This is a genomic window from Streptomyces sp. NPDC043680 (genome assembly GCF_056436685.1).
Genome location: NZ_JBWKCE010000029.1, coordinates 1 through 54,834 on the forward strand (window position 1 = coordinate 1; position 54,834 = coordinate 54,834).

General features: G+C 73.3%; 39 protein-coding genes and 2 pseudogenes. 28 read left to right on the forward strand and 13 right to left on the reverse strand.

Annotation, left to right across the window (positions count from 1 at the left end):
* Positions 1-178: 178 nt before the first annotated feature.
* Entirely contained in the window at positions 179-1,531 is a 1,353-nt protein-coding gene (locus AC0666_RS32495; RefSeq protein ID WP_478708957.1) for a cytochrome P450 family protein, read from the forward strand.
* Here AC0666_RS32495 and AC0666_RS32500 read toward each other — a convergent pair.
* The 7 genes from AC0666_RS32500 to AC0666_RS32530 form a co-directional block, all read right to left on the reverse strand.
* Positions 1,508-2,584, reverse strand: a complete 1,077-nt coding sequence (locus AC0666_RS32500) for an alpha/beta hydrolase (RefSeq protein ID WP_468969227.1) — start codon at positions 2,582-2,584, stop codon at positions 1,508-1,510. The genes AC0666_RS32495 and AC0666_RS32500 overlap by 24 nt on opposite strands.
* 43 nt (positions 2,585-2,627) lie before the next feature.
* Positions 2,628-4,235 carry a molybdopterin-dependent oxidoreductase gene (locus tag AC0666_RS32505; protein WP_478708958.1) on the reverse strand — a complete coding sequence of 536 codons (1,608 nt, stop codon included), beginning with the start codon at positions 4,233-4,235 and terminating at the stop codon, positions 2,628-2,630.
* Between the two features lie 74 nt (positions 4,236-4,309).
* Positions 4,310-5,491, reverse strand: coding sequence for an oxygenase MpaB family protein (locus tag AC0666_RS32510; RefSeq protein ID WP_468969230.1), 1,182 nt, complete (start codon positions 5,489-5,491; stop codon positions 4,310-4,312).
* A 28-nt stretch (positions 5,492-5,519) separates the two neighbouring features.
* Positions 5,520-6,554, reverse strand: coding sequence for a polyprenyl synthetase family protein (locus AC0666_RS32515; protein WP_468969232.1), 1,035 nt, complete (start codon positions 6,552-6,554; stop codon positions 5,520-5,522).
* Positions 6,547-6,846: a hypothetical protein gene (locus AC0666_RS32520; RefSeq protein WP_468969233.1), complete on the reverse strand. Its 300-nt coding sequence runs from the start codon at positions 6,844-6,846 to the stop codon at positions 6,547-6,549. Before AC0666_RS32520 ends, AC0666_RS32515 begins: the two co-directional genes overlap by 8 nt.
* A 240-nt stretch (positions 6,847-7,086) precedes the next feature.
* Complete coding sequence (locus AC0666_RS32525) at positions 7,087-9,684, reverse strand: alpha-N-acetylglucosaminidase (protein WP_478708959.1); 2,598 nt, start codon at positions 9,682-9,684, stop codon at positions 7,087-7,089.
* 60 nt (positions 9,685-9,744) lie between these two features.
* The gene (locus AC0666_RS32530) at positions 9,745-11,427 is read right to left on the reverse strand and encodes a ricin-type beta-trefoil lectin domain protein (RefSeq protein WP_478708960.1); all 1,683 of its coding nucleotides are present in this window, start codon (positions 11,425-11,427) and stop codon (positions 9,745-9,747) included.
* A gap of 186 nt (positions 11,428-11,613) precedes the next feature.
* Here AC0666_RS32530 and AC0666_RS32535 point away from each other — a divergent pair, with 186 nt between their 5' ends.
* The 3 genes from AC0666_RS32535 (at position 11,614) to AC0666_RS32545 (ending at position 13,676) form a co-directional block, all read left to right on the forward strand.
* Positions 11,614-12,258 (forward strand): TetR/AcrR family transcriptional regulator C-terminal domain-containing protein, encoded by a 645-nt coding sequence (locus AC0666_RS32535; protein WP_468969240.1) that lies wholly within the window; start codon positions 11,614-11,616, stop codon positions 12,256-12,258.
* Positions 12,259-12,271: 13 nt separating this feature from the next.
* Positions 12,272-13,207, forward strand: a complete 936-nt coding sequence (locus AC0666_RS32540; RefSeq protein WP_468969243.1) for a serine/threonine dehydratase — start codon at positions 12,272-12,274, stop codon at positions 13,205-13,207.
* A gap of 103 nt (positions 13,208-13,310) precedes the next feature.
* Positions 13,311-13,676 carry a hypothetical protein gene (locus tag AC0666_RS32545; protein WP_468969246.1) on the forward strand — a complete coding sequence of 122 codons (366 nt, stop codon included), beginning with the start codon at positions 13,311-13,313 and terminating at the stop codon, positions 13,674-13,676.
* Here AC0666_RS32545 and AC0666_RS32550 read toward each other — a convergent pair.
* Positions 13,630-15,186, reverse strand: coding sequence for a hypothetical protein (locus tag AC0666_RS32550; RefSeq protein WP_468969249.1), 1,557 nt, complete (start codon positions 15,184-15,186; stop codon positions 13,630-13,632). The two genes, AC0666_RS32545 and AC0666_RS32550, sit on opposite strands and share 47 nt — an antisense overlap.
* 261 nt (positions 15,187-15,447) lie before the next feature.
* Here AC0666_RS32550 and AC0666_RS32555 point away from each other — a divergent pair, with 261 nt between their 5' ends.
* The 4 genes from AC0666_RS32555 to AC0666_RS32570 are packed head-to-tail and all read left to right on the forward strand — an operon-like array spanning position 15,448 to position 21,653.
* Positions 15,448-16,782, forward strand: coding sequence for an extracellular solute-binding protein (locus AC0666_RS32555; RefSeq protein ID WP_478708961.1), 1,335 nt, complete (start codon positions 15,448-15,450; stop codon positions 16,780-16,782).
* Entirely contained in the window at positions 16,779-17,720 is a 942-nt protein-coding gene (locus AC0666_RS32560) for a carbohydrate ABC transporter permease (RefSeq protein WP_468969255.1), read from the forward strand. Before AC0666_RS32555 ends, AC0666_RS32560 begins: the two co-directional genes overlap by 4 nt.
* Positions 17,717-18,568, forward strand: a complete 852-nt coding sequence (locus tag AC0666_RS32565) for a carbohydrate ABC transporter permease (RefSeq protein ID WP_468969258.1) — start codon at positions 17,717-17,719, stop codon at positions 18,566-18,568. Before AC0666_RS32560 ends, AC0666_RS32565 begins: the two co-directional genes overlap by 4 nt.
* A gap of 52 nt (positions 18,569-18,620) precedes the next feature.
* Complete coding sequence (locus AC0666_RS32570; RefSeq protein WP_478708962.1) at positions 18,621-21,653, forward strand: alpha-mannosidase; 3,033 nt, start codon at positions 18,621-18,623, stop codon at positions 21,651-21,653.
* A 65-nt stretch (positions 21,654-21,718) separates the two neighbouring features.
* On the opposite strand, the gene AC0666_RS32575 is transcribed toward AC0666_RS32570, so the two are convergent.
* Positions 21,719-22,948 (reverse strand): chymotrypsin family serine protease, encoded by a 1,230-nt coding sequence (locus AC0666_RS32575; RefSeq protein WP_468969265.1) that lies wholly within the window; start codon positions 22,946-22,948, stop codon positions 21,719-21,721.
* Between the two features lie 235 nt (positions 22,949-23,183).
* Here AC0666_RS32575 and AC0666_RS32580 point away from each other — a divergent pair, with 235 nt between their 5' ends.
* The 3 genes from AC0666_RS32580 to AC0666_RS32590 all read left to right on the forward strand — a co-directional run bounded on the left by AC0666_RS32580 (position 23,184) and on the right by AC0666_RS32590 (position 27,013).
* Complete coding sequence (locus tag AC0666_RS32580; RefSeq protein ID WP_478708963.1) at positions 23,184-25,217, forward strand: NADPH-dependent 2,4-dienoyl-CoA reductase; 2,034 nt, start codon at positions 23,184-23,186, stop codon at positions 25,215-25,217.
* A 71-nt stretch (positions 25,218-25,288) separates the two neighbouring features.
* Positions 25,289-25,702 carry a PaaI family thioesterase gene (locus AC0666_RS32585; RefSeq protein ID WP_468969271.1) on the forward strand — a complete coding sequence of 138 codons (414 nt, stop codon included), beginning with the start codon at positions 25,289-25,291 and terminating at the stop codon, positions 25,700-25,702.
* Between the two features lie 6 nt (positions 25,703-25,708).
* Positions 25,709-27,013 carry an MFS transporter gene (locus AC0666_RS32590; protein WP_468969274.1) on the forward strand — a complete coding sequence of 435 codons (1,305 nt, stop codon included), beginning with the start codon at positions 25,709-25,711 and terminating at the stop codon, positions 27,011-27,013.
* 140 nt (positions 27,014-27,153) lie between these two features.
* On the opposite strand, the gene AC0666_RS32595 is transcribed toward AC0666_RS32590, so the two are convergent.
* Both AC0666_RS32595 and AC0666_RS32600 read right to left on the reverse strand, forming a co-directional pair.
* A complete protein-coding gene (locus AC0666_RS32595; RefSeq protein ID WP_478708970.1) occupies positions 27,154-28,704 on the reverse strand; it encodes an alpha/beta hydrolase in 1,551 nt (516 codons plus the stop codon).
* A gap of 314 nt (positions 28,705-29,018) precedes the next feature.
* Positions 29,019-30,113: pseudogene (locus tag AC0666_RS32600) on the reverse strand (PP2C family protein-serine/threonine phosphatase).
* A gap of 199 nt (positions 30,114-30,312) precedes the next feature.
* On the opposite strand from AC0666_RS32600, the gene AC0666_RS32605 reads away from it, so the two are divergent.
* From AC0666_RS32605 to AC0666_RS32620, 4 genes are all read left to right on the forward strand, one after another.
* A complete protein-coding gene (locus AC0666_RS32605) occupies positions 30,313-32,421 on the forward strand; it encodes a SpoIIE family protein phosphatase (protein WP_478708964.1) in 2,109 nt (702 codons plus the stop codon).
* A gap of 171 nt (positions 32,422-32,592) precedes the next feature.
* Complete coding sequence (locus AC0666_RS32610; RefSeq protein ID WP_468580706.1) at positions 32,593-33,261, forward strand: DUF4142 domain-containing protein; 669 nt, start codon at positions 32,593-32,595, stop codon at positions 33,259-33,261.
* Between the two features lie 9 nt (positions 33,262-33,270).
* Positions 33,271-34,677 (forward strand): DUF1996 domain-containing protein, encoded by a 1,407-nt coding sequence (locus AC0666_RS32615; protein ID WP_468969281.1) that lies wholly within the window; start codon positions 33,271-33,273, stop codon positions 34,675-34,677.
* Positions 34,678-34,873: 196 nt separating this feature from the next.
* A complete protein-coding gene (locus AC0666_RS32620; RefSeq protein ID WP_478708965.1) occupies positions 34,874-35,644 on the forward strand; it encodes an RNA polymerase sigma factor in 771 nt (256 codons plus the stop codon).
* Positions 35,645-35,730: 86 nt separating this feature from the next.
* Here the strand turns inward: AC0666_RS32620 and AC0666_RS32625 are convergent, their stop codons facing one another.
* Positions 35,731-37,071 (reverse strand): PucR family transcriptional regulator, encoded by a 1,341-nt coding sequence (locus tag AC0666_RS32625; protein ID WP_478708966.1) that lies wholly within the window; start codon positions 37,069-37,071, stop codon positions 35,731-35,733.
* A 443-nt stretch (positions 37,072-37,514) separates the two neighbouring features.
* On the opposite strand from AC0666_RS32625, the gene AC0666_RS32630 reads away from it, so the two are divergent.
* The 6 genes and pseudogenes from AC0666_RS32630 to AC0666_RS32655 all read left to right on the forward strand — a co-directional run bounded on the left by AC0666_RS32630 (position 37,515) and on the right by AC0666_RS32655 (position 43,540).
* Complete coding sequence (locus AC0666_RS32630) at positions 37,515-38,567, forward strand: hypothetical protein (RefSeq protein ID WP_468969290.1); 1,053 nt, start codon at positions 37,515-37,517, stop codon at positions 38,565-38,567.
* Complete coding sequence (locus AC0666_RS32635; protein ID WP_468969293.1) at positions 38,564-40,012, forward strand: NADH-ubiquinone oxidoreductase-F iron-sulfur binding region domain-containing protein; 1,449 nt, start codon at positions 38,564-38,566, stop codon at positions 40,010-40,012. Before AC0666_RS32630 ends, AC0666_RS32635 begins: the two co-directional genes overlap by 4 nt.
* Before the next feature lie 151 nt (positions 40,013-40,163).
* Positions 40,164-41,195 (forward strand): SCO0930 family lipoprotein, encoded by a 1,032-nt coding sequence (locus AC0666_RS32640; protein WP_468969610.1) that lies wholly within the window; start codon positions 40,164-40,166, stop codon positions 41,193-41,195.
* Positions 41,196-41,198: 3 nt separating this feature from the next.
* Positions 41,199-41,756, forward strand: coding sequence for a hypothetical protein (locus tag AC0666_RS32645; RefSeq protein ID WP_468969295.1), 558 nt, complete (start codon positions 41,199-41,201; stop codon positions 41,754-41,756).
* Between the two features lie 117 nt (positions 41,757-41,873).
* Positions 41,874-42,002, forward strand: a pseudogene (locus AC0666_RS32650) (diadenosine tetraphosphate hydrolase); the annotation flags it as partial.
* A 140-nt stretch (positions 42,003-42,142) separates the two neighbouring features.
* Complete coding sequence (locus AC0666_RS32655; protein ID WP_478708967.1) at positions 42,143-43,540, forward strand: NADP-dependent succinic semialdehyde dehydrogenase; 1,398 nt, start codon at positions 42,143-42,145, stop codon at positions 43,538-43,540.
* Positions 43,541-43,673: 133 nt separating this feature from the next.
* Here the strand turns inward: AC0666_RS32655 and AC0666_RS32660 are convergent, their stop codons facing one another.
* The gene (locus tag AC0666_RS32660; RefSeq protein WP_468580695.1) at positions 43,674-44,873 is read right to left on the reverse strand and encodes a S8 family peptidase; all 1,200 of its coding nucleotides are present in this window, start codon (positions 44,871-44,873) and stop codon (positions 43,674-43,676) included.
* A gap of 480 nt (positions 44,874-45,353) precedes the next feature.
* On the opposite strand from AC0666_RS32660, the gene AC0666_RS32665 reads away from it, so the two are divergent.
* The 7 genes from AC0666_RS32665 (at position 45,354) to AC0666_RS32695 (ending at position 54,737) form a co-directional block, all read left to right on the forward strand.
* A complete protein-coding gene (locus AC0666_RS32665; protein ID WP_468969301.1) occupies positions 45,354-46,838 on the forward strand; it encodes an aldehyde dehydrogenase family protein in 1,485 nt (494 codons plus the stop codon).
* Positions 46,839-46,892: 54 nt separating this feature from the next.
* Positions 46,893-48,431: a GMC family oxidoreductase gene (locus AC0666_RS32670; protein ID WP_478708968.1), complete on the forward strand. Its 1,539-nt coding sequence runs from the start codon at positions 46,893-46,895 to the stop codon at positions 48,429-48,431.
* An 11-nt stretch (positions 48,432-48,442) separates the two neighbouring features.
* Positions 48,443-49,522, forward strand: a complete 1,080-nt coding sequence (locus AC0666_RS32675) for a quaternary amine ABC transporter ATP-binding protein (protein ID WP_468581083.1) — start codon at positions 48,443-48,445, stop codon at positions 49,520-49,522.
* Positions 49,523-49,574: 52 nt separating this feature from the next.
* Positions 49,575-51,665 (forward strand): ABC transporter permease subunit, encoded by a 2,091-nt coding sequence (locus tag AC0666_RS32680; protein ID WP_478708969.1) that lies wholly within the window; start codon positions 49,575-49,577, stop codon positions 51,663-51,665.
* Between the two features lies 1 nt (position 51,666).
* Entirely contained in the window at positions 51,667-52,650 is a 984-nt protein-coding gene (locus tag AC0666_RS32685; RefSeq protein WP_468580690.1) for an ABC transporter substrate-binding protein, read from the forward strand.
* 118 nt (positions 52,651-52,768) lie between these two features.
* Positions 52,769-53,536 carry a restriction endonuclease gene (locus tag AC0666_RS32690; protein ID WP_468969309.1) on the forward strand — a complete coding sequence of 256 codons (768 nt, stop codon included), beginning with the start codon at positions 52,769-52,771 and terminating at the stop codon, positions 53,534-53,536.
* 169 nt (positions 53,537-53,705) lie between these two features.
* Complete coding sequence (locus AC0666_RS32695; protein ID WP_468969312.1) at positions 53,706-54,737, forward strand: serine/threonine-protein kinase; 1,032 nt, start codon at positions 53,706-53,708, stop codon at positions 54,735-54,737.
* Positions 54,738-54,834 lie beyond the last annotated feature (97 nt).

Genomic DNA, 54,834 nt, shown 5'->3' on the forward strand with positions numbered 1-54,834 from the left:
GGCCACCGGAACCCTCCAGATCACCGCAACCGCCACCGACACCACCCCCACCACCGCCACCACCACCTTCCCCCTCACCCTCACCTGGTTCTGAGACAGGCCCGGAACGGACTTGTACAACCCGCTCCGCAGGCCGCACTGTTGGCCGAGATTCGTCCACACGGTCAGGAGAGTCGGCTTGTCACCGGACACGGCACCCGCGAAGGCGCACGTCATCGACCCCGCCGGCGGCTGCCCGCATGCGCTCAACGCCCGGCTGCGGGCCCGGGGCGCCGTCGCGGAGGTCGTACTCCCCGGCGGGGTGCCGGGTGCGGTCGTCCTCGGGCACGACGCGCTCAAGGAGTTCCTGTCCCACCCCGACGTGGCCAAGGACGCCCGGCACTTCCCGGCGCTGCACGACGGCACCATCCCCATGGACTGGCCCCTGCGGGTCTTCGCGAACGCCCAGGGCATGCACACCGCCGACGACGCCGACCACCGCCGACTGCGCTCCCTCGTCGGCAACGCGTTCACCGCCCGGCAGGTCGAACGACTGCGCCCGCGCATCGAGGAACTCACCGCCGAACTCCTCGACGACCTCGGCCGGGCGGCGGCCGAAGCCCCGGACGGTGTGGCCGACCTGCGCAGCCACTTCGCGCTCCCGCTCCCGATGAGCGTGATCTGCGAGCTGCTCGACGTGGACCCCGAACACCGGGGCCGGCTGCACGACCTGTCCCACAAGGTGGTCATCGCCACCGACACCACCCCCGCCGAGGCGATGGCCGCAGTACGCGAGCTCGTCGAGCTGATGGGCACCATCGCCGCCCGCCGCCGGGAGCAGCCCGGCGACGACCTGACCAGCGCGCTGATCGCCGCCCGGGACGGTGACGGCGACCGGCTCAGCGAGGCCGAACTCATCGGCACCATGCGGCTGATGCTGGTCGCGGGCCACGAAACCACCCTCAACCTGATCAGCAACGCCGTCCGCGCCCTGTGCACCCACCGCGACCAGCTCGCGCTGGTCATGGAGGGCAAGGCGAGCTGGTCGGACGTGGTGGACGAGACCCTGCGCTGGGACGGCCCGGTCAGCTGGTTCCCGTTCCGCTACCCCACGCGCGACCTGACCGTCGGCGGGACCGTGATCCCCCGGGGCACCCCCGTACTCGCCGGATACACCGCGGCGGGCCGCGACGAGGCCTTCCACGGACCGGATGCGGACCGCTTCGACCTCACCCGGCCCACGGCCGCACGCGCCCTCTCCTTCGGCCACGGCGCTCACTACTGCGTGGGCGCCCCGCTCGCCCGGCTGGAGGCCACCATCGCCCTGGAGCGGCTCTTCACCCGCTTCCCGGACCTGGACCTCGCCGTCCCCGAGCCCGAAATCCCGCACCAGCGCAGCTTCATCGGCAACAGCGTGCAGGCGCTGCCGGTCCGGCTGACCGCCCGCCCGGCCTGGCCCGCCCCACGGTCACGGGGCCCCCGCGGCCCCGTGGTCACGGGTTCCGGGGGACCGCCGGGACCCGCGGGTTCACCGGGAGCCGGCGGGCGGTGACAGCTCGGTGCTGAGCCAGCCCAGGGCGTTCGGGTACATCGCGCTCCAGGTCTGGAAGTTGTGGCCGCCGGCCGGGCGGACGAGCGTCTTGACCCGGACCCCGCCGCCCGCCGCGGCAGCGGCCCGGCTGAAGGCCTCCAACTGCTGCGGCGGACTGTCCCTGTCCTGGGCGGAGGTGGCCAGGAACAGCCCCACGTCGGCCTTCTTCCGCTGTCCGACCAGCCACATGGGGCTGTTGCGCTCGCGCAGGACCGGGTCGGCCAGGACGCCCGGGTCCCCGGTCAGCGGGTCCGGGTCCAGCGCGGCGCCCGCCCGGAACACCCCGGGGTACTGGAGCGGCAGCTTGGCCGCGCAGAACGCCCCCGTCGACACGCCCATCACACCCCACCCCTTGGGCCCGCGCAGGGTACGGAAGTTCCGCGCGACCAGGTCCGGCACGTCCCGCACGAGCCAGTCGGCCACCTTGCGGGTGGGCGTGTTGCTGCAGTCGGTGTTGACCCCGCCCGGGTAGATCTCCGGGAGCACCAGGATGAACGGGTGCGCCGCACCGAGCTGGACGAGGTCGTCCAGCGCGCCGGGCATGTTCCCCAGGTCCATCCACGTCCGCGGCGATCCCGGGTAGCCGTGCAACAGCATGAGCACCGGAAACCGGGTCTTCTGCGCGCCCGGCGCCCGGTACTCGGACGGAGTCCACACGATCACCTGGCCGGCCAGCTTCGAGTGCGCCCCGCGGAAGTAGGTGCTCTGCGTGCCGTCGCTGCCCCGGGTGAACCTCGCCCGGCCCAGCGGCGGCCCGGTCATCGTGGAGGCGGCCTGCACGTCCCCGGTGCCCAGCAGGTCGTCCCAGGAGGCGTACAGCCCGTAGCTGCCGTTGATCCAGGTGGCGGTCACGGCGATCGCGGTGAGCTGGCACAGCGCCAGCATGCCCACCCGCACGGGCCACCGCAGCCAGCCCGGCCCCGGGATCCGGTTCCACAGGAGCAGCGCGGCGAGCATGGCGAGCGCCGCGACGGCGATCAGGGTGAAGAGGAACGACGTACCGGTCAGCTCCATACGGTCAATGTACGGGCAGCCCCGGAACGAACCCGGCAGGCGGTCACCTCGGGTTCGCGGACGGCCGGGGGCGTACCCGCACCTCCACCGCGTGCCACCCCGTTGCCCCGTCGGGCACCGTGCCGTGGCGCACCCCCGTCTGGACGGCGCCCGTGCGGTCCGTGGCGCGGACCTCCAGGGTGTGGCGGCCGGGCGCCGCGTCCCAGGGCCACAGCCATTGGCGCCAGGTGTCATCGCCGTCCGCGGCACCGAGCCGGGCCTCGTGCCACGGGCCCGCGTCCACCCGTACCTCCACGCGGGCGACGCCCCGGTGCTGCGCCCAGGCCACCCCGGCCACCGCGACCCGCCCCGCCACCGGTTCGGCCCCACCGCGCGGGGTGTCGATGCGGGACTGCGTCTTGACCGGAGCCTGCTGCGCCCACGAGCGGCGCACCCAGTACGCGTCGTACGCCGCGAAGGTGCTCAGGTGCAGCTCGCGCAGCCACTTGCAGGCCGACACGTATCCGTACAGGCCCGGCACCACCATCCGGACCGGGAAGCCGTGCGCGAAGGGCAGCGGCTCGCCGTTCATCCCGACCGCCAGCAGTGCCTCCCGGCCGTCCATGACCGCCTCGACGGGCGTGCCGATCGTCATCCCGTCCACCGAACGGGCCACCAGCTGGTCGGCGGGGCCGCCCTGCGAAGGCGGCCTGACCCCCGCCTCGCGCAGCAGGTCGGCCAGGCGGACGCCGAGCCAGCGGGCGTTGCCCGCGTACGGGCCGCCGACCTCGTTCGAGACGCAGGTGAGGGTGATGTCGTGCTCGACGAGGGGGCGGGCCAGCAGCTCCCGGAGGTCGAGGACGAGCGGGGCCGCGACGCCGTCCCCGTGGATGCGCAACCGCCAGGTGTCCGCGTCCACCCGCGGCACGACCAGCGCGGTGTCCACCCGGTAGAAGTCCCGGGCGGGGGTCAGGAAGCGGGAGAGCCCGGGCACCCGCAGGTCCGCCCCGGCCGGGACCGGCGGCGCGGGAACGTCCGGCTTCGGCAGGACGAGGTCCGCCCGGGAGGCCGTGGCCCCGGCGGAGCCGTAGGCCCCGAGCCGCCGACCGGCGTACCCGATCCCGGCCGAGGTGGCCAGCGCGGCAGCGACCAGCCGTCCGAAACCGCGCCGGTCCATCGTCCAGGGCCCGCCGTCCGGGGCACCCGCCGGCCGGGGCCGAGTCAGGGCCCTGACCAGCAGGTAGAGCACACCGGCTGCGGCGAGGCCGCCCACCAGCGAGGGCAGCGCGTCCTGCCAGGCCGCCCCCGGACGGCTGAGCGCGGCCCCCGCACCGACCAGGCCGAAGGAGGCGGCGACCGCGATCCCCGCCCACCGCCGCCGCAGCGCGAGCACCCCGGCGGCGGCCGCGACCGCCCCCAGGATGACGATGATCCCCAGGGCCAGCAGCAGCTTGTCGGAGGTGCCGAAGGCCCTGATGGCCCACTCCTTGACGCCCACCGGCGTCAGGTCGACCACCGCCGCACCGACCGCGGTGACCGGGGAGGCCTCCGGCCGGACGGCGGCCGCGACGAGCTCGGCCGCGGCCAGCCCGGCGAAGGCGGCGACCAGCCCGGCCACGACCGCACCCGGCAGCGCGCGCCGCCGCCCCGGCTCGGTCGCCCCACGGGTCATGCGCGGTCACCGCCCCTGTCGCTCGCCGTCACGGTCCCCGCCCTGCCGGTTCCAGTGTCGCCCCGGGGTGCGGGTCAGTGCACCGGTGCCGGCGGCACCCAGCGCCCGGTGCGGGGCGCCTTCACCCCGTACTCGGTCCTCAGCTCCGCCGGGATGGCATGGTGCATGACCCGGCCCCGGGTGAGCGCGGACAGCTCGAAGCCGGAGAGCAGCGAGCCCGCCTTGTCGAGGGCCCACTCGGCGAAGGGGCTGCTGTCCTCGATGGTCTCCAGCAGCCCGAGGAACACGGGCACGGCCTTCGCCGCCGTGTCCCAGGGGCTGCGCGGGATCTCCAGCCAGTCGCCGATGGTGTCGCCGACGAGGTAGCGGACGGTGGCCGGGACCATCGGGTCGAACAGGGTGCCCGGTACCACGTCCTCGTACATCCGCATCAGCTGGGCGTTGAGGTGGACCCCCTCCGGGGAGGGGCCGAGGTTGCGCAGCAGGTAGAGGTCGCAGTAGTCGCGGGCCTCTGCGAGGTTCTCCGGTACGGCCGACATGTCGCAGCCGAGCATGGCGCCGACCACCCGCCAGGCGTAGAAGTAGGCCTCCGCGCCGTCCTCGCTCATGTGGATGCCGAGCCGGTGCATCGCGTCCAGGACGAGCAGCGAGAAGCAGATCTGCCCGCCGATCATGTCCTCCTGGCAGATCGGCAGCCCGTCCTTCTCGACGTCCCAGTGGCCGCCGTGGCGCAGGTGGTGGCGTACCGCCGCGTGCAGCAGCCTGACCTTCTGGGCGGCGGGGATGAACTTGCTTCCCTCGGCGAAGGAGTTGGTCTGCATGAGGTACGTGACGAACTGGCCGGTGTTGGCCATCCGGCGCGAGGGGTACGCCATGGAGTGCGTCGAGGCGAGCAGCCGGGACAGCCGGGGCACGGCGTAGGTGGCGGGCATCGCGGCGAAGGACAGACCGGTGTTGATGTGGGCGGCGTTGTCCATGAAGAAGAGCCGGGCCTGCTCCATCAGGTCCCAGTCGACCCAGCTCGGCGGCATGGCGGTCGCCTCGAAGTAGGCCCGGGCGGAGGCAGGGAGCTGCTCGGGCAGCTTGTCGCCGGCGGTGCTGAAGAAGCGCATCAGCGTGTTGAGGTCGCCCACCTCCTTGCGGCGGAACATCTCGGCGACGGTCTCGTCGGCGAGCGGGTCCCCCTGGGTGCGCAGGGCGTCGAGGGCGGCGTCGTCGTAGCGCGGGCGCGGCGAAGCCGTCTTGTTGGTGTTCACTTGACTCGTCTTTCTCGTCAGTTCGTGACTACAGCGAACGCTCGGCCGCCGTATCGGCGAGCTCGCACAGCGCGGACCGCGCCTCCACCGGCATCGGCACGCGCTCCAGCGCACCGCGGGCCTGGGTGATGCGCTCCCGGATCATGTCCTCGACCTGCCGGCGGGCGCCGCAGCGCTCCATCAACGCGCGCACGGACGCCGCCTCTTCCTGGCCGAGGTCGGGATTGCCGACCAGTTTGGCGAGCAGCCGCCGGTCGTCCTCGTCGGCGGCGGCCAGGGTCAGTGCCAGCAGCGCCGTCGGTTTGGCGTCCCGCAGGTCGTCCAGGTTCGACTTGCCGGTCGTGGCCGGGTCGCCGAAGGTGCCCAGCAGGTCGTCGCGGAGCTGGAAGGCCTCGCCGAGCGGAAGCCCGTAGCCGGAGAAGGCGTCCAGCAGGGCGCGCGGGGCCCCGCCGAGGGTGGCGCCCAGGTGCAGGGGCCGCTCCACCGTGTACTTGGCCGTCTTGTAGCGGGCCACCTCCAGCGACTGCGCCACCTGGGGTACCCGGTCGCCGGCGGCGTCGGTGCGCAGCACCTCCAGGAACTCGCCGGCCATCGTCTCGCGCAGCAGTGTGGACCACAGGGGGACGGTCCGGGCGAGGTAGCCCCCGGGCAGCCCGCAGGTGGTGAAGAGGTGGCCGGCGTACCCCATCAGCAGATCGCCGAGGATCATCGCGAGGGCGGTGGAGCGCCGGCCGGCCGCGGCGAACGCGGCGTGCGCGGTGAGCTGCCCGTGGCGCATCCGGCTGTCGTCGATGATGTCGTCGTGGGTGCAGGCCGCCGCGTGTACGAGTTCCATCGCGGCGGCGGCCCGGATCACCCCCTCGCAGTCGGGCTGCCCCGCCGCTCGCCACCCCCAGTACAGGAACGCGGCCCGGATCCGCTTCCCGCGCGCCAGGGAACGCCGCAACTGCTCGGTGAGCGGGGAGAGTTCGGCGTGGAGGTGCAGGAGCTCCTGCTCCTCCTCGTCGGCGAGCCGGACCAACACCTCGTTGATCCGCTCCTTGAAACCGGAGTGGTCATGCACGGGGATGGCCCTCGGTGGCGACTCGTTCGGCGGCCCGCCGGGCCATGGATTCGAGGTAGTTCTCGGTGCCCGCGCCCACCCGGCTGGTGGCCAGCTCGCCGCGCTTGCGCAGTTCCACCACCCCGTCGGTGAGCAGCTCCCGCAGGTCCGAGCGGCGCAGGACGTCCTGCGCGCGGTCGGCGGACTGCCGTAACTGGTCGAGGGCCAGGTCGGCGACCCCGGCGGCCAGGAGCGTCAGCAGCTCCAGCGTCGCAGGGGCCTCCCGGCCCTCGGCGGATTCGGTCTGGGACATGCGCGGCGCACCCCTGCTCGTGTCGTGCCGTCTGGCGTCGGAAGCGGCGGCCGTCGAATCGTTCCGACGGCCACCCTTGATCGTTTCCGGGCCAGTGAACCGAGTGCCCGTCCCGTGCGGCGAACCAGGCGAGCCGATCTCCCTCGCATGAGCACCGAGATTCCCACGGGAGGGTGACGATCAGCTCATGATCCGACCGCCACCGCCCGGGGTGGTGTAGGCGCGGCCTGCCACGGGGTGTCAGCGGGCCGCCTTCAGGGTGGTCGCGATGGCGGTGGCCAGCAGGTAGGGGTCCCCGCTCGGCCCCTTCGCCCCGCCGTGGTCCCGGGTGGTCTGCCGGGCCCACTCCTCCTCGAAGGCGTGCCAGTCGATCTCCCGCGGGGCCGTGCCCCGCACCAGCGCCTCGTCCAGCGACCCGAAGTAGGCCGCCCACCGCCGGGCGTACAGGCCCTCGATCAGGCCGCCCCATTCGCGGTTCGCGTAGTCGTGCAGGAAGCCGCCTTCGCTGGTGCTGCGCCGGCCCCACACGCTCAGGAGGGAGCGGGCGTCGTACTCGTAGCGGTCCTGCTCCGCCTCGTCCGCGCCCCAGGAGCGGGCCGCCGCCAGCCAGCCGCCCAGCAGGAAGTTCGAGTCGGACCCGGTGACCGCATCCAACTGCCGCTCCGCGTCCTGCCATTGCCCCGTCAGTGCGCGGAAGGCGGCGAGGTCCTTGGCCTCGTACGCGGCCTTGATCCGGGGCAGCAGCACCCGGGAGTGGTTGGCGAGGGCCTGACGTGCGGTGTCCACCAGGTCGAAGCGGTAGGAGCTGGAGCCGCGCAGCCGCGGGTCCACCTGCAGGAGGTGGTCCAGTGCCTTGCGCACTCCCTCGGTCGGGTAGCGCATCGACTTGGGACTCCAGTACGCCGCCCCCGCCGCCGTCAGACTCGGCCGGGCGCTGAACAGGCTGTCCTGGGACTCCGACCACAACCCCGAGGAGGTGCTGTACGGCCCCTTGCGCAGCTCCTCCCAGGCGGCCGCCGCCTCCGGGTCGGGGCGCCCGTACCGGCGGCGCGCGAAATCGGCGAACCAGGCGCGCTGGTCGACGGGCCCCGGCTCCCAGGCCAGGTCGGTGAACAGGTCGAAGGCGGCCGGGTTGGTGCCGGTGGCCTCGGGCAGGTAGGCGATGCCCTTCAGGGCGCTGTCGGGCTTGGCCCGCCAGGCTCCGAAGCGGTCGATCCAGACGGAGGTGTTCGCGCCGATCGTGGTGTGGCCGCCGAAGTTGTAGATCGTGCCCATCGCGTACGGGACCCCGCCCCAACGGGCTTCGCGGTCGAGCCGGTCGTAGCGGTCCGAGAGCCCGTCCAGGATCAGCACCTTCGAGGTGTCCACCCCCGCCAGCAGCTGCGCCCTGGGGCTGTCCTGCCAGCCCAGCACCGCCCACAGCGCACCCGGATGCGCGGCGTGCAGCGCCGCCTGGACGGCGCCGGCGGCCGCCTTCACGTCGACGGGACCCGCCGTCCCGCCCTCGTGCAGCGGGCTCATCCGGTACATGGCGCTGTCCCCGAACACCGCGCGCTGCTCCGCGTAGTACGCGGCGGCCAGCTTCGCGAACGCCGGCGAGGTGGGGTCCAGCCAGTCGGGCCGGTCGAAGCCCGCCCAGTCGCCCTGGGGCACTGTCCTCGCCCCCGCGTTGCGGGCGGCGAACCCGGGTGGCACGGTGCCGAAGAACCCGGGCAGCACCGGGGTCATCCCGAGCCCGCGCAGCTGCTCGGCGATCCGGCCGCCGAGCTCGGCGCGCTCGCGCATCAGCCGCTCGGAGACCGGGCCGCCGAAGCCGCTCAGGTTCTGCAGCAGCCACCAGCTCTGGTGGCCGGGTCCGGGGATCCACTCCCGCAGCTCCTCGGGGGAGTAGCCGAAGCCCTGGAGGGCCCGGTAGTACGGATACTCGGCACCCACCTGCACGAACACCTCGTTGATGCCGTGCAGGGCGAGCAGATCGATCTGCCGCTGGTGCTGCTCGAAGGTGCGGTACGGGCCGGAGTAGCCGTCGTCCGTGTCGTTGAGGGCGTAGCGGTGGGGGACGAGCGCGCTGCGCGTGACCGGCGCCGGTACGGCGGGCAGCTGCGGCGGCAGGAGCCCGATGCTGTCGCCGGGCCAGCCGATGTCGGCTCCGGCGATGTGCTGGAGGTACCAGCCGACCCCGGTGAGCAGGGTGGCCCCGGCGGAGCCGCGTACGGTGACGGCGCCCTCCGACCCCGACACCGTGAAGGTGTCGGCCCCGGCGGCCGGATCCGCCACGAGCGTGACCTGGGCGGCGTGCCGGGGCAGCAGCCGCGCCAGCGCGGCCCGCGCGGGCGCGGTGTCAAAGGCCTGGTGCCCCGGCACACCGGATACGCCCGGGCCCCCGGCCCCTCGTACCGCCATGCCGACGGCCGGGGCGTCTGCGCCCGCGCCGGCCGCGCCCGCGCCGGGGGTGCCCGCGCCGGCCGCGCCCGCGCCGGGGGTGCCCGCGCCGGCCGCGCCCGCGCCGGGGGCGGCCCCCGACCAGGCCAGGGCCGCCAGCACGAGCGGCACCCCGACCAGTGCGGCCCGGCGGGTCCGCCACCGCGTCCGGACCTCCCGGGTCCGGCCCGCCGTCCCGCCCGCCCGCCGGCCGGAAGTCCGGTCCGGCGGGCGGCCCGTCTCCCGGCCGGTCGCCGCCTCGGCCGCCCGGTCCGGCCGCGGGTCCGCCGTGCGGTCCGGGCGTCGGTCCGAAGTCCGGTCCGGGTGCCGGTCCGTCGGGGGCACTGCCCGCAGGACCGCCGACGGGTGGGTCCCCGGGGCCGGAGTCGACCGCCCGGTCCTCGCGTCGTCCGTCATCCGATCCGCCGTCCCATCCGGGGTCGGGTCCGCCATGGGCCGCGTCATCCGGGTGGTCCCTCAGACCGGGAGGGACCAGGCCTGGTCGACCCGGTGGTCGCCGCAGGCGGTCAGGCGCAGCCGTTCGGCCGGGGCGTCGGGGGTCGCGGCCGCGGCGGGAGCCGTCAGGCACAGCCCGCTGACGTCCTCGACCAGGGACCCGTCCCGGCGGTGCGTCCAGGACTGGCCCTGCTGCCCGGGCGCGCACCGGGCGAGTTCGACCGTGCCGGCCTCGCCCGCCGACAGGCACGCGCCGGCCAGCCGCAGGCTCGCGTCCTCGCCCAGGATCCAGCGCTGGTCGGCGCCCGCCGTGCAGGGCGCCAGGATCACGGCACCGACACCGGTGGTGTTGGCGCCGTCGGCGCACTTGGCGCCGTCACCGGTGATCTGCCCGGTGGGCACCGCGTCGGCGCAGCCCTGGTGCGGGGTGAGCCGCCAGACCGCCGTGTCGTGTGCGGCCAGCCGGCCCGTGAGGGAGGTGGCCACCTCCGAGGTCCTGCCGGTCCACAGGTCCTTGGCGTCGACCGTGCAGGAGTACAGCCCGATGTCGCCGAGCGGGACGGAGATGTCCCGGGTGCTGCCGGACCGGTTGAGCACGGCGACCGCGCGGTCGCCGTTCGCCAGCGGCCGGGCCAGGACCTCGAACGTGGCGTTCGCCGAGAGCACCGCGCCCTGACGGCCCATCGGGTCCTGGTCGAGGGCGATCAGGTCGGTGTTGCCGAGCGCGGCCAGCCCGCCGGGGGTGAGGGCCGAGACCTCGGAGGACAGGATGAAGGGGGCGGCCATCATCGCCCACAGCCCGACCTGGCTGCGGCTCTCCGCCTCGGTGAGACCGGGGGCCCCCGCGATCAGGAAGTCGGGGTCGTTCCAGTTGCCCGGGCTCGCGTACCGGCCCAGCCAGCGGTTGTAGCCGTAGTTGCCGAGGACGGAGGACCAGCGGGAGGTCGCCGGAGCGGCCGGCTGGTACACCTTGATGTCCTTGCCCTCGCGCCACAGCTGGCCGGTCTCACCGACCCAGCCGAGGACCTTGTGCCAGTCGGAGCCGCCCCATTCGCCCTGCTGGAAGTAGGCGGGTGCCGACGCCGAGAGGACCATGTCCCGGCCGCTCGCGCGCAGGGCCGCGGCCATGGCGTGGTACGCGTCCCGGTAGGCCTGCTCCTTCGTCTGCCCGGGCGGCACCCACAGGTTGCAGCCGTCCATCTTGACGTAGTCGACCTTCCAGGACGCGAACTGCCGGGCGTCCTCGGCGTAGTGGTCGGCGCCGCCGCCCTCGGGTGCCCCGCTGCCGGGGTAGCGCTCGCAGGTCAGGGAGCCGGCGTCCTGGTAGATGCCGAACTTCAGGCCCCTGGCGTGCAGGTACGAGCCGAGCCAGGCCATGCCGTGCGGGAACTTCTGCGTGTCGGTGACCAGACGGCCCTCCGCGTCCCGGCTCCTGGTCATCCAGCAGTCGTCCACGGTGACCGTGTCGTAGCCCTTGGCGGCCAGACCCGTGGACACCAGCGCGTCGGCGTTCGCGAGTACCTTCGCCTCGTCGATGTCGCACATGTAGTGCGCCCAGTTGTTCCAGCCCATGGGCGGGGTGAGGGCGAGCGGGGTGTCCGAGGTCGCGGTGGGCTCGGCGGCGGCCGGGGAGGAGGCGAGGCAGAGCGCGAGCAGGGCGGCCGCGGTGAGACAGGGGAGCGACGCACGCAGGCGAAGCGGCACGGAGACTCCTTGACGTGGGGGCGGGGGCATCCGGCGGAGCCGTGGTGCGCTCAGTGCAGCGCTGCGACTACAGACTGTCAACATAAGTCGACGGATATGGCTTGATGACCAGCAATATGGCCGTAGTCGACGTCACACGATCGGGGAGGGCGGAGGTGTGTGACGCTGGCTGATACGCTGTATCTCATGCCGAGGACCTCGCCCGCCCTGGAGCGGGCCACTCCCGAGGCGATCGCCGCCGCCGCCCTGCGCATCCTCGACGAGGACGGGCCGCACGCCCTGAGCTTCCGCGCCCTCGCCGACCGGCTCGACGTCTCGCACGCCACCGTGCAGCGCCGCTGCACGGACCTCGCCGGCCTGCTGGACCTGTGCACCGAGCACCTCGCCGCCCGACTGCCCGACGTCCCCGCCGGAACCGGCTGGGCCGAGGCCACCGAGCTCCGCTTCAGCGCCCTCTACCGGCTCCTCGTCGCCCACCCCGGGCTGCTCGCCCTGCGCGGCGGCCGGCCCTGGCTCGGCCGGGAGCTGCTGGCCCGGCTGGTCGAGCCCGCGCTCGCCGACAGCGTGGCCGCCGGGATGACCCCCGCCGAGGCCATGACCGCGTACCGCCGCATGTACCTGCTGACCCTCGGCAGTGCGGCGTTCGTCGACCACCGGGACCCCGCCGGGGCCACCGCCGCCTCGCGGGCGGCGCTGGCCGCGCTGGATCCCGACCGGTTCCCGGTCCTCGCGGGCGGACTGGCCGACGTACTGCCCCCGCTGACCGACCACGAGGTGTACTACGGCGCCCTGCGCCAGCTGATCGAGGCCGCCCGGCCTGCCGCCGCCTGAAAGGACTCCCGCGATGGAACAGCAGCTCGACCACGCCGCCGTGCGCGCCGCCGCCGACCGGATCGCGGGGGCGGTACGGCCCGCCGCCGTCGTGCCGGCGTCCGAGGGCGTCTGGTACGCCCTGGAGTACCTCCAGCACACCGGCTCCTTCAAGGCCCGCGGCGCGCACAACTTCCTCGCCGCCCACCGGGACGCCGGCTCCCTCCCCGACGCCGGGGTCACCATCGCGTCCGGCGGCAACGCGGGCCTCGCCTGCGCCTGGGCGGCCCGCGCCCAGTCGGTGCCCGCCACGGTGTTCCTGCCCGTCAACGCGCCCCGCGTGAAGGTGGAACGGCTGCGCGGCTACGGTGCCGACGTACGGCTCGTCGGCGAGCGGTACGCCGAAGCGCTGGCCGCCTGCCGGGAGTTCGCGGCCGCCGGCGGCGCGCTGAGCAGCCACGCGTACGACCACCCGCTCATCGCCGCCGGCGCCGGCACCCTGCTGGAGGAGATCCGGGCGGCCCTGCCCGGTCTGGACACCGTGGTCGTCGCGGTCGGCGGCGGCGGGCTGTTCGCGGGCGTGGCCACCGCGGCGCGCGAACACGGCGTACGGGTGGTCGCGGCCGAGCCGGAACACTGCCGGGCCCTGAACGCCGCCCTGGAGGCGGGCCGGCCCGTGGACGTCACGGTGGACTCGGTGGCCGCGGACTCGCTGGGCGCGACGCGCGTCTCCGCGGACGCACTGGCCGCGGCGCAGCACAAGGACGTGCACTCGGTACTGGTCCCGGACGCGGCGATCACCGCCGCCCGCCGGGCCCTGTGGCAGGAGCACCGGATCGTGGTCGAGGCCGGCGCGGCCACGGCCCTGGCGGCCCTGCGCACCGCCCCCGAACCGCTGGGGGAGCGGGTCGCGGTCGTGCTGTGCGGAGCGAACACCGACCCGGCGGACCTGGCGGCGCCGGCGAGCTGACGACGAAGGTCGCGCGAGCCGAGACTTTGGAGGACAGCGCCCGGCCCGTCCCCCTTGCGAAGGTCTGACCGACGGACGAACACGCAAGGCATGGAGGAACGGCGTGGCACAGCGCAAGGGTTGTCTGATCGGCTGCGGAGTGGTGCTGGTTCTCGGCATCGGGGCCGTCGTGGCGCTCCTGTTCGGCATCGGCAAGGTGGTCGACGCCGCGGGCAAGACCATGATCGACCCCGCCGTCTACCGGGCCGTGAACGTCGGCGACCCGGAGGACGCGGTCCGCGCCGAGATGCCCTCGGGGGAGACCTTCATGAAGGACGCCCTGAAGTCGGGCGGCCCGGCGGTGCCCGAGGGCAGCGCGTGCTCCTGGTACGTGTCCTCGGAGGCGGCCCCCTCGGGTGGGGAAACGGTGTTCCGCTTCTGCTTCAAGGACGGAAAGCTCGCGGAGAAGACGGAGTACCCCCTGAAGTAGCACCCTCGGCGGCCGCCCGCAGCCGGCCGAGCGCGGGCCCCAGCCGGGCCGCGGCGTGCGCGGGCAGCCGGACGGTCTCCGCGTCCATCCAGGCCAGTACGGCCGCCTGCTCGCCCGCGTCGCACAGCGAGAGGTGGAACAGCAGCTGCCGCCAGGCGGTCCCGGCCCGCCGATCTGCGGCCGCCCGCCGACGGGCGGCGGTGAAGGCACCGCGCGCCAGACCGTCCCAGCCGGCGCGCGGGCGGATGTCGGCGTGGCGTACGAGGGCGGCCATGTTGAAGGTGGTGAGGATCCGGGCCTGTTCGATGACGGCGGGGACGGTGGCAAGCACCCAGATGCCCCGGGCGCCGGGCCGCGGCAGCCAGGCTTCCCGGAAGCCGGCCCGTGAGGTGCACATCTGCTCGAACCAGGCGGTGTCCGCAGTTTCCGCCAGGTCCCGCAGCGCCGAGTAGTCGATGCCGTGGTAGCGCTCGTACAGGCTGCCCCGGAGCAGATCGGCGGCGACCCGTACGGCGGGGAGCACGCCCGGGTCCACCCTTCCGCCGTACGCGGCGGCGAACGGCTCGGGCGTGAGCGGCAGCGGGATCCCCGCCCGTTCGGCCGGCAAAGAGAGGGTGGGGACCATCCGGTTGGGCACGCCCGCACCCGGAAAGGACTCGACGGTGAGTTCGCCGAGTCGGCGGAGCGCGGCGCGGGCGGCCCGCCGGGCCGCGGCGCCGCGACGGTGTTCCGCGACCGGGCGGAGCCACGGCAGTGACGGCGGCACGCGCAGCGGCGCCCCGGTGGGGAGGAGGTCGGCGTCCACGGCGGCGAACCGCGGCGCGAGCTCGGCCAGTACCTCCGCGGACAGCACGGACCTGCAGGCAACCAGCGTGTCCACCGGTGCACTCAGGGCGGTGGCGACGGTCGCGCGGATCGCGGCCGGGATCACCGATCCCGCCGGCACGCCGCTCGTACGGGCCTCCTCCTCCGTCACCGGCGCCACCGGCGACTCCACGTCAGCCGTTCCGCCGTGCGGGTCCAGCCCGGAGAGCCGGCTCCGTACGACCGCGGCCAGGGCGTGGTACGAGGGCTGCGCCGCCTGCCGGGCCTGCTGCGCACGTAGCCGCGTGTGCTCGGCGGACCCGGGCAGTCCGCGCTTGGCGACCATCGAGGCGAGGGCGAGCCGCAACAGCCCGGCCGTCCGCGCCGGGAGCGGACGGCCCGTCACCGCCCCCTCCAGCGCGTGTCTGAGAACGGCGGGGTTCGACTTGGGGTCGAGGTGCTTGCGGCACCGGGTGTGCGCGGCGGCGAGCGCCGAGTACCGCTCCAGCAGTACCTTCCCGTCCACCACCCACTGCGCGCTGCGGGCGTCGGCGCGCAGCCAGTGGGAGAGCAGGGCGTCCTCGAACGGCCGCCACACGGTGAGCGCCTCGCGCTGCGCCTCGACGGCGGGGCGTGGCCTCCGGGCCGCGAGCGAGCCCCTCGGCCCGCGGGGCGTACGAGGCGGGTTCTCCCGGACCGCGCACAAGGCGTCAAAGTTCGCCGGCGGAACGCCCGCGCGCCCGGAGCGGCGCCGTCCCGGAGCAGACCGGCAGGTCCGTGCATCGGTCCTGGTGGTCCGGTGTGGTCCGGGCCGCGGCCGGAGGGCCGGCGTCATGCGGCCGCCGGGCGGCCACCCGGGGCTGCTCGGCCAACGCCGTCGCGGCCGCATTGACGCATCCGCCGCGCTCGGGACAGCGTGGGCGCGCGCTCCGGCAGCGAAGCCGGACTCCCCACGAAGGCGGAGACGATGACCCGATCGCACGTGACCCGCACCGCCCTCGCCGCCCTGGTGGCCGGCACCTTCCTCTCGGTCTCCGCCTGCGGCCTGAGCGGCGGCGCCGAGGACGTGAAGGAGGCGCGGAAGACCGGCAAGGTGGCGGGCGAGATCACCTTCCGTACGCTCCAGCTGAAGCCCAGGTTCACCGGGTACGTCCAGGGCGTCATCGACGCGTTCGAGAAGAAGTACCCGGAGGTCCGGATCGCGTGGGAGGACGTCCCCGGGGAGGGCTACAACGAGAAGCTCGTCGCCGACGCCCAGGCCGGCGCCCTGCCCGACGTGGTCAACCTCTCCACGGACTCCTTCCAGCTCCTGGGGGACCGCGGCATGCTCGCCGACGTCGCCGCACTCGATCCCGGGGTCGCCGAGGAGTACGTGCCCGGCGCGTGGGAGCAGTTCAAGCTGCCGGGGAAGGGCGACGGCGTGTACGCGTACCCCTGGTACGTGACCCCGGAGATCCTCACCTACAACACGGTGCTGTTCGAGAAGGCGGGCCTGGACCCGGCGAAGCCCCCCACGACCGTCGAGCAGTTCTTCGACTACGCGGAACGGATCGCCGCCGGCTCCGGCGGCCGGTACGCCGCGTTCATGGCGGATCCCAAGGGCCGGCTGCCCGGCGACTGGCAGAAGATGGGCGTACCGATCCTGAACGACGAGCAGGATCGTTTCGTCTTCGACACCGGCAAGGCGGTCGAGTGGGTCGAGCGGATGAGGGTCCTGTACGCCAAGGGTGCGATGCCGAAGGAGTCGCTCCTGAAGTCCGATGACATCAACCAGCTCTACGGCGGCGGCAAACTCGTCTTCGGCCCCGGCTCACCGGGCTTCGTCAGGGACATCAAGCAGAACGCCCCGCAGGTCTACGCCCACACCCGGGTCGCGGGCGCGGTCACGGGCACCCTCGGCCACATCGGCATCTACGCCCAGTCGCTCGGCATCAGGAAGGACACCGCGCACCTGGACGCCGCCGCCGCGTTCGCCCGGTGGGTCACCAACGGCCCCAACCAGGTCGAGTTCTCCAAGAACGCGACCATCTACCCCTCCCACGCGCAAGGCCTCGCCGACCCGCGCTTCGCGGACCGCGGCGACGGCAAGGACGCGGAGACCGTGGCCCGGGCGGTCGGCGCGGAGCAGTTGAAGACCGCCGCGCTCGACGCCAACACCCCGGTGCAGTGGACCAGCCAGGTCGGTGACGCGGTCGTACGGGAGGTGCAGAAGGCCATCCTGGGGGAGCAGGACGCGAGGACGGCGGTACGGAAGGCGCAGGAGGAGGCGAACAAGCTGCTCGCCCATGCGGCGAAGCGATGACGGCCGCCACCCCCTCGGCCGGCGCCGCCTCCGCCACCGCTCGGCCGCGCGGCGGCGCCGGGCCGCGTCACGGCGCGCGGTGGACTCCGTACCTCTTCCTCGCCCCGGGGCTGGTGATGGTGGCGCTGTTCAGCCTGTGGCCGTTCGTCAACACCGTCATCCTCTCCTTCACCGACGCCCGGATCCTGCGCGGCGGCAGCTTCGTCGGCTTCGACAACTACACCCGCGCCGTCGCCGACCCCGACTTCTGGACCGCGACCGCCAACAGCGTGCTCTACCTCGCCGTCGTCGTCCCCTGCCTGGTCTTCCTGCCGCTGGCCCTGGCCGTCCTCGTACAGGCCCGGATCCCGGGCATCGGCTTCTTCCGCTCCGCCTTCTACACCCCCGTCATCGCCTCCGCCGTGGTCGTCGGCCTGATCTGGCAGTGGGTGCTGCGCAGCGACGGACTGGTCAACACCGTCTTCCGCAAGCTGAGCATCGTCTCCGAGCCGGTCCCCTTCCTCACCGACGGCACGCTGCTGCTGGCATCCGCGATGCTCGTCACCGTGTGGAAGGGCCTCGGCTACTACATGGTGTTCTACCTCGCGGCCCTCGGGAACGTCCCGGCCGCCCTCCACGAGGCGGCCGCCCTCGACGGCGCCGGCCCCGTCCGCCGCTTCTTCAGCATCACCGTCCCCCAGGTGAAGCCGATGATGCTGCTGGTCGGCACGCTCTCCGCCATCTCCGCGCTGCGCGTGTTCACCGAGATCTACATCCTCGGCGGTGAGAGCGGCGGTCCCGGCGGCGACGCACGCACCCTGCCCTTCCTGATCCGGCAGGTCGGGCTCGGCTTCTCCGGTGAGACGGGCTACGCCTCCGCGCTGTCCATCCTGCTGTTCCTCCTCACCCTGGCCTTCAGCCTGCTGGGCCGGCGCCTGTCGAAAGGGGACGAGGAATGAGCGCCCCGCTCCGGCCTCGCGGCGACCGGAGGCGGCGCCGGCTCGCCCTGGCCGCCCGCTACACGACGCTGCTGCTGATGCTCGCCGTGATGCTCGGTCCGATCGTCTGGCAGTTCCTCACCTCGCTGCGCGGCCGTACCGAGAACGTGTACGCAGGCGTCCTGCCCGCGCAGCCCACCCTCGACAACTACGTCCGGGTCGCGCAGTCGTTCCCGCTGCTCCAGTACGTGGGCAACACCCTCGTCGTCGCCGCCCTCGCCGTCGCCTCGAACGTGCTGTTCTGCTCGATGGGCGGGTACGCGCTCTCCCGGGCCCCCTGGAAGGGCCGCACCGCCGTCTTCACCGTGCTCGTGGCGACCCTGATGTTCCCCTTCGAGTCCGTGATGATCTCGATGTTCCTGACGGTCCGCGCGATGGGCCTGGTCGACACCCTCGTCGGGGTCTGGCTCCCCGGCGCCGTGTCCGTCCTCAACATCATGGTCATGAGGGCGGCCTTCCTCGCCGTGCCCAGGGAGATCGAGGAGGCCGCCGTGCTGGACGGGGCGGGCGAGTGGACGCGCTTTCGCCGGGTGTTCCTGCCCGCCGCCAAGGGCGCCCTGGCAGTCGTCTGCATCACCAGCTTCATGGGCGCCTGGGACGACTTCCTGTGGCCCCTGCTGGTCCTCACCCACAGCGACCACTACACCCTGCAACTCGGCCTGAAGAGCCTGGCCGGCACGACCACCACCAATGACCAGCGGATCATCGCCGCCGGAGCCATGGCGGCCCTCCTGCCGATGATGCTCCTCTTCTTCGCCCTCCAGCGTTACTTCTTCAAGGGCGTGGGCGAGGGAGCGCTCAAGATCTGACCCTCCCCGCGCCGCGCACCCCATCCGACCTCCCCTCCCTGGAGGAGCCGCCGTGCATGACGACCGCAGCATCACCGAACACCGCCTCCGCCGGGTTCTGGCGGAGCGGATCAGGCCCGCCGTCCACGCGCGGTCCGTCCCGCTCACCGTCGAACGGTGGCAGGCCCCGGACGAGCCCGTGCCGGTCGCCGAGGGACTGGCGGCCCCGTACGAGCCCTGTGCGATCGGCGAGCCCTGGGGGCCGGCCTGGGGCACCACCTGGTTCAAGGTCACCGGCACGGTCCCCGCCGACTGGGCGGGCCGCACCGTCGAAGCCGTGCTCGACCTCGGCTTCGACCGGATGATGCCCGGCTTCCAGTGCGAGGGCCTGGTGCACCGGGCCGACGGAAGCGAGATCAAGGCCCTCAACCCCTACAACGACCGCGTCCGGGTGACCGACCGCGCCGTGGGGGGCGAGCGGGTCGAGTGGTACGTGGAGGGCGCCTCGAACCCGGTCCTCGTCGAACACCGGCCCAGTCGGGAAGGGGACCGGCAGACCAGCGGCGACCAGCCCCTGTACCGGCTCGCCCGGATGGACCTCACCGTCTTCGAGACCGAGGTCTGGGAACTCGTCCAGGACCTTGAGGTCCTCTACGACCTGATGCAGCAGCTCGGCGACGCGGACGCCCGCCGGTACGGGATCCTGCACGCCCTCGGCGCGGCGCTCGACACCGTGGACCTCGACGACGTCCCCGGCACGGCGGCCGCCGCCCGCGCCCGGCTCACCGGAGTGCTCGCCTCCCCCGCGCAGGCCTCCGCGCACCGGATCAGCGCCGTCGGCCACGCCCACATCGACTCCGCCTGGCTGTGGCCCCTGCGCGAGACCGTGCGAAAGGTGGCGCGGACCACCGCGAACATGGTCCACCTGATGGACGACCACCCCGAGTTCGTCTTCGCGATGTCCCAGGCGCAGCAGCTCGACTGGATCAAGACGCATCGGCCCGGGCTCTTCGAACGGGTCAAGAAGAAGATCGCCGACGGGCAGTTCGTGCCCGTCGGCGGGATGTGGGTGGAGTCCGACACGAACATGGTCGGCGGCGAGGCCATGGCCCGGCAGTTCCTGTACGGGAAGAAGTTCTTCCTGGAGGAGTTCGGCATCGAGACCCGGGGCGTGTGGCTGCCCGACTCCTTCGGCTACACCGCCGCGCTGCCGCAGCTCGTCAGGCTCTCCGGCGCACAGTGGTTCCTGACCCAGAAGATCTCCTGGTCCCAGGTCAACGCCTTTCCGCACCACACGTTCTGGTGGGAGGGCATCGACGGCACCCGCGTCTTCACGCACTTCCCGCCCGTCGACACGTACAACAGCGACCTCGGCCCCGCCCAGCTGGCCCATGCCGCCCGCAACTACCGCGAGAAGGGCCGCGGTTCCCGCTCGCTGGTGCCCTTCGGCTGGGGCGACGGCGGAGGCGGCCCGACCCGCGAGCACCTGGCGCGGGCCCGGCGCCAGCGGGACCTGGAGGGCTCGCCCCGGGTGGAGATCGAGCGTCCGGACGCGTTCTTCGAGAAGGCCCGCGCCGAGTACGAGGACGCCCCCGTGTGGGCCGGTGAGCTGTACCTGGAGCTGCACCGCGGCACCTACACCTCCCAGGCCAAGACGAAGCAGGGCAACCGGCGCAGCGAATCCCTGCTGCGCGAGGCCGAGTTGTGGGCGGCCACCGCGGCGGTCAAGGCGGCGGGTTACGCCTATCCGTACGAGGAACTGGAGCGGATCTGGAAGACGGTGCTGCTGCACCAGTTCCACGACATCCTGCCCGGATCGTCCATCGCCTGGGTACACCGCGAGGCGCGGGCGACCTACGCGAGGGTGGGCGAGGAGCTGCGCACGCTCACCCGCGCGGCGCAGCGCGCGCTGGCCGGGGAGGGCAACACGGAGCTCGTCTTCAACTGCGCCCCGTACGCGCGGCGCGGCGTCCCGGCCGGCGGGGCGGGCCGCGCCGTGGAGGCGGGGCGGCCGGTGACGGTGCAGGAGCGGCCCGGCGGCGGGCGGGTCCTCGCCAACGGGCGGCTGCGGGTGGAGGTCGACGGCCGCGGGCTGATCGTGTCCGCGTACGACCTGGAGGGCCGCCGCGAGTCGGTGCCGCCGGGGCTCGCGGCGAACCTGCTGCAGCTCCACCCGGACTTCCCGAACATGTGGGACGCCTGGGACGTCGATGCCTTCTACCGCAACAACGTCACCGATCTGGTCGGCCTGGACGCGCTGGAGGTCACGCAGGCAGGTCCGGCCGCGGCGACCGTCCGGGTCAGCCGCTCCTTCGGCGCCTCGCAGGCCTCGAAGGCGGTCCAGTGGATCACCCTGCGCGCCGGGGCCAAGACGGTGGACATGGTCACGGAGGTGGACTGGCACGAGACGGAGAAGTTCCTGAAGGCCGCCTTCCCGCTGGACGTGAAGGCGGACCGGTCCGCGGCGGAAACCCAGTTCGGGCACGTCTGGCGGCCCACCCACACCAACACCTCCTGGGAGGCGGCGAAGTTCGAGATCTGCGCGCACCGGTGGATCCACGTGGGGGAGCCGGGGTGGGGCGCCGCCCTCCTCAACGACTCCACGTACGGCCACGACGTGACCCGGGACATCCGGGCGGACGGCGGCCAGACCACCACGGTCCGCCTCTCCCTGCTGCGCGCCCCGCGCTACCCGGACCCCGAGACCGACCAGGGCGTGCACACCCTGCGCTTCTCGCTCGCCCCCGGCGCGCAGATCGCGGACGCCGTCCGTGAGGGCCATGCGCTCAACCTGCCGGAGCGCGTCGTGCACGGCGCGCACCCGGTGACGCCGCTGGTGGCCCTCGACCACGACGCGGTGGTGGTCGAGGCCGTCAAACTGGCCGAGGACCGCAGCGGTGACGTGGTCGTCCGCCTCTACGAATCGCGCGGGGGCCGCGCGGCGGCGACCCTGACGGCGGACTTCCCCGTGGCCGCGGCGACCGAGACCGACCTCCTGGAGCGCGCCCAGGCGGGTACGGCGGTCGCGGCCCCCACGGCGCAGTCCGCGGTGCCCCTCACCCTGCGGCCGTTCCAGATCGTCACGGTCCGCCTCCGGCGGCCCTGAGAGCCGCGGGTGCCCCCGGCCGGCGGCGGCCGGGGGCACCTGGCTCGATCGCGCCGGGGCGCGGGTTACGACGGGTTCAGCTTGATGGCGAAGCCGTTGAAGATGGACCAGACGTCGACCCAACCCAGACCCGTGCTGCACTCCTTGGAGGCGTTGCAGCCCCAGCCGTAGCTGACGATGCCGTTCAGCTGCCGCGAGTTCTGGTCGTTGATGAAGATCACCGGACCGCCGCTGTCGCCACCGCGGCCGACGACGCCCCCGTAGTGGGGCACGCCGTAACTGCCCCAGACGTCGGTGCCGTTGACGTTCCACCGGGCGTTGCCCGCGTACACCGTGCGGATGTTGCAGACGACCTTGGAGTTGTAGCCCAGCTGGCAGGTGAAGTCGCCGACCGCGACGTTGCGCACCCCGTTGAGGTAGCGCGTGTAGCCGCCTGCGTCCAGACCGTCCCAGGTGTAGCGGTACGTGGCCGCCTCGATGAACACCGAGTCGAGCTCGGGCCGCTTGAACTTGACCTGGCCGATGTAGTTGCCGCCGGCCGCCCAGACGTTGTCGCCGACGTTGTAGCAGTGGCCGGCCGTGACCAGCCACTGGCGGCCGTCCCAGGTGCTGATGGCCGGAATCCCGCTGGTGCAGTACGACTGGCTGCCCGAGGCGGGTCCGAGGGCCGCCCCCGCGTAGAACGGCGCGGTGTCGTTCCAGCGGTTCAGCGGCTGCGACGGAGCCGCCTGGGTGATGCGGACGGGCGTGGCGGAGGCGCCCCCGCGCTGCCGTGCGACGGCCGGAGAGGCGAAGTAGGCCTGCGCTGCCCCGGGGTTGTCCACCGAGAGGTCGATGCTGCTGCCGTCGACGGCACTGCCGACGAGGGAGACCTTGAAGGGAAGGTCGGAGCGCCCCGTGATCCCGGAGATCTCCTTCATGAGGTCCTGGCGGGATTTCTTCGCCTTGACCACGTGGATCAGCCGGCCGTCCACCTTGGGGTCGGCCGCGCGGACCGCGGCGATGAACTTCCCGCTCTCGCGGACGTCGGTCAGGTACACGTTGACGGAACGGTAGTCGGAGGCCATCTCGACCTGGGTGTAGATGTCGGCCCGTGCTCCCCGCCCCACCTGGGCTGCGGCGTCGGCCGCGGCCCTCAGCGGTTCCAGTACCTCTGCCTGTCGTTCCGGGGTCATTGCGGCGACCGTGTCCGCCGACAGCGGCCCCGGGGCCCGCGCCTCGGCCGAGAAGGCCGTCAGCGGGAGGATGGCCAGCGTTCCCGCGAGTGCGAGAGAACGCCGCAGCCCGATCTTCATGTGTTCCCCTCCACTACCTCACCGGCGTGAGGTCTCAGCGCCCTGTGACGCTAATGACGGGAGGAGGGGCCGCCTAGGGCGAAATATGGCCTTTCTGGTGATTCGAACGAGCAGGCGATCGTCGAGCGCGTGAGCTCGGCCACAGGTGCGCCGACCTGGTTATGCACCTAGTTGCAAAAGCCTCCCCGCCTCGCTACAACAGGTGCATCACCCCCGCGCGAGGAGGCACACCCCGATGAGTCCGCAGAGCTCCCAGAGCCAGTACCCGCACCTGCTGAGCCCCCTGGACCTCGGCTTCACCACCCTCCCGAACCGCGTGATCATGGGTTCGATGCACACCGGCCTGGAGGAGCACGAGGGCGGCTTCGAGCGCCTCGCCGCCTTCTACGCCGAGCGCGCCCGCGGCGGCGCCGGCCTCATCGTCACCGGCGGCATCGCCCCCAACGACGCCGGCCGGCCCTTCGAGGGCGGCTCCCGCCTCACCACCGAGGACGAGGGCGCCGAGCACCGGGTGATCACCGAGGCCGTGCACGCCGAGGGCGGGAAGATCGCGATGCAGATCCTGCACTTCGGCCGCTACGCCTACCACAAGGACCTCGTCGCCCCCAGCGCCCTCCAGGCTCCCATCAGCCCCTTCGTGCCGAACGAGCTCACCGACATCGAGGTGGAGCGCACCGTCGAGGACTTCGTCCGCGCCGCCCGCCTCGCCAAGCTCGCCGGGTACGACGGCGTCGAGATCATGGGCTCCGAGGGCTACCTGATCAACGAGTTCATCGCCGCCGCCACCAACAAGCGCACCGACCGCTGGGGCGGCGCCTACGAGAACCGCGTGCGCTTCCCGCTGGAGATCGTCCGCCGCACCCGCGAGGCCGTCGGCGACGAGTTCATCCTCATCTACCGCCTCTCGATGCTGGACCTGATCCCCGGCGGCTCCACCCTCGACGAGGTCGTCCACCTCGCGAAGGAGATCGAGGCGGCGGGCGCCACCATCATCAACACCGGCATCGGCTGGCACGAGGCGCGCATCCCCACCATCGCCACCTCCGTCCCGCGCGGCGCCTACACCTGGGTCACCCGGCGGCTGATGGGCGCGGTGAGCATCCCGCTCGTCACCAGCAACCGCATCAACACCCCCGAGAAGGCCGAGGAGATCCTCGCCGACGGCCGCGCCGACCTGGTCTCGCTCGCCCGCCCGTTCCTCGCCGACGCCGACTTCGTCGCCAAGGCCGCCGCAGGCCGCTCCGGGACCATCAACACCTGCATCGGCTGCAACCAGGCCTGCCTCGACCACACCTTCAGCGGCAAGATCACCAGCTGCCTGGTCAACCCCCGCGCCTGCCACGAGACCGAACTCGTGCTCTCGCCCACGCAGCTGAAGAAGCGCGTCGCCGTCGTCGGCGCCGGCCCGGCCGGACTCGCCTGCGCCGTCTCCGCCGCCGAGCGGGGCCACGCCGTCACCCTCTTCGAGGCCTCCGGCCACATCGGCGGACAGCTGGACATCGCCCGTCGCATCCCCGGCAAGGAGGAGTTCGAGGAGACCATCCGCTACTTCGGCACCCAGCTCGAAGAGCGCGGGGTGGAGGTCCGGCTGAACACCCGCGCCGAGGTCGAGACCCTCCAGGGCTACGACGAGGTCGTCGTCGCCACCGGCGTCACCCCCCGCATCCCCGAGATCGAGGGCGTCGACCACGCACACGTCGTCAGCTACCTCGACGTCCTGCGCGACGGCGCCCCCGTCGGCGAGCGGGTCGCCGTCGTCGGCGCCGGGGGCATCGGCTTCGATGTCGCCGAGTACCTCACCGACAGCGGTGAGGGCGCTTCCCAGGACCCCGCCGTCTACTTCCGCCACTGGGGTGTGGACACCTCGTACGCGGGCCCCGGCGGCCTGACCGCGCCCGAGCGCCCGGCGCCCCCGCGCCAGGTCCACCTGCTCCAGCGCAAGGCCACCAAGGTCGGCGCCGGCCTCGGCACCACCACCGGCTGGATCCACCGCGCGGAGCTCAAGCACCGCGGCGTGGTCTCCGTCGCGGGAGCCGCGTACGACCGGATCGACGGCGAGGGCCTGCACATCACCGTCGACGGCGAGCAGCGCCTCGTGCCCGCCGACACGGTGGTGCTCTGCACCGGCCAGGAGCCGCGCCGCGAGCTGTACGAGGCGCTGCGCGCGGCCGGCGTCGAGGCGCACCTGATCGGCGGCGCGGACGTCGCCGCCGAACTGGACGCCAAGCGGGCGATCCGCCAGGGCACGGAGCTGGCGGCCACCCTCTGAGCCCGGGGGCGTGCTGCCCTGGTGTGCAAAGGGAGTTGTGGCGGCCCCGTGCGGGCCGCCACAATCCGTGGATGACGTTGACACCCGCAGACGCGGACAAGATCCTCAGCGACAACTTCGCCCCCTGGGTGCTCGCTCTCGGGCTGAGCGTTCAGGAGACGGGCGAGCGGCACGCCGTGTTGCGGCTTCCCTGGTCGGATGCGCTGGCCAGGGACGGCGGCGGCCTGTCCGGACAGGCCCTGATGGCCGCTGCCGACACCGCCACCGTCGTCGCGATCTCCGCGGCGCGCGGCGCGTACGGGCCCATGACCACCGTGCAGCAGTCGACCAGCTTCCAGCGGCCGGTCGTCGGGGAGGACGTGCTGATCGAGGTGCGGGTCACCAAGCTGGGCAAGCGGATGGCCTTCGCCGACATCACGATGACCCCGCAGGGGGCGCACGAGCCGGCCGCGACGGCGTCGACCGTCTACGCGCTGCTGGGCTGAGCAGGGGTGCCCGCCCGTTCGGCGCTGGGGCGGAACCGGGACTTCAACGTCTTCTGGCTCGGCCAGACCCTGTCCGTGCTCGGCGGCTCGATCACGCTGCTCGCGCTGCCGCTGCTCGTCCTCGACGCCACCGGGTCCATCGTCCGGATGGGCCTGATCACCGTGACCGCCGGAGTCACCGGCATCGCCACCGGGATGTTCGCCGGTTACGTGGTGGACCGGACGGACCGCCGCCGTCTGATGATCGCCTGCGACCTCGTACGGGCCGTACTGCTCGGCGCGGTGCCCTTCCTGTGGCTGGCGGGCCCCCGGATGTGGGTGCTGTACGTCCTGACGGCGCTGGTCACCGCCCTGAACACGCTGTTCGACGTGGCGTACGTGACCGCGGTGCCGAACCTGGTGCGGCCCGAGGACCTCACCGCCGCCAACGGGCGACTGATGGGCACCTTCGCCGTCGGCACCCTCTTCGGGCCGGTGGCAGCCGGGTTCATCGCCGCGGGGGTGGGGGCGGACTGGGCCCTCGGCGTGGACGGGGCGACTTTCCTGGTCTCCGCCGCCAGCCTGCGGTGGGTGACCTTCGGGCGGGCCGAAACCGCCGGCGGCAGTGGCAGCGGCAGTGGTGCCGGCGGGGGCAGCGGGAAGCTGCGCGAGATGTTCCTCGTGGGCTTCCGCTTCCTGTGGACCCATCGCGTCCTGCGCCCGCTGACCGTCCTGCTCACCCTGCTGACCTTCCTCACCATGGGCGCCACCGACCTGCTCATCTACCGGGTCCGGGAAGACCTGGACCAGGACGCGGCCACCCTCGGGGCAGTGATGGCGGTCAGCGGGCTGGGTGTCGTCGCGGCGGCGCTCGCCGCGGGGCCGCTGCGCCGTACCTTCGGGTTCGGCGCCTGTTGGCTGGGCTCGGTGGCGATGATCGGCGCGGCGGTGGGCGGGACCGGGGTCAGCCGCAGCGTGGTGGTGATCGCGCTGCTGGCCGCCGTGTTCATGTTCGGCATGACCCTCGGCGGGGTCTGCTCCATGACCCTGCGCCAAGAGGTGACCCCGGACCACCTGCTCGGCCGGGTCACCGCCGCCTTCTGGACCGTCCACAACGCCTCGGGGCCGGTGGGCGCGGCGGCCCTCGTCGTACTGGCCGACCGGCACGGGGTGCCCCGGGTCAGCGTGGCGGGCGGGGTGTTCTGCCTGCTCATCGTCGGGGCCGGGCTGCTGACCCCGCTGCGGGGCAGCCGTATCGCGGGCCCCGCGGCCAAGGGATCGGTGGCCGGCTCCCCGGCCCGGGACCCGCTCGGCGAACACCCCCGGCCGTGACCCCGCGCGCCACCGGGCGGCCCTGCCCGGGGCTGGGCGCGGCGCGCACGGACGCCCCGGACCTCGCCCGCCGGATCGAGGACGCCGTGGAGGCGTCCCGCGCGACGGGCGGGGTCCGGGGCGTCGGTTTCGGGCTCCGGTCAGAACCTTCCGTCGGTGAGGGCCGGGAAGCGCTGCGGCGAGGACGGGACCAGCTCCGTGCGGCGCTCGGCGGAGGGCGGCGCCGTCCGGCACGTCACGTCCTCGGCGGGCAGCTTGCCCGTGGCCAGGTAGGAGTTGACCGGGGCATTGGCGCAGGAGGCGGCGTCGAAGAGGTACACGCCGTGGCCCTCACCGCCCATCGCCAGCACCATCCGCGAGCCCTTGAGGGCGCGGTGCAGGCCCTGCCCGCTGACCAGCGGGGTCTGCGAGTCCCACTCGTTCTGCACGGTCAGCACGTTGGCCTTCGTCTTCATCGCCGTCGTGGGCTCGATCGGCCGGTGCCAGTAGGCGCACGGCTTGATGTTGGAGGCGAAGTCCCCGTACAGCGGGTACGTGACCTTGTCCTGCGCGGCCTCCTTCGCGTACTGCTCGGGATAGCGCGGCCACTCCGTGTCACCGCACACCACCGACCAGAACACGGCCGTGTCGTTGTCCGAGGCCGGTTCGGCGGCGGGCTTGAGGAGCTTCAACTGGGACGGCGTCAGCTTGACCGGCTTGCCGTCGGCGGCGTCCTTGAGGGCCTTGACGACCGGCGCCGCCTGCGCGGGGTAGAAGAACAGCGCCCGCGCGGTGCGGATGTCGTCACCGGTGAGCTTCTGGCCCTCGAACTCGATCGGTTCGCGGTCGGCCCGGGCCACCAGGTCCCAGAAGGTCCGCGACACGGCCTCCGGGGTGTCCCCCAGCGCGAACTCGCCCGCCCGCGCGGCCGTCCACTGCGTCCACCGCTTGAAAGCCGGCTCGGCCTCGGTCGCCCACACCTGGATCATCCCGCGCCAGGCACGCGCCGGGTCCACCCCGCTGTCGAGGACGAACCGGTCGGTGCGGCTCGGGAACATCTGCGCGTACACCGCGCCCAGATAGGTGCCGTACGAGTAGCCGAGGTACGAGAGCTTGCGCTCGCCCAGCGCCGAGCGGATCGCGTCCATGTCCCGCGCCGTGTTCCGCGTGGTGATGAAGGGCAGTACGGAACCGGCCTTCTCGCGGCACTTGTCCGCCACCGTCTGCGCCCAGGCCACGTCCGCGGGGAAGGTCTCCTCCTTGTACGGGCGGTTGAAGTTCTGCTCCGCGCCCGTCAGTCCGCAGGTGATCGGGCTGGACCTGCCGACGCCGCGCGGATCGAAGCCGATCAGGTCGTACCGTTCGCGCACCTCCTTGGGCATCGCCTCGTTCATCAACAGCGGCAGATCGAGCCCCGGACCCCCGGGGCCGCCGGGGTTGAGCAGCAGGGCGCCGTGCCGCTCGGCCGGGTTCCCGCTTTTCATCCGGGATATCGCGAGATCGATCGTGCGGCCCTGGGGGCGCCGGTAGTCGAGCGGCACCTTGAGGGTCGCGCACTCGAACGCAGCCGGCTGGTCGGCGCTGCAGCGGTGCCAGGCGGGCTTCTGCGGGGCGTACTCCGCCGGGGCGGCCGTCGCCTGGGTCGCGGAGAGCACGGGCGCGGTGACCGCCAGGAGGCCTGCGGCGGCGAACGTCGACGCGAGGCGTTTCATGTTCACGAAGAGCCGTTTCCTTCCGTGGATTCGATGGCGTCACCACCCTGTTGCACAGGACGTCCGGGCGAATCATCCGCAAGGCCGGGCCGTATGCTCCTCACGAACGAGCTGATATCCGGACAACTGGCCGACACGCCGCAGCTGTTGTCACGCCGGGTGTATCGGACCCTCGTCCGGCGCACGAGCCGGCTCGCGGACAGGCCGGCGGACCGCTCGGATCGAGCGGTCCGCCACAGGGTCCGGTCAGGGGTTCGGAGAGGTCCTCACCGAGGCCCCCGGCGAGGGGTTCGGCGAGGGCCGGCGGGTGGGGATCAGGAGCGGTCGGCCACGCGCTCGATGGCCACCATCGCCGCGTCGTCCCCCAGCTGGCCCCCGGCGCGTGGGAGAGCAGATCCGCGCGCAGGTGGTGCAGCAGCGTGGCCGGGCCGTCGCCGGGCCGGCCCGCGGCGCGCTCGCGCAGCGGGTAGAAGGAGCCGCCCCGGTCTCGGGCCTCGATGACGCCGTCCGTGTAGAGGAGGACGACGTCGCCCGGCTCGAAGGAGAAGGACTGCACCGCGTACCCGGAGTCCACGTACTGCGTCAGGCCGAGCGGCGGCGCCGGGTGGTCCACCTCCAGGGGGACCGCCCGCCCGGCGCGCAGCAGCAGGGGCGGCGGGTGCCCGCAGCTGACCAGGTGCACGGTCATCTCCTGATCCGGGATGTCGAGCACCGCCGCCGTGGTGAAGGCCTCCGCGGAATCGGCGGCGTCCCCGTCGGACGCGTCCGGGTCGGGGGCCACCGCGGCCTCCAGATGGGCGACCAGCCCCGGCAGGTCGTGCTCCTGGTGCGCGGCGGCCCGGAAGGCGCCGAGGACCAGGGCCGCCTCGCCGACCGCCTCCAGCCCCTTGCCCCGGACATCGCCGATGATCAGCCGGGTGCCGTGCGGCGTACGGGCGGCGGCGTACAGGTCCCCGCCGATCCGGGCCTCCGCCTCGACCGCCAGGTAGACGGAGACCAGTCGCAGCGGGCCCATGCGCTCGCGCAGCGGCCGCAGCACCACCTGCTGTGCCGCTTCGGCCACCGAGCGCAGCTGGACGACCTGCCGCTCGTGGACCTCGCGCACGTGCGCGAGCAGGGTGACGAAGATCGAGATCAGCACCAGGGCGATGATCTGGATGGTGTGGTTCAGGTCCGTGAGGTTGGTCCTGGCCACGGCGACCAGCGACTGGGCGAGCACCGCCACCGCGCCCACGAAGCCGGTCCGTCCGGGGCCCCGCGAAGGAGGCCGTGACGGCCGGGGCGGCGACCAGGAAGGGTCCCAGGTGGACCTCGGGCGGCGCCAGTACGTCGACCAGGGTCACCGCGGCGATCAGGGCGAACGGAACCGACAGCAGCGCGAGGCGGGCTCGTGTCGGCCGGGGGTCCATGCCTCCTGGATACCCCGCGCGGAGGGTTCGTGCGCCCTGCCGGGCCGCGGCACCCGCCTGACGGCCGAACCGCACGCTCCTGCGGCTGCCGGTCCGGGGGAGTGGAGAGAGGATGGGAGCACCCGGGCAGCCCGGGGCATGGAACGAGCGGGCCGACCGACCGCTCCCCTTGGCCGTGGACGGGAAGGAGTGGGCCGGCATGAGTACGGCGGACGCCTCCCGGGCCGGTCGCGAACCGGCACGCCCAGGCCCCTCCACCGGGCCGGGGCTCCTCGACGTACTCGGCGTCGCGGCCGTGGTCCTCGACGAGAACGGCCGGATCGCCCTGTGGAGCCCGCAGGCCGAGGCGCTCTTCGGCTACACCGCCTCGGAGGCGCTGGGCCGGTTCGCGGCCCAGCTGCTCGTCGACGAGCAGCATTTCGGGATCGTCCTCTCCCTCTTCGAGAAGGTGATGGCCGGCGGTGGACCATGGGCGGGCGTCTTCCCCGTCCTGCGCAAGGACGGCAGCACCCGACTGGCCGAATTCCGCAACATGCGGCTGGAGGACCAGCAGGGCCGGCGCTACGCTCTGGGCATCGCCTCCGACCAGGCCACACTGCGGCGCGTGGAACGAGACCTGGCCCTGTCGATGCGGCTGGTCGCCCAGTCCCCGATCGGCCTGGCCGTCCTGGACACCGACCTGCGCTACGTCCTGGTCAACCCCGCCCTCGAACGCATCAACGGCCTGCCCGCCTCCCGGCACATCGGCCGCCGGGTCACCGAGGCCCTGCCCTTCCTCGACGCCGAGGCCGTCGAGGACGCCATGCGCGAGGTCCTGAACAGCGGCTCACCGCAGCTGAACCGGTTCACCACCGGCCGTACGCCGGCCGCCCCCGACGAGGACCGCGCCTGGTCGCTCTCCCTGTACCGGCTTGAGGACCCGGCGGGCAAACCCATAGGGGTCGCGGCCTCCGTCGTGGACGTCACCGAGCAGCACAAGGCGTCGACCGCCATCGCCATGGCCCGTCAGCGGCTCGCGCTGATCGCCGACGCGTCCGTGCGCATCGGGACCACCCTCGACCTCTGGGTCACGGCCCGGGAGCTGGGCGACATCGCCGTCCCGCAGCTCGCCGACGTCGTCACCGTCGACGTCCTCGACTCCGTCCTCGGCGACCACCCGCCCGGCGGTGAGACCGAGGGGACCGTCCAGTTCCGCGCCCTGGCCATCAAGGCGGCGCGCCCCACCCCCGCCACCCGAGCGGCCGACCCCGTCGGCACCCTCGCGCGCTACGACTCCACCCGCCTGGTCACCCAGTGCGTCCACACCGGCCGTCCGATACTGCGGGCGCACGTGAGCCCCGGGAAACTGGGGGGCATCGCCCGGGACAGCGAGGCCGCCGCCCTCCTCGCGGAGGCCGGCCTCCATTCGTACCTCGCCGTGCCCCTGATCGCCCGCGGCGAGGTCATCGGCGTCATGGGCCTGCAACGCACCGAGAACCCGTTGCCGTTCGACCACGACGACCTCCTGCTCGCCAGCGAGCTGGCGGCGCGTGCCGCCGTCTGCATCGACAACGCCCGCTGGTACCAGAGACAGCGTCATGCGGCCCTCACCCTCCAGCGCCACCTGCTGCCCCACCACCCCACCCCCACCCCGGGCCTGGAGATCGCCTACCGATACCAGCCCGCCGCGGCGGTCGGCGAGGTCGGCGGCGACTGGTTCGACGTCATCCCGCTGCCCGACGACAAGACCGCCCTGGTCGTCGGGGACGTCATGGGCAGCGGCATCAACGCCGCCGCCACCATGGGACAACTCCGCACCGCCGCCCGCACCCTGGCCGAACTCGACCTCGACCCCGCGGCGGTCCTGACCCGGCTCGACCACACCACCACCGGTCTCGGCCACACGATGGCCACCTGCGTGATCGCCGTGTACGACCCCCACCACGGCAGGTGCCGCATCGCCACCGCCGGCCACCTGCCCCCCGTACGCACCCGGCCCGGGCACGAGCCCGAACTCCTCGACCTGCCCACCGGGGCACCCCTGGGCGTCGGCGGCGTCCCCTTCGAGGCCTCCACCCTCGACCTGGGCATCGGCGACGAACTGGTCCTCTACACCGACGGCCTCGTCGAAACCCGCGACCAGGACATCGACATCCGGCTGCAGGCCCTCACCGCACTGCTCGGCGACCCGGGCCGTCCGCTGGAGGACACCTGCGACCTGCTCCTGCGCACCCTGCGCCAGCCCGACGACCGCGACGACGTCGCCCTCCTCATCGCGCGCGGCAGGCCGCTGCCGGCGGCGGACCCGGAGCGGGACCAGGCTCGCTGAGCGGGTCGGCACGGTACCAGCCTTTCGAGGCCTTGCCCGGATGTTTGTCCATTCGTGATGGTCCTTCTGCACGGGCACCACACAGGGCACTAGCGTCCCTTGGCACCCGGTCCCCGGTCCCCGTACCCAGGAGGCACAGTGCTGTCATTCCGTCGGTCGGCCATCGGCAGCATGTCGGTCGCTTCGAGACATGTGATGGCCACGGGCGTCGTCATCGGCGCCCTCGCCTTCACCCTGATCGCGTTGCTGATCCCCGTGCAGAAGTTCGGCGGCTCGGCCGCCGCAGCCGGCCCGGCCGCCACCGGCGACGACGACGGCGCCGGCACACTGAGCACGGCCTTCGGCCCCCTGACCCCGCAGGACCGCGACTTCGTCCGCAAGGTGCGGCTCGCCGGACTGTGGGAGATGCCCGCCGGACGGCAGGCCCTGCAGCGGGGCAAACGCCCCGCGATCCGCACCGCCGGGGAGCACCTCGTCGAAGGCCACACCGAACTGGACCGGCGTGTCATGGAGGTGGGCCAGGCCCTCGGCGTCGAACTGCCGAACCGGCCCTCCGCCCAGCAGCAGGGCTGGCTCGACCAGCTCGACGCGGCCCAAGGTCCCCAGTACGAAGCGCTGTTCATCCAGCTGCTGCGCCGGGCGCACGGCAAGGTGTTCGCGCTGGTCGCCCAAGTACGGGCCCAGACCCGCAACTCCATGGTCCGGGCCCTGGCCACCGACGCCAACGCGACCGTCCTGGACCACATCACGGTCCTCGAAGCCAGCGGGCTGGTCGACTTCGACGGCCTCGCGGACACCCCGCCGTCCCCTTCCGCCCCTCTTTCCCGACCGACGAAGTGAAGTGATCGCATGAGTCAAAAGGGCCACAAACGCCGTCTACGGCCTGCGCACAAGGCCCTCGCCGTGATGTCCGCCCTCGTCCTGGGCGGCGGCGGGGCCGTGATCGTCGCCCAAGGCGCCTTCGCCGGGCAGGACGCCGCGGCGGCGCCGGTGACCGCCACCATCGACTGCCCCGACGTGGGCGACCGGCTGCGCACCGTACCCGACCAGGCCCGGCCCGCGGTGGACGAGAAGCTCGCGCAGCTCGACACCCAGGTCGCCGACGCCTACCGGCAGCTCTCCTCCGGCCGGGCCCGCGGTGACGCCCTGCTCGGCGGCCTGAAGGAGCAGCGGGGCAAGACGATCGCCTCGCTCTCCGACGCGATCGGGCAGGCGGGCGACGCCCGTCCCGAAGGGCTGGACGCGCTCAGCGCCTGCAGCATGAAGGAGGCCCCCGCCGCGGACCCGGCGGACGATCCGGGCGCGGGCGGCGACGCGCAGGGCTTCGCGGCACAGGGCGCCGCCGCGCAGCAGGACGGCGCCCGCCAGGGCAAGGGCGGCCCCGCCCGCAGCGACTTCGTCGCCATCGGCACCGTACGGCCGAACGTCCGCAAGCCGGCGAACCGCTCGGGCGCGTCCACCGGGTCCTTCTCGGTGCAGTGCGGGCGCAACGAGAACGGCCACTTCAACCCCGACAACGTCATCGTCGCGCCCGGTGTGAGCAACGGCGCCCACCACATGCACGACTACGTGGGCAACAAGACCACGGACGCCTTCTCCACCAACAACAGCCTCGCGGCGTCCGGCACCACCTGCACCAACGGCGACCAGTCCACGTACTACTGGCCCGTGCTGCGCCTGCGGGACGGCCGGGCGGAACGGGACGCCAAGGCGCCCGGCGGCGGACAGGACGCGAACGTCGGGACGATCCTGCGGCCGAAGCAGGTGACCATCGACTTCAAGGGCAGCCCGGTCGGCAAGGTGGTGGCCATGCCCCGCTTCCTGCGCATCATCACGGGAGACGCCAAGGCCTTCACCAACGGCCCCGGCAACGCCAACGCCTCGTGGAGCTGCACCGGCTTCGAGAACCGCCAGCTGAAGGACAAGTACCCGGTCTGCCCCAAGGGCAGTGACGTGGTCCGGACCTTCACCTTCCAGAGCTGCTGGGACGGCAAGAACATCGACAGCGCCAACCACCGCACCCACGTGGCCTTCGCCAACCGGGACGGCTCCTGCAAGGCCGGCTTCAAGGCCCTCCCGCAGCTGGTCCAGCGGATCACCTACAGCGTGCCGCCGGGCTCGCGCTTCGCGGTCGACAGCTTCCCGGAGCAGCTGCACAAGCCGGTGACCGACCACGGAGACTTCATCAACGTCATGTCGGACGGCCTGATGGGCAAGGCGGTGCGCTGCATCAACGACGGGCGCGCCTGCCGCTGAGACCCTCGGGGCGGCGCTCTCCTCCTACCTCCCCGGCTCCGCCCCGAGAACGGTGCCGGTCCGAAGCCGACTTCGGACCGGCACCGCGTCCGTGCGTGCACCGCCGCCCCGCGGGCCCGCGGGCCCCGCCGCCGCGCGGGCCCGCAGGTCCGTCGGCGACGGTGCCCGCGTCGCCCGGGAACCCCAGAGGAGCACCATGGCCGAGCCCTGCGACCGGGAGCTCATCCGGCAGCTGCGCGAGGCGTACGAGGCCGGTGTGCAGGCCCCGGACGCCTGCGACACCCTGTACCGGCGGCACAGCGGCGCCGCCCTCGCCTTCGCCCGGAGCTGCTGCCGCCGAGCCCCGCACGAGGCCGAGGACCTGGTCTCGGAAGCCTTCATCCGGACCCTCCAGGCCGTCCGCTCCGGGGCCGGACCCCGGGAGCGCTGGCGCCCGTACCTGCTGGCAGTGGTCCGGCACACGGCCGTCGAATGGCGGGCGGGGGCCGGACGGACCGTCCTGACCCCCGACGTCGAGGCGTGGTGCCGTCCCGCGCCGAGCGGGGACGAACCGCAGCGCAGGCTGCTGGACAGCGAGGACCGCAGGCTCGTCGCCCGGTCCTTCCACACCCTGCCCGAGCGCTGGAAGGCCGTCCTGTGGCACACCCTGGTCGAGGACGACTGCCCGCATCCCGTCCCGCTGCTGCTGGGCATCACGCCGAGCGCGGTGACCTCCCTGGCCTTCCGCGCCCGCGAGGGACTGCGCGAGGCGTACCTGCGCGCCCATGTCGACACGGTGGCCGACCCCTGCTGCCGCCACTACGCCGGCGTGCTCGGCGCGGCGGTCCGCCGCCGGGGCGCCCTGCGCAGCCGCGGCCTGGTCCGCCATCTGGCCCTCTGCGGCTCCTGCTCCCGTGCCCACGCCGAGCTGCTCGACCTCGACGCCGCGCTGCGCGCCGGGGCTTCGGGCGTCCTCGTGGACCGCTGACGGCATGCACGTGCGGCGGCCCCGGCCCCTTCGTACCGCGTGCGCGGGAAGGGGCCGGGGCCGTCTGTCGGTCGAGCAGGCCGGGGTCAGAGGCCGTTGACGCGGGCCATGCGGCCCACGCCCAGTGGCCGGAATTCGGTGGCGGCGGCCCGCACCTTGCGGCCCGCCCGTGAGTGCTGGCGCCGCACCTGGGCCATCAGGCGGCGGCTGCGCAGGGCGAGCTCCAGTTCGAAGCGGGTACGGGGGTCGCGCAGTCCGGGTCCGAAGAGCTTCTCCAGCTGGCGCATCCGGTAGCGGACCGTCTGGGGGTGCACGCTCAGTGCCTTCGCGGCCTCGGGGGCGCCGCCGCCCTCCAGCCAGGCGAGGAGGGTCACTTCGAGCCGTTCGCTCTGGCGGGGGGTGAGGTCGGCCAGGGGGCGCAGCCAGCGCGCGGCCAGCGCGTGCGCCAGGGGTTCGTCCTGGAGGAGGAGCAGGGTCGAGAGGTGGTCGTCGACGAAGAGGGGCCGCGCGTCCATGCCCGCGCGGTTGGGGGTCAGGGCCAGCAGGCGCAGGGCCCACCGCAGGGAGGAAGCGGTGTCCCGCGGGGCGACGGGGTGGCCGACGGCGGCAAACCGCCCGCGCAGCAGTGTCTCCAGGGCGGTGCGCGTGTCCGGATCGGGGCTGGGGACGAGCAGGCAGGGCTGAGCGCCGACCATGCCCGCCAAGCCGTCGTCCAGTACGGCGGCGAGCTGCTGCGTCTCGCCGGGCGTCGCCATGGCGATGGCGCGTATCTCGGAGGGGAGGGGCCAGCCTGCCGCGCCGGCCAGTTCGGTGAGGGCCATTTCAGCCATGGGCATGTCACTTGTGAGGGCGGAGAAGAGCTCGCGCCGCGCCCGTTCGGGCGGGGCCCCGAGTCCCTCGGGAGGCACCACCGTCAGCGGAGCCGTGCTGCGTCGGCGGGCCGGTTCGCACACCGCCGGTTCGCTGCGGCCGTGGTGTTCGGCGGAGGGGCCTTCGGCGGAATCCGGGCTGCGGAAGGAGCCGGTTCCCTCGTACGGATCCGGGCTCTGGAAGGAACCCGGGCGCTCGCAGGGGCCGGGTTCCCTGCCCGCCGCGGGGCCCTCGCCCGCGGCCCCGGCGGGGACCGGGGCCGACACGGGTGCCGGCGCCGGTGGCGGAGTGGACGGGTGCGCTGTCGGCGGGTCCTGCTGCCGCGGCGCCGGTTCGCGATAACCGAGGGCGGTGAGCAGGGCCGCCTCCACCCGCTGTCTGACCACCTCCGCGTCGAGTTCGTCGACCAGGCCGGAGAACCCGGGGATCTCCTCCCTCATCTCCTCCACCATCCCGGCGGCCAGCGCGGGCAGTTCCCTTCGCAGCACCCGGGTCCATTCGCCGCGGGGGCGGGCCCAGATGCGGTTCAGCAGTTCGCACATTGTTACCTCGTTCATGCCGGGGTACGGCCTGCCCCGTGGAAGGGTGGCAGGCCTGTCGAGCCGCCTCCCTCCCTGGTCGGCGCCTGTGCCGAACGGGAGTTGAGCACCTCGTACACCCTCCAGGAGAGTGCCATCCACTTGTGGTCCCGCGGCTTTGCCTCGTTTTTGCCGCGGGGCAGGTGTGGCGGCGGACAAGGCGTCACCCCGGGCAGCCACCGCACCGTTGGAAGGGAATCTTCCGCGGACGTTCGGGATGACGATGCCACGCGCGCAAGAACTTGTCACGATTCGATAAATACTGTGGAGGCGTTGCGTGGCTCCACGATGCTTCTGCACTCCGGCCCCCGCTCCCGGTCGGCGAGGCACCCATCTCCCGCCCGCCGCGGAGCAGTTCCGTCGACTACCCCGGGCGCCGAGTGCGGTGGAGTGCCTCGGGCCTGGGCGTATGGGAGAACTCGATGCCCCTGTCCCAGACCCGTGCGCCCCGCTCTCACCGGGCCCGCCGCACCAGACGCCACGCCGGCGCGGCCGCAGCGGCGGCCGCAGGCCGACGGGCGGTACGGCGGCCGCCCCTGCTGTCGGCCGCCGGGGGCCTGCACCCCGCCGCCCTGGCCGTCGCCGCCCTGGCCGCCCTCCTCGCGGTGGCCGTGGCCGCCCGGGCGGGCGCCCTCACGCACCTGTGGGACTTCCTCGACTTCGGGGCGGGCGTGCTCTCGCTCGTCTCGCTCACCTCCGCCGTCCTGTGGGGGCTGGCGGCCACCGACCGCACTCTGCTCAGCTCGGGGCACCGGCTCGTCGCCCAAGGCGCGCACCGCGGCCTCGCCGTCGCCGGACTGGGCTTCCTCGTCCTGCACGTCTGGGTGAAGGTCGCCGAGGCGCACACCGGACCCGCGTCCGTCCTCGTGCCGTTCGCCGACCGTGACCGTCCCTTCCTGATCGGGCTCGGCACCCTGGCCGGATACCTCTTCGTCTCCGTGGCGGTCTCGGGCGCGGTGCGCAGTGCCTTCGCCACCAAGGGCCGCTCCCTGTGGTGGCGGGCCCTGCACGTGGGGGCCTACCCGGCCTGGGGGGCCTCCCTGGTGCACGGCCTGAAGTCCGGCCGCGCCGCCAGCGGTTGGGTGACCGTGGCCTACGCCCTCTGCCTGGTCGGGGTGGCAGCCGTGCTGGCCGTACGCCTGCGGTCGAGGCTGCGGTCCGCTCCCGCTCGGCCCGCGACCGCGCCGTCCGCCGCCCCCGCCGCGCCGGTCCCGCCCGCGCGGCGGCCCCGGCCCCCGCAGCAGTTCGTCCGGCAGCCCGCGGAGTGGGCCGCCGAGCGCCTGACCGCCCGCCTGGCGCGGCAGTCGGACCGCCGCTCCGCCGGCCAGGAACCGCTCGGGGCGCCGGCGCCCCAGGTGCCGGCCCCTGCGCTGGTCGCCGAACGGCCCGCGTACCAGGCGGTGTTCATATCCAGCAGCCTCGGCGCGGGTGCCGACCGGCCCGAGCCGCTCGGCGGGGTACGGGGGCGGCAGTGACCGGTGTCACACGCCCGGCCCTCGGCTGCGTGGGCCAGCCCCGGCTGCTCGCGGGACTCGACGTCGCCGAACGGCTCGACCGGGCCGGGCACCTCGCGGTGCACGGCCCGTTGCCCTCGTACGATCCGGACGCCCTGGTGGAGCTCGCGGAGGCGATCGACCTGCGGGGCCGCGGGGGAGCGGGCTTCCCGTTCGCCCGCAAGCTGCGGGCCGTCATGCGCTCCGCCCGGGGCCGCGACGGGCGCACCGCCGTCGTCGTCAACGGCAGCGAGGGCGAGCCGAGTTGCCTCAAGGACACCGCCATGCTGCTGCACGCCCCGCACCTGGTGCTCGACGGTGCCCTGCTGGCGGCGGCCGCGCTCGGAGCCGAGGACGTCGTCGTCGGCGTCACCCGGGAGGATGTGGAGGGGTCGCTGCGCGCAGCCGTTGCCGAACGCGGCCCGGCCGGCAGCCGGGTCCGCGTCGTCAGACTTCCCGAGCGTTTCGTCACGGGGGAGGGGACGGCGCTGGTACGCGGCCTGGAGGGCGGCCCGGCGCTCCCGTCCGGGCAGAAGGTGCGGACCAGCGAACGGGGCCTCGGTGGGCTGCCGACCCTGCTCTCCAACACCGAGACGTACGCCCAGCTCGCCGTCGCCGCCCGGCTCGGCGCCCCGGGCTACCGGATGGCCGGCCTGCCGACCGAGCCGGGCACGATCCTGCTGACCGTCGGCGGATCCACGGTCGTGGAAGTGCCCGCCGGGACCTCGCTGGCGTACGTCCTGGACCTGTGCGGGGCCGGCCCCGGCCAGGGGGTCCTGGTCGGCGGCTACCACGGCCGGTGGCTGGGCCCTGCGGCGGCCCGCTCGGTGCTGCTGTCACGGCAGTCGCTGGCCTCGGCCGACGCCGTCCTGGGCGCGGGCGCCGTGCTGCCGCTGCCCGAGGACACGTGCCCGGCCGGTGAGATCGCCCGGGTGACCCGCTGGATGGCCGAGGAATCCGCCGGACAGTGCGGCCCCTGCGTCAGAGGGCTTCCCTCGCTCGCCGGGGTCGTGGAGGACCTCGTGGGCGGCGGAGGGCGGGCGGCCCTGGAGGCGGTGGAGGCACGGATGCGCTCCGTACGGCGCCGCGGCGCGTGCAGCCACCCCGACGGCACCGCCTCCTTCGTGGCCTCCGCACTCGCCGTGTTCCCCGAGGAGCTCCGCGACCACGCCCTCGGCAGCGGCTGCGGACGGCGGGTCCTGGGCGCCCTGCCCCTGCCCGCCGACGAGAACCCCGAGCGGCTCGTCGTGGACTGGACGCTGTGCAAGGGCCACGGCCTGTGCGTGGACCTGCTGCCCGACATCGTCCGGCTGGACGCCGACGGCTACCCGGCGGAGGCCGTGATGCCGGTGCCCGGACGGCTGCGCCCGAAGGCGCTGCGCGCGGTGCGCCGCTGCCCCGCGCTCGCGCTGCGCATTCAGGAATGAGCTCGCGGTAAACGGCGGCGGCCTGGTCGAGTTCACCCTTTGGCGCGATCTGACAAATTCCCGGGAATCCGAATTCGGCAGGGTCGTCTGGCCTTATGAATAACCCGGTGGACGTAATCACCGGGCTGAACCCGAAGGAGTGATCGTGAAGATGAAGCACCGTCGAGTGACGACAGCCGGATCAGTGGTGGCGGTTCTGCTGCTGGCGGCCGGATGCGGAAGCGGTTCGGACACCTCCAAGTCGGCGAATTCCGTCCAGCCGGCCGGAGCCGGGAAAAACCTCGGAAACGCGTACGACTCCGGTTACGGTTCGGGCTCCGGTTCCGCGCTGGGCTCCGGATCGGGGTACGGCTCCGCGGACGGGTCGGCCGACGCGGCCGCGGGGGGCGCGGGCGGTGCGAAGGCCGGCCAGCTGTCGGTGCGCGAGATCGCGGAGGTCGGCAGCGTGGTCACCGACAGCGCCGGGATGACCCTCTACCGCTTCGACAAGGACACCGCCCAGCCCCCCAAGTCCACCTGCGACGGTGACTGCGCCACGGCCTGGCCGCCGGTCCCCGCGGACGACGCCTCGGCCTCCGGCGGCATCGACGCCGGCCTCCTCGGTTCGGTCGCCCGCTCCGACGGCAGCAAGCAGCTGACCCTCGGGGGGTGGCCCGTGTACCGCTACGCCAAGGACACCAAGGCGGGCGAGGCGAAGGGCGAGGGCGTCGGGGGGACCTGGCACGCGCTGGCGTCCGACGGGAAGAAGGCCATCGCCCAGAAGGGCGGGGGCGGCGGCATGGGCATGGGCATGGGTGCGGGCGCGTCCGGAAACTCCGGGACCGAGCTTTCCGTGGCGGACAACGAGAAACTCGGAAAGATTCTCGTGGACGGGCAGTGGCGCACGCTCTACCGATTCGACAAGGACAGTGCCTGGCCCATGAAATTCGGCTGTGTCGGGGCCTGCCTGGACACCTGGAAACCGGCGGCGCCGGTGGACAAGGAGAAGACGTCCGGTATACCCGCCGCACTGGTGGGATCGGTCAAGCGGCCGGATGGAACGGAGCAGTTGACGATCGACTGCTGGCCCGTCTATCTGTTCACCGGCGACACCGAACCGGGCCAGACGAACGGACACAACAAGCAGGGCCTCTGGTTCGCGGTCACCGCCGCGGGCAAGAAGGTACCGGCGAAGGCCGGCTGAGCCGTGCGGCCCTCACCCCGCAGCCCCGCCACGGCCACCGTGGCCACCGCGGCCGCCGTCCTGCTGGCGACACTCGTGTGCGGCGGGTGCGCCTCCACCGGGCACGGCGCCGACGGTGCGCACGCCGCACGAGCGTCGCAGGCCCCGGCCGCGGCTGCGGCCCCGACCGGCCGGCCCGCCGGCCTCCAGGACCTCGCCGCCGCGCTCGGCTGCACACCCGAGATCACGGTCGACGCGGAGGAACTCCGGGAAGGGGCGTGCGGGGCGGGCCAGGAGGCGTTCCGCATGGCCACCTTCGCGGCCGACCAGGGTCAGCGTGCCTGGCTGGACGAAGCCATGATGTACGGCGGCACCTACCTGGTCGGCACCCGCTGGGTCGTCACCGGCCCGTCGGCCCAAGCCCTGAGCGCCGTCCAGGGCCGCCTCGGCGGGACCCTGGCGACGGGCTCCAGCCACGGCTCGGCGCACGGTGCGGAGCACGGCTCCGCGCCCGCTTCCCCGCCCGGCCCCGCGCCCGAGCCCTCCCACGGCTCCTCGCACGGCTCCGCCCCCTCGGGGTGACGGCAACCCACCCGCCTGGGTCCCCGTGCGTGCGGCAGCCGCCCCCTGCGGCTGCCGCGCCGGGGCCCTCAGGTGCTCCTGGCGAGCCGACGGATCACGATCAAGTAGTTTCCGTCCATGGCTGACGACTGGCGGACGGACCGGATCGGGAGTGCGCTGCGCGGTGAAAACCCGTGCGTGCTCAGGCGCGCTGGACGGCTTGCGCGCGGCGGACTGACGGCGGGCAGCCCGCAAGGGGGGCCTGGACCGGCACCCGAGCATGACGGCGGGGTCCGGGCGATTACGGCAACCGGGCCCATCCCCCGGCCCGCCGGTTCCGGACGCGTTGCGGGGGGCTGGGGGAGGGGGGAGGGTCGGGGGGACGGCGGTTGATTCTGGAGGCGAGCATGTCCATTGCCACGGTGAACCCTGCGACAGGTGAAACCGTACGTACCTTCGATGAACTGGGCCCCGAGGACACGGAACGGCGCATCGCCGATGCCGCCCGGGCCTTCGCCTCCTACCGCACGACCGGCTTCGCCGAACGGGCCGGGCTCCTGACGCGTGCCGCAGCGCTCCTGGAGGCGGAGACGGAGGACATCGCCCGCACCATGACCACCGAGATGGGGAAACCCCTCGGTGCGGCCCGCGCCGAGGCGGCCAAATGCGTGAAGGCCATGCGCTGGTACGCCGCCCATGCCGAGGCCCTGCTCCGCGACGAGCACCCGGCCGACGCCGATGTCCGTGACAGCGGTGCCTCGGCCGTCCGGACGCACTACCGGCCGCTGGGCGTGGTCCTCGCCGTGATGCCGTGGAACTTCCCCCTCTGGCAGGTCGTACGGTTCGCCGCGCCCGCGCTGATGGCCGGGAACACCGGCCTGCTCAAGCACGCCTCCAACGTCCCCCAGACGGCCCTCTACCTGGGTGAACTCTTCGAACGGGCCGGCTACCCGCACGGCTGCTTCCAGACCCTCCTGATCGGTTCCCGCGCCGTCGAGGCGGTCCTGCGCGACCCGCGCGTCGCCGCGGCGACCCTGACGGGCAGCGAGCCCGCCGGGCGCTCGGTCGCCTCGGTCGCGGGCGACGAGGTCAAGAAGACGGTCCTGGAGCTGGGCGGCAGCGACCCGTACATCGTGATGCCCTCCGCCGACCTCGACCGGGCTGCCCGGACGGCCGTCACCGCACGGGTCCAGAACAACGGCCAGTCCTGCATCGCCGCGAAGCGGTTCATCGTCCACGCGGACGTGTACGACGCCTTCGCGGAACGCTTCACCGCCGGCATGAAGGCGCTCAGCGTCGGCGACCCGATGCACGAGTCCACCGACGTCGGCCCGCTCGCCACCGAGAAGGGCCGCGCCGACCTGGAGGAACTGGTCGAGGACGCCGTCAGCCGCGGGGCGGCGGTCCTGTGCGGGGCCCGCCGGCCCCCCGACCACCCGCGGGGCTGGTTCTACGAGCCGACCGTCCTCGCCGACATCTCGGCGGACATGCGCATCGACCAGGAGGAGACCTTCGGCCCGGTCGCGACGCTCTACCGGGTGGCGGACCTCGACGAGGCCGTGCACCGCGCCAACCACACGCCCTTCGGCCTGAGCTCCAACGTGTGGACGCGCAACGACGAGGACATCACCCGCTTCGTCCGCGACCTTGAGGCGGGCGGCATCTACATCAACGGCATGACGGCCTCCCACCCCGCCCTCCCCTTCGGCGGTGTGAAGCGCTCCGGCTACGGCCGCGAACTCTCGGGCCACGGCATCCGCGAGTTCTGCAACGTCACCACGGTCTGGCAGTCCGCCGCCGACTGAATCACCCGCACCCCCGCACCCGGCACCCCCGCGCTCCGCACGCCCGCGCACGCGTGCGGAGCGGCCCTGCCCTCCGCGCGCCCCTGGTGGGGGCGGAGGAGGGCAGGGCCGCTCCGCAGCGGTTCCGCAGCTGTTACGGGGCCACCTTCAGCAGCTTGTTCACCGTGCCCGTGGACGGGTTGGTCACCGCCCCGCTGGTCGCGGCCCCGGCAAGGGCCGCGGCCGCCTGGGCCGGTGTGGCGGACGGGTGCCCGGCCAGGTACACGGCCGCGGCGCCCGTCACGTGCGGGGTGGCCATCGAGGTGCCCGAGATGGTCTTGGTGCCGGTGTCGCTGTCGTTCCAGTCGGAGGTGATGTCCGAGCCCGGCGCGTACAGGTCCACCACGGAGCCGAAGTTGGAGAACGAGGACTGCGCGTCGTCGACGGTGCTCGACGCCACGGTGATCGCCTCCGGGACACGGGCGGGGGAGCCCTTCCCGGCGTCGCTCGACTCGTTGCCCGCCGCGACGGCGAAGGTGACGCCCGAGGCGATGGCCCGGCGTACCGCCTCGTCCAGCGCCTCGTCGGCGCCGCCTCCCAGGCTCATGTTGGCCACCGAGGGACCGGAGTGGTGCTGGGTGACCCAGTCGATCCCGGCGACGACCTGCTCGGTGGTGCCGGAGCCGTTGTCGTCCAGCACCCGCACCGCGACCAGCTTCGCCTTCTTGGCCACGCCGTGGCCGGTGCCGGCGATGGTGCCGGCCACGTGCGTGCCGTGGCCGTTGCCGTCGTCTGCGCTGTCGTCGTTGTCCACCGCGTCGAAGCCGTGCGTGGCGCGGCCGCCGAAGTCCTTGTGGGTCACGCGGATGCCGGTGTCGATGACGTACGCCGTCACCCCTTCACCGGCGCTGTCCGGGTAGGTGTACTTCTTGTCCCCGCTCTTCGCGGTCTGGTCGATCCGGTCCAGTCCCCATGAGGGCGGGTTGTCCTGAGTGGCGTTGATCGTGAACTTCTTGTTCTGCACGACCTTGCCGACGGCCGGGTCCGCCGCGAGCCGCTTGGCCTCCGTTTCGCTCAAGCCCGAGGCCGAGAAGCCGTTGACCCCGGAGCTGTAGGTGCGTTGCAGTTCGCCACCGTACTTGTGGGCGAGCTTCCCCTTGTCCGCGGAGGCGTCGAGTATGACGACGTAGCTGCCGCTGATCGCGCCGGGCGCGCCGAGTCCGTACACCGTGCCTTCGGCCGGTGTCGCCGCCCCTGCCAGGGGGGTGGCGAGCAGGGCCACAGCAGCCGCGGTCGCGGCTCCCGTCGCCACTGCCGCATACCGAAATCCGCGCGGGCGCTTGTGAGTTGCCATGTAGAGGGTTCTCCTCGTTGGTGACGTGTGGGGCGTCAAACCTTCTGGAGAACCCTGTTCCGATTGACAGGCGCAAATCAAGGCGGCCTCGGCCCTCAGGGGTTATTCAACAAGGTTTCTCAAAAAGCCCCCCGCATTGCCTTCACCATGCACACATGTTCGCCCGAACTCCCGCACCAACGCATCACGTTCATTGCGTGCTCGGTCAACTGCACGGCCGTCGAGGCCACTTCGGCAGGGTCGTCGTCGTGCGGCGGGGCCGTCGGGGCCGAGTCCGGGCCGCTCGGCACTCGGCCGCCCGCGCCGCCTCCCGCCCGCCCGGCTATCCGCGCACCCCCCACCGGAAGCGCCTTTACGCGGCGTGACTCCCGTCACTTCCAGTGACGGATGGGGCATGTGTGCCGGGGGATGGGGCAAGCGCGCCGACTGCAATGACGCCGCGGGTGAGCCGCGGCGCCGGAAGCGGAGGTACAGCGCGTCGTGTCGGAGCAGAACACCATCCACATAGCGGGGACCTGGCGGTCCGCGGTCTCAGGAGCCACCCGCGAGGTCCTGGACCCGGCGGACGCCACCGTCCTGGCCGTCGTCGCCGAGGGTGGCACCGCGGACACCGATGCCGCCGTCAGCGCCGCCCGGGCCGCCTTCGACGGCGGCGAGTGGCCGCAGACCCCGGTCGCCGAGCGTGCCGCCCTGCTGCGCCGCACCGCCGAGCTCCTCCAGCGTGACCGCGAGCACATCGCGCTGCTGGAGAGCCAGGACGCGGGCAAGACCCTCGAAGAGGGCCGCGTGGACGTGGACTGCGTCACAGACGCCTTCCGCTACTTCGCCGACCTGGTCACCGGCGAGAGCGCGGGACGCGTGGTCGACGCCGGGTCCCCCGACATCCACAGCGTCGTCGTCCACGAACCGGTCGGTGTGTGCGCCCTGATCACCCCGTGGAACTACCCGCTGCTCCAGGCCAGCTGGAAGATCGCCCCGGCCCTCGCCGCGGGCAACACCTTCGTCCTCAAGCCGAGCGAGATCACCCCGCTCTCCACGGTGGCGCTCATCGGCCTGCTGGCGGAGGCCGGCCTGCCGGCCGGCGTCGCCAACCTGGTGACCGGCGCGGGCGACCCCGTGGGCGCCCGGCTGTCCGCCCACCCCGACGTGGACCTCGTCTCCTTCACCGGCGGCCTGGCCAGCGGTACGAAGGTCATGCGTGCCGCGGCCGACTCCGTCAAGAAGGTCGCCCTCGAACTCGGCGGAAAGAACCCGAACGTCGTCTTCGCCGACGCCTGCGACACCGAGGAAGGCTTCGACACCGCCGTCGACCAGGCCCTCAACGCCGCCTTCATGCACAGCGGCCAGGTGTGCTCCGCCGGCTCCCGCCTCATCGTCGAGGACCGCCTCGCGGAGCGCTTCGTCGCCGAGCTCGCCCGCCGGGCCGACCGGATCCGCCTCGGCCGCGGCACCGACCCGGGCGTCGAGTGCGGCCCCCTGGTCTCCGCGGCCCAGCTCGCGCGGACGCAGGAGTACGTGGACTCGGCACTCGCCGAGGGCGCGGTACTGCGGTCCGGCGGCACCCGGCCGGACGGGCCCGGCTACTTCTACCGGCCGACCGTCCTGGACGGCTGCCACCGGGGGATGCGCGTCGTGCGGGAGGAGGTCTTCGGGCCGGTCCTGACCGTCGAGACCTTCCGTACCGAGGACGAGGCCGTCGCGCTCGCCAACGACACCGAGTACGGGCTCGCCGGCGCGGTGTGGACCGCCGACCAGGGCCGCGCCCGCCGCGTGGCCGGCCGGCTGCGCCACGGCACCGTCTGGATCAACGACTTCCACCCCTACCTGCCGCAGGCGGAGTGGGGCGGTTTCGGCAAGTCCGGCATCGGACGCGAACTGGGCCCGGCGGGCCTGGCCGAGTACCGCGAGACCAAGCACGTGTACCAGAACCTCGCTCCGCGCCCCGTGCGCTGGTTCGCGGGCTGAAGGAGGAGGAGAACCATCACCACGCACCCCAACACCCCCACGCACACGGATGCCGTGGCCGCACCGGTCCAGGAGTACGACTACGTGGTCGTCGGCGGCGGAACCGCCGGCTCGGTCATCGCCTCCCGCCTCACCGAGGACCCCGGCACCACCGTCGCCGTCATCGAGGGCGGCCCCAGCGACGTCGACCGGCCCGACGTGCTCACCCTGCGCCGCTGGATGGGCCTGCTCGGCGGCGAACTCGACTACGACTACGCCACCACCGAGCAGCCCCGCGGAAACTCCCACATCCGCCACAGCCGCGCCCGCGTCCTCGGCGGCTGCTCCTCGCACAACACCCTCATCGCCTTCAAGCCGCTGCCCTCCGACTGGGACGAGTGGTCGCAGGCCGGCGCCGAGGGCTGGCACGCGGCCGCCATGGACCCGTACTTCGACAAGCTCCTCAACAACATCGTCCCGGTGGCCGAGAAGGACCGCAACGCCATCGCCCGCGACTTCGTCGACGCCGCCCGGGCGGCCCTGGACGTACCGCTCGTCGAGGGCTTCAACCGCAAGCCGTTCCACGAGGGCGCCGGCTTCTTCGACCTCGCCTACCACCCGGAGGACAACAAGCGCTCGTCCGCGTCGGTGGCCTACCTCCACCCCGTGATGGACGACCGCCCCAACCTCCGCATCTTCCTGGAGACCTGGGCGTACCGCCTCGAACTCGACGGCAGCCGGGCGCGCGGTGTGCACGTACGGGACAAGGACGGCGCGGAATCGCTGATCACCGCACGCCGGGAGGTGCTCGTGTGCGCGGGTGCCGTGGACACCCCGCGGCTGCTGCTGCACTCCGGCATAGGCCCGCGCGCCGACCTGGAGGCCCTCGGCATCCCGCCGGTGCACGATCTGCCCGGAGTGGGCGAGAACCTCCTCGACCACCCGGAGTCGGTGATCGTCTGGGAGACCGACGGCCCGATCCCCGAGAACTCGGCCATGGACAGCGACGCCGGCCTGTTCGTGCGGCGCGACCCCGACTCCCCGGGCCCCGACCTGATGTTCCACTTCTACCAGGTCCCCTTCACCGACAACCCGGAGCGCATCGGCTACGAACGCCCCGCGCACGGGGTGTCGATGACCCCCAACATCCCCAAGCCCCGCAGTCGCGGCCGCCTCTACCTGACCAGTGCGGACCCCGAGGCCAAACCAGCCCTCGACTTCCGCTACTTCACGGACGAGGAGGACTACGACGGCCGCACCCTCGTGGACGGCATCAAGCTCGCCCGCGAGATCGCCGCGACCGAACCGCTGGCCGGATGGCTGAAGCGGGAGGTCTGTCCCGGGCCGGAGATCACCGACGACGAGGCGCTGAGTGCGTACGCCCGCTCGGTCGCCCACACCGTCTACCACCCGGCGGGCACCTGCAAGATGGGCGCCCACGACGATCCCTCCGCCGTCGTGGGACCGGACCTCAAGGTGCGCGGCCTCGACGGCATCCGGATCGCGGACGCCTCGGTCTTCCCGACGATGCCCGCGGTCAACCCGATGATCGGAGTCCTCATGGTGGGCGAGAAGGCCGCCGAACTGCTGGCCGTGGAAGGCGGTACCCGGTGAACACCCGCACCATGACCACCACCCCCGGCACACCCGCCGACGCGCCCGTCTTCTCGGTGGAGGGCCTCTGGAAGGTCTTCGGCCCCAAGGGCGAGGCCGCCAAGGTCCCCGGCTCCGCGAACGCCTCGCTGCCCGCCGCGGAACTGCGCGAGCGCACCGGCTGCACGGCGGCCGTCCGCGACGTCACCTTCGACGTCCGCAAGGGCGAGGTCTTCGTCGTGATGGGCCTGTCCGGCTCGGGCAAGTCCACCCTCGTACGGTGTCTCACGCGTCTGATCGAGCCCACGGCCGGGACCCTCGCCCTCGACGGCGAGGACGTCCTCGCCATGGACGCCGCCCGCCTGCGCGACCTGCGCCGCCACCGCGCCGCCATGGTCTTCCAGCACTTCGGTCTGCTCCCGCACCGCAGCGTCCTGGACAACGTCGCCTACGGCCTGGAAATCCAGGGCGTCAGCCGCGCCGACCGTCGGGAGAGGGCGGCCGAGATGGTCGCGAAGGTCGGCCTCGACGGACTTGAGGACCGCCGCCCCGGCCAGCTCTCGGGCGGTCAGCAGCAGCGCGTGGGGCTCGCCCGGGCTCTCGCCGCCGACCCCGAAGTGCTCCTCTTCGACGAGCCGTTCAGCGCCCTCGACCCGCTCATCCGGCGAGAGATGCAGGACGAGGTCGCCCGGCTCCACCACGAGGAGGGCCGCACCATGGTCTTCATCACCCACGACCTCGCCGAGGCCCTGCGCCTGGGTGACCGCATCGCGCTGATGCGTGACGGCCGCATAGTGCAGCTCGGCACCCCCGAGGAGATCGTCGGCTCGCCCGCCGACGACTACGTACGGGACTTCGTCCGCGACGTCCCCCGCGAGCAGGTCCTCACCGTACGCAGCGCGATGCGCCCTGCCACGGGCGACGCGGCCGAGCACGGTCCCGCGCTGACCCCCGCCACCACGGTGGTCGACGCCATCGAGGCGGTCGTCCGCAGCGGCGGCCCGGCCCGGGTCGTCGACCACGGCCGGTGCCTCGGAGTCGTCGACGAGGCCGGACTCCTCGCCGTGGTGGCCGGACTTCCGGCCGCGACCGGTCGGGAGGTGGCGGCATGACCTGCACCGCCCGCACGGCCGTCCCCGCCCCCGGCACCGGGAGGTGGTACGGATGACCGCGGCCACAGCCCCCGCACGCGAACCCTCCCGGCCGGGCGCCCCGCAGTCGCGCGGCAGGACCGGGAACCCGGACCGCTCCGCAGCGGCCGGTCGCAGAACCGACCGGCCCACCGCGGGCCGGACCGGTACGCCGGGCCGCGCGCGCAGGGCCCTTTCCCTGTACGGCCTGCCCGCCGCCCGCGGACTGCTCCTGCCGCTCTGCGTGGCCGCCGCCGTGCTGATCCCGCTCGCCGTCGCCTTCCCCGCCTCCGGCAGCTGGCCCGCCGCCCTGGCCGTCGACCTGTCGGAGCCGCTCGGCCGCGCGGGCGACTGGATCATCGACCACCGCGACAGCCACCCGCTCTTCCTCTACTTCTTCGGGCACGTCAGCAACGCCGTGGTGGTGTCGGTCCGGGCCGTGTACGTCGTCCTGCTCGCCGCGGGCTGGACCGGCGTCACCGCGCTGGCCGCCCTGGTGGCCTGGCGTCTGGCCGGCCTCCGGCTCGCCCTGACCTGCGCCGCCGCCTTCGCCGCATGCGGGCTGCTCGGCATGTGGGTGCCGACCATGCAGACGCTCGCGCTGATGGTCGTGGCCGTCGCCGCCTCCGTGGCCGTCGGCGGGCTGCTCGGCCTCGCCGCCGGGCTCTCCCCGCGCACCGACCGCGCCCTGCGCCCCCTGCTCGACACCATGCAGATCCTGCCGGCCTTCGCGTACCTGCTGCCGATGGTGCTGGTCTTCGGCATCGGCGTACCCGCCGCCGTCCTGGCCACCGTGGTCTATGCCGCCCCGCCGATGGCCCGCCTCACCGCCCTCGGCCTGCGCGAGGCCGACGCGGGCGTGCTGGAGGCCGCAGCCTCACTCGGGGCCACGGGGCGCCAGCGGCTGCTGACCGCCCGGCTGCCGCTCGCCCGCCGCCACCTCCTGCTCGGCGTCAACCAGTCCGTCATGACGGGCCTGTCGATGGCCGTGATCGCCTCCGTGATCGGCGCGGGCGGCCTCGGCGACCGCGTCTACCAGGCCCTCGCATCCGTGGACGTCGGCGCCGCCCTGGCCGCCGGCATCCCCATCGTGCTGCTCGCGGTGGTCCTCGACCGCACCGCCGACGCGGCCGGCCACCGGATCGGCGCCGCCGACGATCCCGCACGCGAACGTCCCCTGCTGCTCCGGGTGTTCGACGGCTGGTACGGATGGCTGCTCACCGTCCTGACGGCGGTGGCCGTCGGCCTCGCCGGCCGCATCGCGGGCACGTCCCTGTGGCCCGCCTCCTGGACCCTGTCCATCGCGGAGCCCGTGAACGCGGCGGTCGCCTGGATGACCGCACACCTCTACTCCGGGGTGCCCGTCGTCGGCGGCAGCGCCGACTGGGCCGCCGGCTTCACCGGGTGGATCCTGGACCCCCTGCGCAGCGTTCTCCAGGGCTCGCCCTGGTGGCTGCTCCTGCTGGCGGCCGGGGCCCTCGCCCTGCTCGTCGGCACCTGGCGCACCGCACTCACGGCCGTCCTCGCCCTGGCCGCCGTCGGGGTACTCGGCGTGTGGGACGCCTCCCTCGATACCCTCTCGCAGGTCCTCGCGGCCGTCGCCGTCACCCTCGTGCTCGGCTTCGCGATCGCGGTGGGCGCCGCCCGCAGCGCCCGTGCACAGCGGCTGCTGCGCCCGGTGCTCGACGTGTGCCAGACGCTGCCGCAGTTCGTCTACCTCATCCCCGTGGTCGCGCTGTTCGGCGTCGGCCGCGCACCGGCCGCGGCCGCCGCGGTCGTGTACGCGCTGCCCGCCGTCGTCCGCATCACCACGCAGGGCCTGAGCGAGGTGGACCCGGCCGCGCTGGAATCCGCCCGCTCCCTGGGCGCGACCCGCTCGCAGCAGCTGTGGCAGGTCCAACTGCCGCTGTCCCGCTCCGCATTGCTCCTCGCCGTCAACCAGGCCGTGGTCCTGGTCCTCGCCGTCGTCATCATCGGCGGCCTGGTCGGCGGCGGCGCGCTCGGCTACGACGTCGTCCTCGGCCTGGCCCAGGGCGACCTGGCCACCGGCCTCGTGGCCGGCGCCGCGATCGTGTGCCTCGGCCTGCTGCTCGACCGCGTCACCCAGCCCGCGAAGGAGGCCTGAGATGCGCAACCGACCCTTCCACCGCAGACGCGGCCGCCGCGGCGCCGCCCTGCTCGCCGCCGCGACCGGACTGGCCGTGCTCACCGGCTGCGGAGCGGCCGACATGACCCGTCAGGCCTCCCCGTACGCCGCCGCGCACGATGCGAAGACCGTCACCCTCTCCGTCCAGTCCTGGGTGGGTGCCCAGGCGAACACCGCCGTCGCCGCCTACCTCCTCGAACACGAGCTGGGCTATCGCGTGGACACCGTCCAGGTCGACGAGGTCCCGGCCTGGGACGCCCTCAGCCAGGGCCGCGTCGACGCGATCCTGGAGGACTGGGGCCACCCGGAACAGGAGAAGCGGTACGTCGAGGGCAAGAAGACGATCACCCGCGGCGGCGACCTCGGCGTGACGGGCCACATCGGCTGGTTCGTCCCCACCTACTTCGCCGAGGCCCACCCGGACGTCACCGACTGGAAGAACCTCGACAAGTACGCGGACCAGCTGCGCACCGCCGAGAGCCGCGGGAAGGGGCAGCTCATGGACGGCTCCCCGTCCTACGTCACGAACGACAAGGCGCTGGTGAAGAACCTGGGCCTGGACTTCGAAGTCGTCTTCGCGGGCTCCGAGGCGGCGCAGATCACCCAGATCAAGCAGTTCGCCAAGGAGGGCAAGCCCTTCCTGACCTACTGGTACAAGCCGCAGTGGCTCTTCGAGCGGGTCCCGATGACCGAGGTGAAGCTCCCCGAGTACACCGAGGGCTGCGCGGACGACCCGGAGAAGGTGGCCTGCGCCTACCCGCACACACCGCTGCAGAAGTACCTGAACTCCCGCTTCGCCGAGTCCGGAGGCAAGGCGGCCGCCTTCCTGAAGAAGTTCCGCTGGACCACCGCGGAGCAGAACGAGGTGGCCCTGATGATCGCCGAGGAGAAGCTCTCGCCGCAGCAGGCGGCGAGGAAGTGGGTCGAGCGCAACGAGCGCGTCTGGCGGCCCTGGTTGAGCTGACCCCGGTACGGCCTCTCCGTACAGCCCTCCGCACGCCCTCCGGACGGCCCCCGCGCTTGAGCGGGGGCCTTCGGGGCACACGTCAGGAACGATCTTGACGAGGCGGGGGGAGCACCAGATGACCGTTCCGGCACGACCGGTCCGCCCGGTACGTCCGGGCAGACGCCGGTACCGGTTCAGCACGCGCGTCACCGCATGGTGGTTCGCCCTCGTCGCACTGACGGTGTGCGCGGCGGGGGCCACCGTACGGGTGCTGGCCGGCGCGGCCGCCGAACACCCTGCAGGGGCGTTGACCGCCGTCCTGGTCTGCACGGCCGCAGGCGCCGCCGCCCCGACCAGGCGGCGCCTGCGGATCCGCCGGGCGGCGCGCCGCGCGGCCAGGACCCTCCAAGACGCGGCGGAGGCTGCTGCGGACACCACGGAGGTGGTGGCCCGGCCTCCGGACCCGGACGCCGGTCGGCCCGAGACGGGCGACGGGGGCGCCGGGGGCATGCCCGACTACGACGCGCTCGACGCCGACGCGTTCGAGAGCGCGGTCGCCGCGCTGTGCGAGCGGGACGGCTGCCGGGACGTACGCGTCGTCGGCGGCGCGGGGGACCTCGGCGCCGACGTACTCGCCACCGCTCCCGACGGCAGGCTCCTCGTCATCCAGTGCAAGCGGTACTGCCCCACGAACAAGGTCGGCTCACAGGACGTGCAGCGCTTCGGCGGCACCTGCTTCGCGGTGCACGGGGCGGAGCTCGCCGTCGTGGTCACCACCAGCGACTTCACCCAGCCCGCGGCCGAGTACGCCGCCCAGTGCGCCATCCTCTGCTTCGGCCGCGAGGCGCTGCTCGACTGGTCCGCCGGGAGCGGGCCGGCGCCCTGGGAGCGGCAGGACGCGTAAGGCCGGAAGACAGCGGAAGGGCCGGTGGCGGACCGCCCGCCCGGGCGACCCCCCCCACGTGCGCGTCGCAGGCCGAGGGGCCCACGGCCACGACGGGCACGCGTGTGGATCACTGCTTAGACTTTTCAGGTAGGGAAGGCGGCCTGTCACCATCGAGGACGGGGTCGGCATGGGCACGGCATCGCGCCCGAGCCCGCAAACGGGCCGGGCCTCCGGCCTGATCGGCCGGCAGATCGCGGGCTACCGGATCGAACGCATGCTCGGACGCGGTGGGATGGCCGTCGTCTACTGTGCGAAGGACCTGCGCCTGGACCGTACGGTCGCGCTCAAGCTGATCGCCCCGGAGCGCGCCCGCGACGAGACCTTCCGCCGGCGCTTCACCCATGAATCGCGCGTGGCCGCGCAGATCGACCACCCGCACATCGTGCCGATCTTCGAAGCCGGTGAGACCGACGGTGTCCTGTACATCGCCATGCGCTACGTCTCCGGGCCGGACCTGGCCGCCCTGCTGGCCCGGGAAGGTCCGCTCCCCGTCGCGACCGCCCTCCGCATCGTCACCCAGGTGGCATCGGCGCTCGACGCGGCCCATGAGCACGACCTGGTGCACCGGGACGTCAAACCCGGCAACATCCTGGTTGCCGCCGGCACGGACAGCGACCACCCGGAATACGTCTACCTCACGGACTTCGGCCTGACGAAGAGGTCGCTGGCGCTCACCGGGTTCACCACTGCGGGCGAGTTCGTCGGCACCCTCGACTACATGGCGCCGGAACAGATCTCCGGCCGGCCGGTGGACGGCAGGTGCGATCTCTACAGCCTCGCCTGCGTGGTGTTCGAATGCCTCACCGGCAGTCCGCCCTTCGAGAGGGACCAGGACGTGACGCGGCTGCTGTGGGCGCACCAGTACGATCCGCCTCCCCTGCTGAGCGAGAGGCGGCCGGGCATCCCGGCCGCCGCCGACGAGGTGCTGGCCAAGGCCCTGGCGAAGGTCCCCGAGGACCGCTACGGCTCCTGCCTGGAATTCGTGGCGGCCCTGCGCGCCGCCACCGGTGGCGGGCGCGGCAAGGCCGGGGATCCGCCGGGCGTGGCGGATCCCCGGCCTTCAGGGGGGTCGGGGGATCCCGCGGCGCTGTCACAGCCGCCGCCGGAGCCTCCGGCCTGGGCCCGGCCGGTCTTCAGTGGGCCGGCCGGCGGGCCGTAGTCGGTGTCACAGCCCCATGGAGATGGCCAGGCGGGTCAGCTCGGCCGTGTTGTTGATGCCCAGCTTGGCGCGGATGCGGCGGAGGTAGGCGTCGACG

Coding starts and splice junctions, on each gene's coding strand:
- AC0666_RS32500 (WP_468969227.1), bottom strand. CDS start 2,584: ATGGAGCTGACCGGTACGTCGTTCCTCTTCACCCTGATCGCCGTCGCG.
- AC0666_RS32505 (WP_478708958.1), bottom strand. CDS start 4,235: ATGACCCGTGGGGCGACCGAGCCGGGGCGGCGGCGCGCGCTGCCGGGT.
- AC0666_RS32520 (WP_468969233.1), bottom strand. CDS start 6,846: ATGTCCCAGACCGAATCCGCCGAGGGCCGGGAGGCCCCTGCGACGCTG.
- AC0666_RS32525 (WP_478708959.1), bottom strand. CDS start 9,684: ATGACGGACGACGCGAGGACCGGGCGGTCGACTCCGGCCCCGGGGACC.
- AC0666_RS32535 (WP_468969240.1), top strand. CDS start 11,614: ATGCCGAGGACCTCGCCCGCCCTGGAGCGGGCCACTCCCGAGGCGATC.
- AC0666_RS32540 (WP_468969243.1), top strand. CDS start 12,272: ATGGAACAGCAGCTCGACCACGCCGCCGTGCGCGCCGCCGCCGACCGG.
- AC0666_RS32555 (WP_478708961.1), top strand. CDS start 15,448: ATGACCCGATCGCACGTGACCCGCACCGCCCTCGCCGCCCTGGTGGCC.
- AC0666_RS32560 (WP_468969255.1), top strand. CDS start 16,779: ATGACGGCCGCCACCCCCTCGGCCGGCGCCGCCTCCGCCACCGCTCGG.
- AC0666_RS32565 (WP_468969258.1), top strand. CDS start 17,717: ATGAGCGCCCCGCTCCGGCCTCGCGGCGACCGGAGGCGGCGCCGGCTC.
- AC0666_RS32575 (WP_468969265.1), bottom strand. CDS start 22,948: ATGAAGATCGGGCTGCGGCGTTCTCTCGCACTCGCGGGAACGCTGGCC.
- AC0666_RS32580 (WP_478708963.1), top strand. CDS start 23,184: ATGAGTCCGCAGAGCTCCCAGAGCCAGTACCCGCACCTGCTGAGCCCC.
- AC0666_RS32585 (WP_468969271.1), top strand. CDS start 25,289: ATGACGTTGACACCCGCAGACGCGGACAAGATCCTCAGCGACAACTTC.
- AC0666_RS32595 (WP_478708970.1), bottom strand. CDS start 28,704: ATGAAACGCCTCGCGTCGACGTTCGCCGCCGCAGGCCTCCTGGCGGTC.
- AC0666_RS32605 (WP_478708964.1), top strand. CDS start 30,313: ATGAGTACGGCGGACGCCTCCCGGGCCGGTCGCGAACCGGCACGCCCA.
- AC0666_RS32610 (WP_468580706.1), top strand. CDS start 32,593: ATGTCGGTCGCTTCGAGACATGTGATGGCCACGGGCGTCGTCATCGGC.
- AC0666_RS32615 (WP_468969281.1), top strand. CDS start 33,271: ATGAGTCAAAAGGGCCACAAACGCCGTCTACGGCCTGCGCACAAGGCC.
- AC0666_RS32620 (WP_478708965.1), top strand. CDS start 34,874: ATGGCCGAGCCCTGCGACCGGGAGCTCATCCGGCAGCTGCGCGAGGCG.
- AC0666_RS32625 (WP_478708966.1), bottom strand. CDS start 37,071: ATGAACGAGGTAACAATGTGCGAACTGCTGAACCGCATCTGGGCCCGC.
- AC0666_RS32630 (WP_468969290.1), top strand. CDS start 37,515: ATGCCCCTGTCCCAGACCCGTGCGCCCCGCTCTCACCGGGCCCGCCGC.
- AC0666_RS32640 (WP_468969610.1), top strand. CDS start 40,164: ATGAAGCACCGTCGAGTGACGACAGCCGGATCAGTGGTGGCGGTTCTG.
- AC0666_RS32655 (WP_478708967.1), top strand. CDS start 42,143: ATGTCCATTGCCACGGTGAACCCTGCGACAGGTGAAACCGTACGTACC.
- AC0666_RS32660 (WP_468580695.1), bottom strand. CDS start 44,873: ATGGCAACTCACAAGCGCCCGCGCGGATTTCGGTATGCGGCAGTGGCG.
- AC0666_RS32675 (WP_468581083.1), top strand. CDS start 48,443: ATGACCACCACCCCCGGCACACCCGCCGACGCGCCCGTCTTCTCGGTG.
- AC0666_RS32680 (WP_478708969.1), top strand. CDS start 49,575: ATGACCGCGGCCACAGCCCCCGCACGCGAACCCTCCCGGCCGGGCGCC.
- AC0666_RS32685 (WP_468580690.1), top strand. CDS start 51,667: ATGCGCAACCGACCCTTCCACCGCAGACGCGGCCGCCGCGGCGCCGCC.
- AC0666_RS32690 (WP_468969309.1), top strand. CDS start 52,769: ATGACCGTTCCGGCACGACCGGTCCGCCCGGTACGTCCGGGCAGACGC.
- AC0666_RS32695 (WP_468969312.1), top strand. CDS start 53,706: ATGGGCACGGCATCGCGCCCGAGCCCGCAAACGGGCCGGGCCTCCGGC.